Origin of the sequence: Prochlorococcus sp. MIT 0603, assembly GCF_000760215.1 — a bacterium.
Taxonomy (GTDB): domain Bacteria; phylum Cyanobacteriota; class Cyanobacteriia; order PCC-6307; family Cyanobiaceae; genus Prochlorococcus_E.
In genome coordinates, this window is the sequence record NZ_JNAW01000002.1 from 393,580 (window position 1) to 451,250 (window position 57,671).

General features: G+C 35.3%; 63 protein-coding genes and 1 tRNA gene (1 of these 64 running past the window's edge). 24 read left to right on the forward strand and 40 right to left on the reverse strand.

The window, feature by feature from the left end:
- Positions 1 to 3 precede the first annotated feature (3 nt).
- The 6 genes from EV07_RS03900 (at position 4) to EV07_RS03925 (ending at position 6,033) form a co-directional block, all read left to right on the forward strand.
- Positions 4 to 1,314, forward strand: a complete 1,311-nt coding sequence (locus tag EV07_RS03900; RefSeq protein WP_036917504.1) for a glutamyl-tRNA reductase — start codon at positions 4 to 6, stop codon at positions 1,312 to 1,314.
- A 113-nt stretch (positions 1,315 to 1,427) separates the two neighbouring features.
- Positions 1,428 to 2,723: a glucose-1-phosphate adenylyltransferase gene (locus EV07_RS03905; protein WP_036917506.1), complete on the forward strand. Its 1,296-nt coding sequence runs from the start codon at positions 1,428 to 1,430 to the stop codon at positions 2,721 to 2,723.
- Positions 2,724 to 2,882: 159 nt separating this feature from the next.
- Positions 2,883 to 4,301: an NADP-dependent phosphogluconate dehydrogenase gene (gene gndA / locus EV07_RS03910; RefSeq protein WP_036917507.1), complete on the forward strand. Its 1,419-nt coding sequence runs from the start codon at positions 2,883 to 2,885 to the stop codon at positions 4,299 to 4,301.
- Positions 4,302 to 4,305: 4 nt separating this feature from the next.
- A complete protein-coding gene (gene pgl, locus EV07_RS03915; RefSeq protein WP_036918190.1) occupies positions 4,306 to 5,022 on the forward strand; it encodes a 6-phosphogluconolactonase in 717 nt (238 codons plus the stop codon).
- A gap of 71 nt (positions 5,023 to 5,093) precedes the next feature.
- The gene (locus EV07_RS03920; RefSeq protein WP_052043863.1) at positions 5,094 to 5,648 is read left to right on the forward strand and encodes a CIA30 family protein; all 555 of its coding nucleotides are present in this window, start codon (positions 5,094 to 5,096) and stop codon (positions 5,646 to 5,648) included.
- Positions 5,649 to 5,667: 19 nt separating this feature from the next.
- Positions 5,668 to 6,033 (forward strand): hypothetical protein, encoded by a 366-nt coding sequence (locus EV07_RS03925; protein ID WP_036917510.1) that lies wholly within the window; start codon positions 5,668 to 5,670, stop codon positions 6,031 to 6,033.
- Positions 6,034 to 6,039: 6 nt separating this feature from the next.
- Here EV07_RS03925 and ilvD read toward each other — a convergent pair whose 3' ends face one another.
- From ilvD to EV07_RS03940, 3 genes are read right to left on the reverse strand one after another with little or no spacing between them, the layout of a single operon-like run.
- Entirely contained in the window at positions 6,040 to 7,713 is a 1,674-nt protein-coding gene (gene ilvD / locus EV07_RS03930) for a dihydroxy-acid dehydratase (RefSeq protein WP_036918196.1), read from the reverse strand.
- Between the two features lie 39 nt (positions 7,714 to 7,752).
- On the reverse strand, positions 7,753 to 8,052 hold the full coding sequence (locus EV07_RS03935) for a hypothetical protein (protein ID WP_036917513.1): 300 nt from the start codon (positions 8,050 to 8,052) through the stop codon (positions 7,753 to 7,755).
- A gap of 34 nt (positions 8,053 to 8,086) precedes the next feature.
- Positions 8,087 to 8,695, reverse strand: a complete 609-nt coding sequence (locus EV07_RS03940) for a uracil phosphoribosyltransferase (RefSeq protein ID WP_036918199.1) — start codon at positions 8,693 to 8,695, stop codon at positions 8,087 to 8,089.
- Positions 8,696 to 8,764: 69 nt separating this feature from the next.
- Here EV07_RS03940 and EV07_RS03945 point away from each other — a divergent pair, with 69 nt between their 5' ends.
- From EV07_RS03945 to purQ, 5 genes are all read left to right on the forward strand, one after another.
- Positions 8,765 to 9,277 carry a pentapeptide repeat-containing protein gene (locus tag EV07_RS03945; protein WP_036917517.1) on the forward strand — a complete coding sequence of 171 codons (513 nt, stop codon included), beginning with the start codon at positions 8,765 to 8,767 and terminating at the stop codon, positions 9,275 to 9,277.
- A 23-nt stretch (positions 9,278 to 9,300) separates the two neighbouring features.
- A complete protein-coding gene (locus tag EV07_RS03950; protein ID WP_036918200.1) occupies positions 9,301 to 10,401 on the forward strand; it encodes a GTP-binding protein in 1,101 nt (366 codons plus the stop codon).
- Between the two features lie 115 nt (positions 10,402 to 10,516).
- Positions 10,517 to 10,696, forward strand: a complete 180-nt coding sequence (locus EV07_RS09380; RefSeq protein WP_072013318.1) for a hypothetical protein — start codon at positions 10,517 to 10,519, stop codon at positions 10,694 to 10,696.
- A gap of 81 nt (positions 10,697 to 10,777) precedes the next feature.
- Entirely contained in the window at positions 10,778 to 11,050 is a 273-nt protein-coding gene (purS, locus tag EV07_RS03955) for a phosphoribosylformylglycinamidine synthase subunit PurS (protein WP_052043914.1), read from the forward strand.
- A gap of 12 nt (positions 11,051 to 11,062) precedes the next feature.
- Positions 11,063 to 11,716, forward strand: a complete 654-nt coding sequence (gene purQ / locus EV07_RS03960; RefSeq protein ID WP_036917519.1) for a phosphoribosylformylglycinamidine synthase subunit PurQ — start codon at positions 11,063 to 11,065, stop codon at positions 11,714 to 11,716.
- A 61-nt stretch (positions 11,717 to 11,777) separates the two neighbouring features.
- Here purQ and fba read toward each other — a convergent pair whose 3' ends face one another.
- The 18 genes from fba to hisA form a co-directional block, all read right to left on the reverse strand.
- Complete coding sequence (gene fba / locus EV07_RS03965; protein ID WP_036918207.1) at positions 11,778 to 12,851, reverse strand: class II fructose-bisphosphate aldolase; 1,074 nt, start codon at positions 12,849 to 12,851, stop codon at positions 11,778 to 11,780.
- A 150-nt stretch (positions 12,852 to 13,001) separates the two neighbouring features.
- A complete protein-coding gene (locus tag EV07_RS03970) occupies positions 13,002 to 14,069 on the reverse strand; it encodes a class I fructose-bisphosphate aldolase (protein ID WP_036918209.1) in 1,068 nt (355 codons plus the stop codon).
- Between the two features lie 151 nt (positions 14,070 to 14,220).
- Entirely contained in the window at positions 14,221 to 15,339 is a 1,119-nt protein-coding gene (locus EV07_RS03975; RefSeq protein WP_036917520.1) for a Gfo/Idh/MocA family protein, read from the reverse strand.
- A gap of 8 nt (positions 15,340 to 15,347) precedes the next feature.
- Positions 15,348 to 15,719, reverse strand: coding sequence for a hypothetical protein (locus tag EV07_RS03980; RefSeq protein ID WP_036917521.1), 372 nt, complete (start codon positions 15,717 to 15,719; stop codon positions 15,348 to 15,350).
- A 29-nt stretch (positions 15,720 to 15,748) separates the two neighbouring features.
- Positions 15,749 to 16,606: an acetyl-CoA carboxylase, carboxyltransferase subunit beta gene (gene accD, locus EV07_RS03985; protein WP_036918211.1), complete on the reverse strand. Its 858-nt coding sequence runs from the start codon at positions 16,604 to 16,606 to the stop codon at positions 15,749 to 15,751.
- 45 nt (positions 16,607 to 16,651) lie between these two features.
- Positions 16,652 to 17,134, reverse strand: coding sequence for a prepilin peptidase (locus EV07_RS03990; RefSeq protein WP_052043864.1), 483 nt, complete (start codon positions 17,132 to 17,134; stop codon positions 16,652 to 16,654).
- A gap of 86 nt (positions 17,135 to 17,220) precedes the next feature.
- Positions 17,221 to 18,120: a phosphoribulokinase gene (locus EV07_RS03995; RefSeq protein ID WP_036917523.1), complete on the reverse strand. Its 900-nt coding sequence runs from the start codon at positions 18,118 to 18,120 to the stop codon at positions 17,221 to 17,223.
- 89 nt (positions 18,121 to 18,209) lie between these two features.
- Positions 18,210 to 19,301 (reverse strand): 3-isopropylmalate dehydrogenase, encoded by a 1,092-nt coding sequence (leuB, locus tag EV07_RS04000; RefSeq protein ID WP_036917525.1) that lies wholly within the window; start codon positions 19,299 to 19,301, stop codon positions 18,210 to 18,212.
- A gap of 32 nt (positions 19,302 to 19,333) precedes the next feature.
- On the reverse strand, positions 19,334 to 20,371 hold the full coding sequence (gene lpxD / locus EV07_RS04005; RefSeq protein WP_036917526.1) for a UDP-3-O-(3-hydroxymyristoyl)glucosamine N-acyltransferase: 1,038 nt from the start codon (positions 20,369 to 20,371) through the stop codon (positions 19,334 to 19,336).
- 34 nt (positions 20,372 to 20,405) lie between these two features.
- A complete protein-coding gene (proB, locus tag EV07_RS04010; RefSeq protein WP_036917527.1) occupies positions 20,406 to 21,500 on the reverse strand; it encodes a glutamate 5-kinase in 1,095 nt (364 codons plus the stop codon).
- A complete protein-coding gene (locus EV07_RS04015; protein WP_036918214.1) occupies positions 21,497 to 22,006 on the reverse strand; it encodes a YqeG family HAD IIIA-type phosphatase in 510 nt (169 codons plus the stop codon). Before EV07_RS04015 ends, proB begins: the two co-directional genes overlap by 4 nt.
- A gap of 4 nt (positions 22,007 to 22,010) precedes the next feature.
- Positions 22,011 to 22,547, reverse strand: coding sequence for a DUF3727 domain-containing protein (locus EV07_RS04020; protein ID WP_036917529.1), 537 nt, complete (start codon positions 22,545 to 22,547; stop codon positions 22,011 to 22,013).
- A gap of 20 nt (positions 22,548 to 22,567) precedes the next feature.
- Positions 22,568 to 23,026 (reverse strand): Holliday junction resolvase RuvX, encoded by a 459-nt coding sequence (gene ruvX / locus EV07_RS04025; protein ID WP_036917530.1) that lies wholly within the window; start codon positions 23,024 to 23,026, stop codon positions 22,568 to 22,570.
- A gap of 4 nt (positions 23,027 to 23,030) precedes the next feature.
- Entirely contained in the window at positions 23,031 to 24,119 is a 1,089-nt protein-coding gene (locus tag EV07_RS04030; RefSeq protein WP_036917532.1) for a hypothetical protein, read from the reverse strand.
- A gap of 36 nt (positions 24,120 to 24,155) precedes the next feature.
- Positions 24,156 to 25,223: a F420-0:Gamma-glutamyl ligase gene (locus tag EV07_RS04035; RefSeq protein ID WP_241433992.1), complete on the reverse strand. Its 1,068-nt coding sequence runs from the start codon at positions 25,221 to 25,223 to the stop codon at positions 24,156 to 24,158.
- 185 nt (positions 25,224 to 25,408) lie between these two features.
- The gene (locus tag EV07_RS04040; RefSeq protein WP_052043866.1) at positions 25,409 to 25,963 is read right to left on the reverse strand and encodes a thylakoid membrane photosystem I accumulation factor; all 555 of its coding nucleotides are present in this window, start codon (positions 25,961 to 25,963) and stop codon (positions 25,409 to 25,411) included.
- Positions 25,964 to 26,031: 68 nt separating this feature from the next.
- Positions 26,032 to 27,648: a DUF3685 domain-containing protein gene (locus EV07_RS04045; protein WP_036917537.1), complete on the reverse strand. Its 1,617-nt coding sequence runs from the start codon at positions 27,646 to 27,648 to the stop codon at positions 26,032 to 26,034.
- A gap of 99 nt (positions 27,649 to 27,747) precedes the next feature.
- Positions 27,748 to 28,515 carry a 1-(5-phosphoribosyl)-5-[(5-phosphoribosylamino)methylideneamino]imidazole-4-carboxamide isomerase gene (gene hisA / locus EV07_RS04050; RefSeq protein WP_036918222.1) on the reverse strand — a complete coding sequence of 256 codons (768 nt, stop codon included), beginning with the start codon at positions 28,513 to 28,515 and terminating at the stop codon, positions 27,748 to 27,750.
- A 38-nt stretch (positions 28,516 to 28,553) separates the two neighbouring features.
- Here hisA and EV07_RS04055 point away from each other — a divergent pair, with 38 nt between their 5' ends.
- On the forward strand, positions 28,554 to 29,531 hold the full coding sequence (locus tag EV07_RS04055) for an NAD-dependent epimerase/dehydratase family protein (protein ID WP_241433993.1): 978 nt from the start codon (positions 28,554 to 28,556) through the stop codon (positions 29,529 to 29,531).
- On the opposite strand, the gene EV07_RS04060 is transcribed toward EV07_RS04055, so the two are convergent.
- Positions 29,512 to 30,039, reverse strand: a complete 528-nt coding sequence (locus EV07_RS04060) for a CDP-alcohol phosphatidyltransferase family protein (protein ID WP_036917540.1) — start codon at positions 30,037 to 30,039, stop codon at positions 29,512 to 29,514. The genes EV07_RS04055 and EV07_RS04060 overlap by 20 nt on opposite strands.
- 301 nt (positions 30,040 to 30,340) lie before the next feature.
- Here EV07_RS04060 and EV07_RS04065 point away from each other — a divergent pair, with 301 nt between their 5' ends.
- The 3 genes from EV07_RS04065 to EV07_RS04075 are packed head-to-tail and all read left to right on the forward strand — an operon-like array spanning position 30,341 to position 32,083.
- On the forward strand, positions 30,341 to 30,949 hold the full coding sequence (locus EV07_RS04065; RefSeq protein ID WP_036917543.1) for a PCC domain-containing protein: 609 nt from the start codon (positions 30,341 to 30,343) through the stop codon (positions 30,947 to 30,949).
- Between the two features lie 8 nt (positions 30,950 to 30,957).
- A complete protein-coding gene (locus tag EV07_RS10165; protein ID WP_052043867.1) occupies positions 30,958 to 31,188 on the forward strand; it encodes a DUF6737 family protein in 231 nt (76 codons plus the stop codon).
- A 7-nt stretch (positions 31,189 to 31,195) separates the two neighbouring features.
- Positions 31,196 to 32,083, forward strand: coding sequence for a GNAT family N-acetyltransferase (locus EV07_RS04075; protein ID WP_036917545.1), 888 nt, complete (start codon positions 31,196 to 31,198; stop codon positions 32,081 to 32,083).
- An 11-nt stretch (positions 32,084 to 32,094) separates the two neighbouring features.
- Here EV07_RS04075 and EV07_RS04080 read toward each other — a convergent pair whose 3' ends face one another.
- The 3 genes from EV07_RS04080 to nth form a co-directional block, all read right to left on the reverse strand.
- A complete protein-coding gene (locus EV07_RS04080; RefSeq protein ID WP_036917546.1) occupies positions 32,095 to 32,301 on the reverse strand; it encodes a hypothetical protein in 207 nt (68 codons plus the stop codon).
- 5 nt (positions 32,302 to 32,306) lie between these two features.
- The gene (locus EV07_RS04085) at positions 32,307 to 32,999 is read right to left on the reverse strand and encodes an SDR family oxidoreductase (RefSeq protein ID WP_036917548.1); all 693 of its coding nucleotides are present in this window, start codon (positions 32,997 to 32,999) and stop codon (positions 32,307 to 32,309) included.
- 72 nt (positions 33,000 to 33,071) lie between these two features.
- Complete coding sequence (nth, locus tag EV07_RS04090) at positions 33,072 to 33,725, reverse strand: endonuclease III (RefSeq protein ID WP_036917549.1); 654 nt, start codon at positions 33,723 to 33,725, stop codon at positions 33,072 to 33,074.
- A 20-nt stretch (positions 33,726 to 33,745) separates the two neighbouring features.
- Here nth and EV07_RS04095 point away from each other — a divergent pair, with 20 nt between their 5' ends.
- Together EV07_RS04095 and EV07_RS04100 are read left to right on the forward strand one after the other, a co-directional pair.
- On the forward strand, positions 33,746 to 34,810 hold the full coding sequence (locus EV07_RS04095) for an ABC transporter ATP-binding protein (RefSeq protein WP_036917552.1): 1,065 nt from the start codon (positions 33,746 to 33,748) through the stop codon (positions 34,808 to 34,810).
- A 327-nt stretch (positions 34,811 to 35,137) separates the two neighbouring features.
- The gene (locus EV07_RS04100) at positions 35,138 to 35,695 is read left to right on the forward strand and encodes a ferritin (RefSeq protein WP_036917554.1); all 558 of its coding nucleotides are present in this window, start codon (positions 35,138 to 35,140) and stop codon (positions 35,693 to 35,695) included.
- Positions 35,696 to 35,715: 20 nt separating this feature from the next.
- On the opposite strand, the gene EV07_RS04105 is transcribed toward EV07_RS04100, so the two are convergent.
- The 3 genes from EV07_RS04105 to EV07_RS04115 form a co-directional block, all read right to left on the reverse strand.
- On the reverse strand, positions 35,716 to 35,979 hold the full coding sequence (locus EV07_RS04105; protein ID WP_052043868.1) for a hypothetical protein: 264 nt from the start codon (positions 35,977 to 35,979) through the stop codon (positions 35,716 to 35,718).
- Positions 35,980 to 35,984: 5 nt separating this feature from the next.
- Entirely contained in the window at positions 35,985 to 36,578 is a 594-nt protein-coding gene (locus EV07_RS04110) for a Crp/Fnr family transcriptional regulator (RefSeq protein ID WP_036917555.1), read from the reverse strand.
- Positions 36,579 to 36,876: 298 nt separating this feature from the next.
- Positions 36,877 to 37,932: a chlorophyll a/b binding light-harvesting protein gene (locus EV07_RS04115; protein ID WP_036917558.1), complete on the reverse strand. Its 1,056-nt coding sequence runs from the start codon at positions 37,930 to 37,932 to the stop codon at positions 36,877 to 36,879.
- Positions 37,933 to 38,150: 218 nt separating this feature from the next.
- Between EV07_RS04115 and EV07_RS04120 the strand changes: the two genes are divergently transcribed.
- Positions 38,151 to 38,882, forward strand: coding sequence for an AhpC/TSA family protein (locus tag EV07_RS04120; protein WP_036917561.1), 732 nt, complete (start codon positions 38,151 to 38,153; stop codon positions 38,880 to 38,882).
- Positions 38,883 to 39,098: 216 nt separating this feature from the next.
- Here EV07_RS04120 and EV07_RS04130 read toward each other — a convergent pair whose 3' ends face one another.
- The 3 genes from EV07_RS04130 to EV07_RS04140 form a co-directional block, all read right to left on the reverse strand.
- Positions 39,099 to 39,905 (reverse strand): ATP-binding cassette domain-containing protein, encoded by an 807-nt coding sequence (locus tag EV07_RS04130; RefSeq protein ID WP_052043869.1) that lies wholly within the window; start codon positions 39,903 to 39,905, stop codon positions 39,099 to 39,101.
- Positions 39,906 to 39,987: 82 nt separating this feature from the next.
- A complete protein-coding gene (locus EV07_RS04135) occupies positions 39,988 to 41,322 on the reverse strand; it encodes a Rieske 2Fe-2S domain-containing protein (RefSeq protein WP_036917564.1) in 1,335 nt (444 codons plus the stop codon).
- Between the two features lie 182 nt (positions 41,323 to 41,504).
- Entirely contained in the window at positions 41,505 to 41,708 is a 204-nt protein-coding gene (locus tag EV07_RS04140; RefSeq protein ID WP_036917566.1) for a hypothetical protein, read from the reverse strand.
- 934 nt (positions 41,709 to 42,642) lie between these two features.
- Here EV07_RS04140 and EV07_RS04145 point away from each other — a divergent pair.
- Together EV07_RS04145 and EV07_RS04150 are read left to right on the forward strand one after the other, a co-directional pair.
- Positions 42,643 to 43,704, forward strand: a complete 1,062-nt coding sequence (locus tag EV07_RS04145; RefSeq protein WP_036917569.1) for a chlorophyll a/b binding light-harvesting protein — start codon at positions 42,643 to 42,645, stop codon at positions 43,702 to 43,704.
- A 201-nt stretch (positions 43,705 to 43,905) separates the two neighbouring features.
- Positions 43,906 to 44,097, forward strand: coding sequence for a hypothetical protein (locus tag EV07_RS04150; RefSeq protein ID WP_036917572.1), 192 nt, complete (start codon positions 43,906 to 43,908; stop codon positions 44,095 to 44,097).
- A 258-nt stretch (positions 44,098 to 44,355) separates the two neighbouring features.
- Here the strand turns inward: EV07_RS04150 and EV07_RS04155 are convergent, their stop codons facing one another.
- From EV07_RS04155 to EV07_RS04180, 6 genes are all read right to left on the reverse strand, one after another.
- Complete coding sequence (locus EV07_RS04155) at positions 44,356 to 45,621, reverse strand: hypothetical protein (RefSeq protein WP_036917574.1); 1,266 nt, start codon at positions 45,619 to 45,621, stop codon at positions 44,356 to 44,358.
- Between the two features lie 385 nt (positions 45,622 to 46,006).
- Positions 46,007 to 46,083 (reverse strand) — tRNA-Met (locus tag EV07_RS04160).
- 49 nt (positions 46,084 to 46,132) lie between these two features.
- Positions 46,133 to 47,113: an asparaginase gene (locus EV07_RS04165; protein ID WP_052043870.1), complete on the reverse strand. Its 981-nt coding sequence runs from the start codon at positions 47,111 to 47,113 to the stop codon at positions 46,133 to 46,135.
- 3 nt (positions 47,114 to 47,116) lie between these two features.
- Complete coding sequence (locus EV07_RS04170) at positions 47,117 to 47,617, reverse strand: CGLD27 family protein (RefSeq protein ID WP_036917576.1); 501 nt, start codon at positions 47,615 to 47,617, stop codon at positions 47,117 to 47,119.
- A 4-nt stretch (positions 47,618 to 47,621) separates the two neighbouring features.
- Positions 47,622 to 47,984: a ribosome silencing factor gene (rsfS, locus tag EV07_RS04175; protein ID WP_036918239.1), complete on the reverse strand. Its 363-nt coding sequence runs from the start codon at positions 47,982 to 47,984 to the stop codon at positions 47,622 to 47,624.
- The gene (locus EV07_RS04180; RefSeq protein ID WP_036917579.1) at positions 47,977 to 48,612 is read right to left on the reverse strand and encodes a DUF3318 domain-containing protein; all 636 of its coding nucleotides are present in this window, start codon (positions 48,610 to 48,612) and stop codon (positions 47,977 to 47,979) included. Before EV07_RS04180 ends, rsfS begins: the two co-directional genes overlap by 8 nt.
- Before the next feature lie 123 nt (positions 48,613 to 48,735).
- Between EV07_RS04180 and carB the strand changes: the two genes are divergently transcribed.
- A complete protein-coding gene (gene carB / locus EV07_RS04185; RefSeq protein ID WP_036917581.1) occupies positions 48,736 to 52,074 on the forward strand; it encodes a carbamoyl-phosphate synthase large subunit in 3,339 nt (1,112 codons plus the stop codon).
- On the opposite strand, the gene EV07_RS04190 is transcribed toward carB, so the two are convergent.
- Both EV07_RS04190 and EV07_RS04195 read right to left on the reverse strand, forming a co-directional pair.
- Positions 52,075 to 52,308, reverse strand: a complete 234-nt coding sequence (locus EV07_RS04190; RefSeq protein WP_036917583.1) for a DUF6447 family protein — start codon at positions 52,306 to 52,308, stop codon at positions 52,075 to 52,077.
- 52 nt (positions 52,309 to 52,360) lie between these two features.
- A complete protein-coding gene (locus EV07_RS04195) occupies positions 52,361 to 54,118 on the reverse strand; it encodes an ABC transporter ATP-binding protein (protein ID WP_036917585.1) in 1,758 nt (585 codons plus the stop codon).
- Between the two features lie 22 nt (positions 54,119 to 54,140).
- Between EV07_RS04195 and EV07_RS04200 the strand changes: the two genes are divergently transcribed.
- The 3 genes from EV07_RS04200 to folP are packed head-to-tail and all read left to right on the forward strand — an operon-like array spanning position 54,141 to position 55,924.
- Complete coding sequence (locus EV07_RS04200; protein WP_036917588.1) at positions 54,141 to 54,359, forward strand: RNA-binding S4 domain-containing protein; 219 nt, start codon at positions 54,141 to 54,143, stop codon at positions 54,357 to 54,359.
- A 10-nt stretch (positions 54,360 to 54,369) separates the two neighbouring features.
- Complete coding sequence (gene tpiA / locus EV07_RS04205) at positions 54,370 to 55,101, forward strand: triose-phosphate isomerase (protein ID WP_036917591.1); 732 nt, start codon at positions 54,370 to 54,372, stop codon at positions 55,099 to 55,101.
- Positions 55,064 to 55,924, forward strand: a complete 861-nt coding sequence (gene folP / locus EV07_RS04210; protein WP_241433994.1) for a dihydropteroate synthase — start codon at positions 55,064 to 55,066, stop codon at positions 55,922 to 55,924. Before tpiA ends, folP begins: the two co-directional genes overlap by 38 nt.
- 28 nt (positions 55,925 to 55,952) lie before the next feature.
- Here folP and EV07_RS04215 read toward each other — a convergent pair whose 3' ends face one another.
- Positions 55,953 to 57,671 carry the 3' end of a magnesium chelatase subunit H gene (locus tag EV07_RS04215; protein WP_036917594.1) on the reverse strand. The gene runs 2,295 nt beyond the window's last position, so the window shows 1,719 of its 4,014 coding nt (coding positions 2,296–4,014); its start codon lies off the right edge, out of view — the gene reads right to left on this strand; its stop codon occupies positions 55,953 to 55,955.

The following is a 57,671-nucleotide window of genomic DNA, read 5'->3' on the forward strand; positions in this document are numbered from 1 at the left end:
CTTATGAACATTGCTGTTGTCGGTCTTAGTCATCGGACAGCACCTGTTGAAGTCCGAGAAAAACTCAGTATTTCTGATGAGCATATAAAAGGATCTTTTGAATCATTAAAATCAAAGGAACAAGTTCTTGAAGTGGCTATTCTTAGTACTTGCAATAGACTTGAAATATATGCCTTAGTTAAGAATCAAGAGTTAGGGATTTCTGCAATAAAGGAATTCCTAACTAAGCATTCTGGCTTAAGTCAGAATAAGTTGTACCCTCATTTATTTAACTTTAATCAATCAGAAGCTGTAAATCATTTAATGAGAGTTTCAGGTGGATTAGATAGCTTAGTTTTGGGCGAAGGACAAATACTTTCTCAAGTAAAAAAGATGGTTCGTTTAGGGCAAGAGCATCAATCTATAGGACCTATTTTTAATCGTTTACTTACTCAAGCTGTTAGTACTGGGAAAAGGGTTCGTTCTGAAACGAATTTAGGTACAGGTGCAGTATCTATTAGCTCAGCAGCTGTTGAACTGGCTCAACTTAAGTTAGGGCAATCATTGGGAAAAGATCAGTTGATCACTCTGGAATCTGAGAAAGTCACAGTAATTGGTGCAGGGAGGATGAGTCGACTTCTCTTGCAACACCTTCAGTCTAAAGGATGCTCTAAATTGACCCTTTTAAATAGAACTTTAAAGAGAGCGCAATCACTTGCTTCTGACTTCCCTGAATTAGAAGTTACATGCTCGCTTTTAGATGACCTAGAGAATTCACTTCAGTTATCAACTTTGGTTTTTACTAGTACAGCATCTGAATCACCAATTATTAATGCTGATCTTCTAAGGAAATTCAAAAGAAAAAAAGTTTTGCGATTAATTGATATTGGTGTCCCAAGGAATATTTCATCTGATGTTTCTGAGCTTGATGGCTTTGAGGCTCATGATGTAGATGATTTGCAAGAAGTAGTTGCCCGAAATCAGGATGCTCGTCAGCAAATGGCTCTTGAGGCAGAGGCTTTGATTAATGATGAGGCAAGAATCTTCTTGGAATGGTGGGCGAGTTTAGAGGCAGTACCAACAATCAACCGCTTAAGATCTGGTTTGGAATCAATACGAAAGGAAGAATTGCAGAAAGCTTTAAGTCGTATGGGACCAGATTTTTCTGCTAGGGAAAGGAAGGTTGTTGAAGCATTAAGCAAAGGCATTATTAATAAGATCCTTCATACTCCTGTAACAAATTTAAGAGCACCTCAGTCAAGCTCTCAAAGGAAAGAAGCCCTGAAGTTAGTTGAAGCCCTTTTTAATCTTGGTGTTTCAGAGAAAGATCAATAGTATTTTTTCTTTATGAGAAGCTTAGTTTCTGCATCCCTTGAGTTAACTGTCTATTTAGTGAGTTTTTGTAACCATCTTCAAGTAGGTTTGCAAAGTCTGTTTTTCAGGTCGGCATGAAGAGAGTACTGGCCATCATTCTTGGAGGAGGAAAAGGGTCACGCCTATATCCCTTAACAAAAATGAGAGCTAAGCCTGCAGTTCCTTTAGCAGGTAAATATCGTTTGATAGATATCCCCATAAGTAACTGTATTAATTCGAACATCACCAAGATGTACGTTTTAACTCAGTTTAATTCTGCTTCACTTAATAGGCACTTAGCACAAACTTATAACTTAAGTTCTCCTTTCGCTCAGGGTTTTGTTGAAGTATTGGCTGCTCAACAGACTCCTGAAAGTCCATCATGGTTTGAGGGGACAGCAGATGCTGTAAGAAAATATCAGTGGTTATTCCAGGAATGGGATGTTGATGAATACTTGATTTTGTCAGGGGATCAACTTTATAGAATGGATTACAGCTTGTTTGTAAACCATCATCGTGAAACTGGAGCTGATTTGACTGTTGCTGCCCTTCCTGTGGATTCTATGCAAGCTGAAGGGTTTGGATTAATGCGTACTGATCGTGATGGAAATATTAAAGAGTTCAAAGAGAAGCCTAGTGGTGAAGCTCTTAAGGCAATGGCCGTAGATACTTCTCGTTTTGGCCTTAGCAAAGAATCTGCAAAAGATAGGCCATACTTGGCTTCAATGGGCATATATGTTTTTAGTAGGGCTACTTTGTTTGATCTTCTTAATAAACACCCCTCTCATAAAGACTTTGGCAAGGAAGTTATACCAGAAGCATTAAACAGAGGTGATGTTCTTAAGAGTTATGTTTTTGATGATTATTGGGAAGATATTGGAACTATTGGGGCTTTCTACGAATCAAACTTGGCTTTAACTCAGCAACCTAAACCTCCTTTTAGTTTTTATGATGAGAAATTCCCTATTTATACTCGTGCAAGGTACTTGCCACCATCTAAATTAGTTGATGCTCAAATAACCGATTCTATTGTTGGAGAAGGATCTATTCTTAAATCGTGCAGCATTCATCATTGTGTTTTAGGTGTTAGAAGTAGAATTGAGACTGATGTTGTTTTGCAGGATTCCCTCGTAATGGGATCTGATTTTTATGAGTCAGGAGAAGAAAGAGACGCTTTAAGGAAAGGAGGTGGCATACCTCTTGGCGTTGGAAAAGGAACAACTGTTAAACGTGCGATTTTGGATAAGAACACGCGTATTGGGGATAATGTCACAATAATCAATAAAGATAATGTTGAAGAAGCAGATAGATCTGATCAAGGCTTTTACATACGTAATGGAATTGTTGTTGTTGTAAAGAATGCAAGTATTACTGATGGAACTATTATTTGAATTTCTTTATAAGGTAAGAACGTTTTCTTCTAAGAATATTTTCTATTAATTAATTTCTTTGAATGGATGAGGATGGTTTATTCCTGACATTCCTTATAAAAAGGCAGCAAATTTGAAAACCTTTCGTCACACTTGTCAAAGTTAAGAAACAACTTTTATATGGCCAAGGCACATTTTGGGTTGATTGGTCTTGGAGTTATGGGAGAGAATCTCGTACTTAATGCAGAAAGGAATGGCTTTTCTAGCGTTGTTTATAACCGTACTTATTCAAAAACAGAAGCTTTCCTGAAAGGTAGAGGCGCTTCCAAATCAATTGCAGGAGCAATTGATTTAAAGGATTTTGTAAACAAATTAGAGCGACCAAGAAGGATTTTGATGATGGTCAAAGCAGGTGCTGCGACTGATGCTGTTATTCAGCAAATCTCTCCTTTTTTGGAGAAGGGTGACCTTTTGATAGACGGTGGTAACTCTTTGTTTTCTGACACAGAAAGAAGAGTTGCTGAATTAGAGAGTAAAAGTTTTGGCTATATCGGAATGGGTGTTTCTGGTGGATCAAAAGGTGCCTTGGAAGGTCCAAGTATGATGCCTGGTGGCACAAAAGCTTCTTATGAGGCTATAGAAAAGTTGTTGACTAAAATGGCAGCACAAGTAGAAGATGGACCCTGTGTTGCTTATATGGGGCCAGGTGGATCAGGACATTTTGTTAAGACTGTACATAATGGAATTGAATATGGAATTGAACAAATATTGGCTGAAAGTTATGACCTAATGAAAAGAGTGTCACGGATTAATTGCGATGAAATTTCTAAGGTTTTTGGTTTATGGAATCGCAGTGAGGAACTTTCTTCTTACCTTGTTGAAATCACTGAGATTTGTTTGAAAACTAAAGACCCAGAAGATGGGTCTGACTTGGTTGAGAAGATAATAGATAAGGCTGGTCAGAAAGGTACTGGCTTATGGACTGTTATAAGTGCACTGGAATTAGGTGCAGCTGTTCCGACTATTTATGCATCCCTTAATGCAAGAGTTATGAGTTCCATTAAATCTCAAAGAGAAAATGGTGAAATTATTTTGGGCTCTCCAATTGTAAAAAGCTTTGATTTAGGTTCACCATCAGACGGCATGTCTCCGATTATGGACGCAGTAGTTTTGTCGACTATTGCAAGTTATGCACAAGGCATAGAAATTTTGCGCTTGGCATCTGAAGAATATAGTTATAGTCTTCAGATCCCTTCCATTGCTCAGATTTGGAAAGGCGGTTGCATAATACGATCTACTCTTTTGAGACGAATACAAGATGCTTTTATTGCTGACTCTGAATTACCTAACTTGTTATTAGATCCTTGGTTCAGTGACCAAGTTTCCAGAAGATTGCCAGGTCTTACGAAAGTAGTCTCTATTGCCGCACAGGCTGGCGTACCGGTCCCATGTTTTAGTAGCACGCTTGATTATATAAATAGTTATAGAACTTCTCGCTTACCCCAGAACTTAGTACAAGCTATGCGGGACTGTTTTGGCTCACATACATATGAACGTATTGATAAGGAAGGTTCTTTCCATACAGATTGGGTTGAATAATTCTATGGTTTCTTTCAATGTAGAAAGGTCAATAGACCAAGACACGTTGGCCAAGTCAGCTTCTGATGTAATCAGTGGTCATATTAAATCTGTTCTAAAGTTCAAGGATCGATTTAAAATTGCTCTTTCAGGAGGTTCAACACCGAGGAAGGCTTATAAGCTGTTGAGTTCAACAGATCTCCCTTGGCATCGTGTCGATGTTTTTTTGGGAGATGAGAGATGGGTCTCGCATGATGATGAGACAAGTAATGCTTTGATGCTACGTCAAACATTGCTAGCGTCTGATAGTGGATCAAAGGCTTCTTTTCATCCAGTCCCTACTACTGAATTTGATTCGCCAGAAAGAAGTGCTCACGAATTCTCTAATCTTATAAGGCAAGTTTTTAAGAATGATTTCCCATGTTTTGATTTGATTCTTCTTGGGCTTGGAGAAGATGGTCACACCGCTTCATTATTCCCAGGAACTGATTCTTTGAATGTTAAAAATACTCTTGCAACTGTTGGTAGAGGTAAAGGTCAAGAGCGAATAAGTCTTACGGCTGAAGTGCTCAGTGCAGCCTCCAAAGTTATTTTTCTAGTAAGTGGGGTTTCAAAACAAATAGCATTAAAGCGTTTGTTAGACCCTAACGAATCATATGAGCGAACTCCTGCAAGGCTGGTGCAACCAAAGTCTGAAGTCTCTTTATTGGTTGATGATGCAGCAGCGGGTTTATTAATATGATCTAAAGTTATTAATGAGATTAGGTTTGGTCAATTATTAACTTTTAAAATTTCAATAAGGAGACTATTAAAATGTCTACTGAAAACTTTTCAATTACTAGCTTTGATGATTTTAAAAATTGGAATACAATAAATGACACAATTATGGGTGGCTCTAGTCAGGCCGTATGCAAGCTAACTCCAATTGGACTTTCCTTGGAAGGAAATTTAATTGAGGAGAATGGTGGTTTTGTCAGTTGCCGCTCCCCATTGATCTCGCCACCGTTAGACATTTCACATTATCTAGGTTTGCAAATTGATGTTGATGGACAAGGAAGAACTTTGAAGATAGCTCTCTTATGTTCTGACTCTTTTAGCCGATTAACAGAATTTATTTCAGGGCGCGTTAGATGGGTCGCTGAGGTTGAAACGGATAATTTAGGTACTACTAATGTTCAAGTCCCATTTTCCGCCTTCTCGCCAACAATAAGGGCAAGACAGCTGCCTTTTCCATTGCAATTTAAACCTCATTGTATAACTCAATTTCAACTTCTACATTCAAGGTTTGGTACAAATGGCAACCTGAATCAGGGGTTTTCTCCTGGCCCTTTTCGTATACTCCTTCGTTCTATAAGTGCATACTCCTGAACCGGGTCAAAATTTGTTAATGGAAATTGCCCAGGCATGTGATTATTGTCTAAAGCCCTGGAGGCATTCTGTTATTGATATCTCTTGTGATTCGATATATAAAACAACACCTGAGGCTATGGATTTGACCTTGAGGGTGGAAAGTAGGAGTGTCGAAGGGCAGCGTTATCCAGAACATGATCTGGAAGTTGAGATCTTCAAAAGTGGCAATGATTTAAGCATTACCTTGTCTTGGGCGGCTTTTCCTGATAAGCCAATCCTTTGGCATGGAAAGCATTCAATTTGGATGGATTCAATCAGCGGTATGAGGTCTCATGCTCCAGATGGAGGCTCTTCTTTGGAAGCATTGGCAAGAAGACTTAGGTCATCCTTATTAATAGAGTGAAGTCTATTATTGCAATTGATCAGTTACAGCGCCTTTGCTTGAACTGCTAACTAAACGAGCATATTTGCCAAGGATTCCTGATGTGTATTTGGCTTTAGGCTTAACCCATCTCTTTTTCCTATTGGCGAGTTCTTTGTCGTCAATGTTTAGTTGAATAAGCTTTTTATTTGCATCTACTGTGACACTGTCGCCATTTTGAATTAATGCAATATTGCCACCTATGGCGGCCTCGGGAGCAACATGTCCTACTACTAAGCCGTAGGTTCCTCCACTGAAACGACCATCTGTTATTAAAGCAACTTTTTCACCCAGTCCTTGACCGACAATTGCTGATGTTGGTGCAAGCATTTCTCTCATGCCAGGACCACCAACAGGCCCTTCGTTTCTGATTACAACAACATCTCCTGCAATAATTTCTTTATTAAGAATTGCGGCCAAACAATCTTCTTCACTTTCAAAGATTTTTGCTGGGCCTGTAAGCACGGGTTCTTTTATACCACTGATTTTGGCAACACTGCCTTCAATAGCAATATTCCCTTTGAGGATTGCTAAATGACCTTTCTTATATATAGGAGAGCTTATTGGTTTAATAACATCTTGATTTGGTGGAGGGATGGCAGGTATGTCATTGAGTATCTCTTTAATTGTCTTGTCTTCTATAGTTCTACAGTTGCCATGAATCAGGCCAGCATTTAGAAGGATTTTCATTACCTGAGGTATTCCGCCCGCCTGATGTAGATCGACAGTTACATATTTGCCACTTGGCTTTAAATCACACAATACAGGTACCTTTTGTCTGATTGTTTCAAAATCGTCGATAGAAAGCTGAATTCCAGCTGAACGAGCAATTGCTAGCAGATGAAGGACAGCATTCGTTGATCCACCTACTGCCATCACCACACTGATTGCATTCTCAAAAGCTTGTTTAGTTAATAGATCCAGGGGACGAATGTCTTTTTTGATTGCATTTACAAGTGCTTCTGCACTTTTTTCGGTGCTTATTAATTTTTCTTCGTCTTCCGCTGCCATTGTTGAACTGTAAGGCAAGCTTAGTCCCATTGCTTCAATTGCTGCAGACATTGTGTTTGCAGTAAACATGCCGCCGCAACTACCTGCTCCAGGAATGCAGTGCTTTTCAACTTCTATTAACTTTTCTTTTGTAATTTTCCCACTGGTTAATTGCCCGACTGCCTCAAAAGCACTTACAACAGTTAAATCATCACCATTAAGTTTTCCTGGCTTAATTGTTCCGCCATAAACAAATATTGCTGGAATATTCATTCTTGCCATAGCAATCATTGCACCAGGCATGTTTTTATCGCATCCTCCTATTGCAAGAACACCGTCCATACTTTGAGCATTACAAGCTGTCTCAATAGAGTCTGCTATTACTTCTCTAGAAACTAAGGAATACTTCATTCCTTCTGTGCCCATAGAGATACCATCGCTCACAGTTATTGTTCCAAATATTTGAGGCATTGCACCGCCATCTTTTATTGCCTTCTCAGCTTTTTTTGCTAATTCATTTAAACCAATGTTGCAGGGAGTAATGGTGCTATAGCCGTTAGCAAGTCCTATTATTGGTTTATTGAAATCACCATCATTAAACCCGACTGCTCTAAGCATTGCTCTATTAGGTGATCTTTGTACACCTTGTGTTATGGCACTAGATCTAAGCATCATTTATTTAAGAAGGAATTTAGTATTAATTGCGTTGATTCATTCATTTTCTCCTAGCTCTTCGAGCTGTTTTCTTACATCTGCAATAGCTGCATTTAATTTCTCAACGCGATCTTCTAGTTTTTCTTCCTTTTGATTATCTATAGATGTTGATGAACTATCGAATGCTTCTGAGCCATCTTGAATGCGTGGAGCATATAGCATTGCTTTTTGTTTCCTAGTTTGTTGTCTCCTTTCAGCTTCAGAAAAAAGCCACCAAGCAAGACCAGCTGCTCCTAAAATTGCCCCGCTTATAAGAGACCCTAAGCTGCTTGCACTTGACTCACGATATGGATCCATAGAAAAAAAACTTCCTGCTTTAATACTAATGCGATCAAGTGATTATTGTATTAAGTCGTAGTGATGGATTTCCTATTCCAGGTATGATTTCACCTTTCGGAGATAGCATTGAGTCAATGCATGATGAGTAGATTGTGAGATCTGGAAAGCATTCTCCAAGGTTGTTTAAACCCTTATTAGAAGCAAGACAAGTTATAACTCTTATACGTTGTGATTCAACATTTTGTTCTTTAAGAGCTTTGATTGTCTTTATGAGATTTTCCCCAGAATCTATTTGGTCACAAAAAATAATAATTCCAGACTTTTTTTCAATATTTTTTGGGACATCCCCTAGACATATCTTTGCATTTGGCAGCATCTCTCTTGCCCCTTGCCACATTTGCAATCCACAAGGCAAATTGGGAATAACAAGTAAAGGAATAGATGTTTCTACTAAAATACCCTCTGTTTTACCTTGATTAGTTGTAATTTCTTTCTTTGAATTTGGCAGCCAATCTCTTAAGGCTTCATATGTAAGCCATTTCCCTAATTGTTCTAATGCAGTTGCATAGATGGCAGAAGGACTCGAGTCAATTCTAAGGATTGATAACCAATGGCCAATTAGTGGATGGGGTGGAATTACAACATGTAGTGTCATCGCCATAAGACTTTTTCCTGTTATTTGCAATAACGTGAATAAACAAACTACTGTTTTTAACTTTAATTATCTTCTATGACTAAAAATCTTTCTCTTTTATCTCGTTTTCAGATTTTTTTCGCAATACTTCTTTTTGTTCTGACTGTTGTTATAGGAGCGCCTGAAGTTTGGGCAAAGAGGCCACCTGAAATTAGAAATCAGGATGATTTGAAGATTTCTAAGGACATGCATGAAATGGATTTAAGTGGGTATGAATTTGTTAAATTTGATTTAAAAGGAATTGATTTTAGTGGCTCTGACTTAAAGGGAGCTGTATTTAATAACAGCAAATTAAATGGAGCTGATTTGCATGGAGCTAATCTGCAGGATGCATTGGCGTACGCAAGTGATTTTGAAGACTCTGATTTATCAGATGCTAATCTCACCAATGCTTTGCTCATGGAAAGTAATTTTGAGAATACATTAATTGAGGGCACTGATTTTACAGATGCTGTTTTAAGTAGAATCCAGCAAAAACAACTTTGTTCAATGGCTAGTGGAACTAACTCTTCTACTGGTATAGATACTACTTATAGTCTTGGTTGTTGATCAAAAGAAGATTTGATTTTGTTATGCCTAAACGTTTACCAGTTACTATCATCACTGGTTTCCTTGGAGCAGGGAAGACTACACTCTTAAGACATCTTTTAAAGAACAGTCAACAACGTTTGGCTGTCATGGTTAATGAATTTGGAAGTGTTGGATTAGACGGTGATCTTATTCGCGGTTGTGGTTTTTGTGATGATGAGGGAATTGAAGGTAGGTTAGTTGAATTAAATAATGGCTGTCTGTGTTGCACTGTGCAAGATGACTTCCTTCCTACGATTGAGAAATTACTTATACGAGCAGACTTATTAGATGGAATTGTTATAGAAACAAGTGGGTTGGCATTGCCAAAACCTTTGATTCAGGCGATTGAATGGCCTCAAATTCGCTCTAAGGTATTCGTTAACGCTGTTGTGACTTTGGTTGATAGTGAGGCTTTGTCTCTTGGAAGTCCCGTAGGAGACATGAAAGCGTTAGAAAAACAAAGATTAGAGGATGAAAGTCTTGATCATTTAACTCCTATCCAAGAGCTTTTTGAGGATCAGCTTTCTTCTGCTGATATTGTTTTATTAACCAGATCAGATTTGATAGATCACAATGCAATTACCAAGCTTAAACAAAATATTTTCAAGTATTTAAATGATGGTACATCTGTTATCCCTGTAGCCAATGGTCAAATTGATCCTCCTTTGATTCTGGGGGTACGAAATGAAAATCAAAATAAAGGTAATTTAGATCACCATGACCATGACCATGACCATGACCATGACCATGACCATGACCATGACCATGACCATGACCATGACCATGACCATGACCATGTTGAGGCTTTTAGTTGCTCTATTAAAATGGAACTAAATATTGTTCAGTCTGAAATAGAAGATTTTCTATTATCCCTATCAAAAAAGCATGAAATCCTCAGATTAAAGGGAAGACTCTGGCTCCCAAAAAAGGCTTTGCCACTTCAAGTCCAAATGGTTGGGCCAAGAATTTCTACATGGTTTGAAAAAGCACCTGACAATGTTTGGAGACCAAATGGAGGAGGTGGAGTTGAACTTGTTATCTTAAGTCTTAATGAAGACTTGGAAGAGAAGATATCTATACTTTTCGCTAATAGATTTTCTTAATAAATAAAATAGAAACTTATATGACTTTTTGGTTGTTTGATCTATTAAAATAGGCAATGTTATATGAAATGAAAGAAGTTTTCATTTTAGCTCTTATTTATTTGCATTCTCTTAAGTGAGTTCTTCAGTAGCTAAAAATCATGAACAAGGATCCCCTTCTCTTTCGTCAAGGACGCTAGAAGTAAATGTATGTGAGCAGTGTGGGGGAAATGGCTATATGAAAAGCACGCCAAATTGCTATCACACATGTCTTAACTGTCTTGGCAGAGGCTTAACCCCTCAGACATCTAAGTAATACCCAAAACAAGGATAATCAATACCCAAGGTGTTGATTATCCTTGTTTTAGGACTAACCTTAATTAATTTCAATCAGAAAGTGCCAGTTTTCAAAGCAAAGGTCACTGTTCAGCTTAGATCTTCAGTTTTAGATCCAGCTGGGGAAGCTGCTAAATCGGCTGCAATAAAACTTGGAATCAAAGGTGTCACAAGATTAAGGATAGGGAAATCTATAGATATTGATGTAGAAGCTTCTGATATGGAAGAAGCAAGACTACAAATTGCTGAACTTAGCGATAAATTATTGGCTAACCCTGTAATCGAGGATTGGGATTTAGAACTCAATCCTTCTGATTCAGTCCCTAATATTTAAACTGATAAAACAATGACTATTGGTATTGTTGTTTTCCCTGGCTCAAATTGCGATAGAGATGTTTATTGGGCTACAGAAGGTTGTCTTGGAATGTCTTCACGTTTCCTTTGGCATGAATCAACCGATTTGGATGGGATAGATGCTGTTGTACTTCCTGGAGGGTTTAGTTATGGAGATTATTTAAGATGTGGAGCAATAGCTAGATTTGCCCCTGTTCTTTCTTCATTGATTGAATTTGTTAATAAAGGTGGCAAGGTACTTGGAATATGTAATGGGTTCCAAATACTTACAGAGCTGGGTTTGCTGCCAGGAGCTTTAACTAGGAACAAGGACTTGCATTTTATTTGCGATACAGTTCCTTTATTAATTTCTAGTCAAAGAACTAAATGGTTCGAGAAGTATCAATCTAAAGAGGATTTTCTTCTCCCTATAGCGCATGGAGAAGGGCGTTATCAATGTAGTGATGACACGCTCAAGAAGTTAGAGGACGATGATTCTATAGCAATAAGATATAAAAATAATCCAAATGGATCTATAAATGATATCGCTGGCATAACAAATAAGCAAGGAAATGTATTAGGAATGATGCCTCATCCTGAGCGCGCAGCTGACAAATCTTTAGATAGACTTGATGGAAGATATATCTTACAGGCTTTGTTGGATTAGAGCTAATAATGCAACTAGAAAATCTAATTAAAGGTTTTTAGTTGCATTATTTTAGACTTACTTATACCCTCACAGTGCTTTTAGGATCTAAACTCCCTTTTGCATATAGACCAGAATAGTAATTTGTACTTTCTTGTTTGATCTTACTTGCTTGGCCAGCACACCAGAATTGTTGATATCTATCAAGACAAACTTGTTTCATGTATTTCCGTGCTGGTTTATTAAAATGTCTTGGATCAAAGTTGGTTGGATCAGCAGCTGCAGCTTCCCTTACAGCAGCAGTAAATGCCAGCCGATTGTCAGTGTCGATATTTACTTTGCGCACTCCGTTACGTATCCCTTCTTGTATTTCTTCTACAGGCACTCCGTATGTCTCAGGTATTGCTCCTCCGTATTTATTAATCATGTCTAGCCATTCTTGAGGGACAGAGCTTGATCCATGCATTACAAGATGAGTGTTTGGTATGGCCTTATGAATTTCTGCAATTCGACTAATAGCAAGCACTTCACCAGTTGGCTTTCGTGTGAATTTATAGGCCCCGTGACTTGTTCCAATAGCAATAGCAAGAGCATCTACTTTAGTTTTTTCAACAAAATCAGATGCTTCCGCAGGGTCTGTTAAGAGCATGTCTTTTGAGAGTTCACCTTCGAACCCATGACCGTCTTCTGCTTCTCCTTTGCCTGTCTCTAGTGATCCTAAACATCCCAATTCACCTTCTACACTTACCCCTACTGAATGAGCGAAATCAACAACCTTTTTTGTTACGGCAACGTTATATTCGTAACTTGATGGAGTTTTGGCGTCAGCCTCTAGGGAGCCATCCATCATTACTGAGGTAAACCCATTGATAGCAGCGGAATAACATGTTGATGGATCATTCCCATGATCCTGATGCATTACTACAGGGATGTTCGGATATGTTTCTGTTGCGGCAATGATTAAATGACGTAGGAAAATCTCTCCTGCGTAGCTACGTGCACCTCTTGAAGCCTGAAGAATAACTGGGCTATCAGTTTCTGAAGCAGCTTCCATTATTGCCTGGACTTGCTCGAGATTATTTACATTGAAGGCTGGTATGCCATAGCTATTCTCAGCTGCATGGTCAAGAAGGAGTCTTAGTGGGACAAGTGCCATTGGTTTCTCGGTAATATCATGTGAACCCAAGAAAAAAGTCCTGGGCCAAAGGACCAGGACTTTAGAAGATAAAGGTATGAAATGTCACGTAATTTAGCGACAAAAAATCCTTTTTTGTGTAAAAGTTATTTTTTGATTCTGTAAAAAAAATCAGTATTTATATCCAGCAACGAATAATTGCTCATCTGAGGAAGGCTGAGATCCACTGACATAGCAGCCTTTTGAGGCTTCTGAATTGGCCTGAGCACGTGCTAATAATGCTGCTTGCCCTTTAGCGATATCTACTCCCTTCCATGCCTTGAGGCATGAATGTTGCAGAGCACGTCCATAAGAGAATCCAACATTCCAATTAGCTTTTCTTACTATTTTATTCATTAAATTCAAATAAACTGATGCAGCTTCCTCGCTTAGTCCTCCTGAAAGAAAAACAATTCCTGGTACTGCAGCCGGAACAGATCTCTCCATAGTCCTAATTGTAATTTCCGCAACCTTTTGCGGATCTGCTTTTTCACTGCATTCAGCTCCTTGAACAGTCATAGAAGGCTTCAATAATGTCCCTTCTAGGTAGACGCCATTGTCTTGGCAAGCAATATAAACTTCTTTTATGACTTCTTCTTGCACAGAGGCAGTTTGATTTATTCCATGAGAGCCATCCATTAATATCTCAGGCTCAATTATTGGAACCAATCCTGACTCTTGGACAGATCTTGCATATCTAGCCAAGCCCCAAGCATTTTCCTTTAATGACAATTTTGATGGACAACCATCAGCTGTTATTTGCAGTACAGCTCTCCATTTAGCAAAACGAGCACCTTGTGCGTAATAATCTGAGGCTCTTTCTACTAGACCATCTAATCCAGAACAAAAAGTTTCTACGTCTTTTGCTCCTGCAAGTGGTCTTAAGCCTTTATCTACTTTTATCCCTGGAATGATTCCAAGTTTCTCGAGTTTCTTAACCATTGATTCGCCATCTGAATGGTTTTGAAAAAGTGTTTCTTCAAAAAGAATTGCTCCACTTATATATTCTCCTAGGCCTTTAGCGGTAAACAACATTCCCCTATAGGCCTGTCTGTTTTGTTCTGTATTTTCAATACCTATAGAGGCAAGCCTTTTACCTATAGTTTTCGTTGATTCATCTACAGCTAGAATTCCTTTTCCTGATTTTGCTAGAGAGCTAGCAGTCTTTTTTAACTCTTCCTTGTAATAAGTAAGCGGCATGATTTTTAACGAAAAAAGTTGAATAAATTTTTTCAGATGATGGTCTACTGATTCATATTTAATACTCATTCTCGTGTATAAAAAAATACCCACAAACAGATCATTTAATCAAAGCAATGTTTATTCAATGCGATTTGATTTTTTGTCAGGCTCACAAGGAAAGATTCATTCCAGAATTTGAGGACTCTATTATTTTTTCACATACTTTTTGACTATTCAAACCTTCGATTAGTCCAGGAATCATTGGAAATCCTGAAATAATACTTTCAGCCCACCATTTATGTACTCTTAAGACCGGTGCAATTCTTCCATCTTCCCAAGTCTTTTCGAAGAGGAAATCATTGTCAGGTTTGATTTGTGAAAGTGCTTTATTTTTTTCAGCAAACCAAAGAGCAAAGCCATGTACGTAATCTTTTTGATTATCACTACCAAGTTTTAAGGTTCCATTACTCCCGTATATTTCAAGCCAACAGCCTCTCCCATTCCGTGATATTGAAGATAAAGCTACTTGAACAGGTATAGACAAGTTTGAATTTATATCTGAAAGTTCTAAATTAGCCAAACAAATATCTTCAGAGGTTACTGATTGAGCTCTATCTGTTTGTGGGTTATATCTTTCTTTTATAGAAGTTGATGTAATGGCATTTATGTTTTTTGTTGGGCCAAAGAACCAATGTAATAAATCAAAAGCATGAGTACCTAAGGCTCCAATTACTCCGCCTCCGCTCTCTTGTTGTGAATACCAGTTCCACTCTCTACTCTCATCAGCCCGGCTACTCATTAGCCAATCTAGCTTTATAAGCCAAGGGGTGCCGATTAAATTATTGTCTAGCATCTTTTTTGCTTGCATGAATAATGGGACTGCTCGGTATTCAAAGTCAACTGCTACTGAAAGGTTTTTACTTAGAGCGATCTTTTGAAGTTCTGAAATTTCCGAGCTCTTTAACGCTATTGGTTTTTCTAATAAAAGATGTTTACCTGCATTTAATGCCTCAAGAGCTAATCTGAAACGAGGTTCGGGAGGAGTTGCAATAATTACAGCTTTTATATTTGGATCATTTAGTAAAGATGACCAGTCTTGATAAGGTTTTAGAGAAGCATTTCTTGTATAACATTCCTTTAAGCGATTTTTACTTGGATGCCAAATTGCCATAGGTAATAAAGTTTCACTGTTATATAAAGCTGGTAAGTGTACTTTCTCTCCAAAGCCTAATCCTGCCAATCCGACTCCGAGTTTGGGGCCATTCTTTGGTAGTGAATTTGATTGCATTTAGCTATCTATTTGGAACATGCTCCATTTATTGTCTCATTAATCAGATAGTCCCCGTTTGCCGCCTCCCAATCTTTTGATACAAGTGGCATCCCATTTATTGCTATATCTCTATATAAGGATTTTGAACAATCAATCTCCATATTATACATTAACCCACTTGTTTCGTATGATTTATTTTTAGAAGGAAGGTAAAAAGTTTTTATCTCTATTATATTTATATCAAGTGATTGTATACTATTTTTATCCCACCATTGACGACCGTATTTAGATGGGTCAACTTCTATCCATTGATTGTTTTGCATAAAACTATTGTTAATAGGACTAATTAGAATTATCAGACTAAATAATAAATTAAATATAGCTCTTAAGCTATTCATAAAACTTGCTTCTTGCTAAATTTCTATTTTTAATACCCATGTAATTTCAGCAAGGTAGAAAGAGTTGTCCTTAACTTTGTACGAGGTATTATTTTATCAACAAAGCCATGGTCAAGTAGATATTCGGCGGTTTGGAAATTATCGGGTAGTTTTTCTCTGAGAGTTTGTTCAATGACTCTTCTTCCTGCAAAGCCTATTAGTGCTTTTGGCTCAGCTAGAATTAGATCACCTAGCATTGCAAAGCTTGCTGTTACGCCCCCAGTTGTTGGATGAGTTAGAAGTGGCATGTAAAGCTGTTTTGCCTCTCTATGTCTTTCAAGAGCGCCAGATATTTTAGCCATTTGCATAAGGCTTAACATCCCTTCTTGCATGCGTGCACCACCGGAAGCACAAATGATTAGTAATGGAAGCTGCTGAGAAGTTGCTTTTTCGATAAGTCTAGTAATTTTCTCTCCTACAACTGACCCCATGGACCCACCCATGAATCTAAAATCCATAACGGCAAGTGCTAAATCGATCTCTTCGATTTTACAAAGACCTGTTATTACACCATCTTTCATCCCAGTATTTGCTTGGCTTTCTCTTAGCCTGTCAGCATAAGCTCTTCTATCTTTAAATCCTAGTGGGTCAATAGGAGCTAGATCATTGTTTAGTACTTTGAAACTCCCTTTATCTACTAGTAACTTGATTCTTTCCTCACTATTAATTCTATTGTGATGACCGCAGTTGCTGCAAACATTTGCATTAGAAAGTAGATCTTTTCTATATACAACTTGACCACATTCAGGGCATTTCCCCCATAAGCCATCACCTTCATCAGTTTCTTGGACGACCTTCCCAACAAACTGATCTTTTCTTCTTGCTGCAAACCAATCGAAAAGTGACACAGGATTAAGACTTGCTAGTCCCATTAATTATCTTCATCTTACAAACTAGAGGAACAACCATTGCCCTTTATCAAGAATCCAGACACTTTGAATAGAAAAGCAAATGAAAGGTGCGAATGGAAATGCTTGCCATGGCTTTAGTCTTTGTGAAATTCTGCCAATTAGGCTGAAAAATCCAGCCGCTATGAAGGCTGCTGACATTGCAATTTGAATGCCATCGATTCCAAGCCATGCTCCTCCTAAAGCAGCTACTTTCGCATCACCAAAGCCAAGAAGAGTTTTCTTGAATATCTTTTGCGATAAAAGAGATATTGTTGCCATTAGAATAAATACAACAATTGAAGCTAATAAGTGATCCTTAACTTGTATCCCGCCTAATATAATGTCATTTTTTGTAAGTAATAAAAAGATAAATACGATTGATATTTCTATAATATATTTAGGTATTTTTAAGTATTTGAAATCATAAATAGATGTTATTAGCAATGTTGTAAATATATGAATATTTAAATATAAATTTAAGGACATTTTGTTTTTGCTATTAATAAATTAATACTAATTGAATATCAATCTATCTATAATTCTATTATAATATCAATTTGTTATTGAGAAAATCAAGAAGATCTTTTTTCTTCAATCATTCTATGAATTATAGGTGTAAGTATTAGTTCCATAGCAAAACCCATTTTGCCTCCATTCACTACTATGCTTGTTGGGCTAGACATAAATGAGTCGTTAATCATGCCTAGAAGATATTGGAAATCTATTCCCCATTTTTCTCTAGCTCCTTTTCGGAAATGGATAATTACGAAACTTTCATCGGGTGTTGGTATATTTCTACAGATAAAGGGATTTGATGTATCAATAGTCGGAACCCTTTGAAAGTTGATATCAGTTTTACTAAACTGTGGACATATATGATTGATATAATCTGGCATTCTTCTAAGAATAGTTTCAACAATTGTCTCTGCTGAGTATCCTCTTTCTGCATTATCTCTATGAATTTTTTGTATCCATTCAAGATTAGTAATTGGCACTACTCCTACTAGTAAGTCTGCATATTTGGCTACGTCATAACCATCTCCAACGACACCTCCGTGAAGCCCTTCATAGAAGAGCAAGTCAGTTTTCTTAGGAATATCTTCCCAAGGAGTGAATTGTCCTGGCCCTAAGGTTGTTCCAAGCCTGGAGTTATGTTCTTCTGCCTCTTCTTGGCTATGAAGGTAGTATCTCTTGCTGCCACCTCCTTTCTCTCCGTATGTTTTAAAGAGCTCTTCAAGTTTGTCGAATAGATTTGCTTCAGGACCAAAGTGAGAAAAATTCTCGCCTTTTGCAAGAGCTTCTGCCATTGCTTCCTTCATAGGAGCTCTCTCGAAGCGGTGATAACTATCCCCTTCTACAACTGCTGGGATTATTTCTTCTCGAGCAAAAATGTGCTCGAAGGCCCTTTTTACAGTACTAGTTCCAGCTCCTGATGAACCAGTAACAGCTACAACTGGATGACGCTTCGACATCTACGATACGACTTTAAAATTACCTATAGATTTTCGCAGGTCATAGTCTTTGTATTTGATTGTTCTAGACAGTTTCTTAATCTTGTAATTTATTCAGAGTCTTCTAGAACGTTAATAATTTCTTGCCCCATTTTCTTGCAACCCACTTTTAACTCTGAGCTTTTGCTGAATATATCTAGAGTTCGAATGCCTTTTGAGAGAACTTTCTCAACTGCATCTTCAAGGTCCTGTGCAGCATCTTTTTCTTTAAGGCCAATTCTTAGCATCATTGCAGCAGAAAGAATCATTGCAATTGGATTAGCGAAATCTTTATTTGCTATATCTGGCGCTGAACCATGTACTGGCTCAAAAACGCCTGGACCAGATCCCCCTAGCGACGCTGATGGGAGCATCCCAATAGAACCTGTCAACATGGCAGCTTCATCACTAATAATGTCACCAAATAAATTACTTGTAAGGATGACGTCAAATTGAGCAGGGTTTCTTACTAATTGCATTGCTGCGTTATCAACATATTGATGATTTAGATCAATGTCTTGATATTGTTTTGCTGCAATAGTTACTCTTTCTCTCCATAATTGACTGACATCTAGGACATTTGCTTTATCAATTGAGCAAACCTTTCTTTTTCTTGTTGCTGCTAAATCAAAAGCTATTTTTGCTATCCGATCTATTTCATGGCTTGAATAAACCATTGTATTAAATGCTCTTTCTCCTGCTTCTTCAGTCTTAATCCGTCCTTTTGGTTGTCCGAAATAGATTCCTCCAGTAAGTTCCCGTACTACTACTAAATCAACATCTTCAATTACTTCTTTTTTTAAGGAGCTTGATTCTATTAAGGCTTTTATAATTTTTACTGGCCTTATATTTGCAAATAGATCAAGCTCTGAACGCAATTTAAGAAGCCCTGTTTCAGGGCGAGATTCTCTTGGTAATGAGTCATATTTTGGATCACCAATAGCAGCTAGAAGAATTGCATCGCTATTTTTACAAGATCTAAGAGTATCTTCTGGTAAAGGATTACCTGTTGCGTCTATAGCTCTTCCTCCAAAATGTTTTTCTTCAAAATTTAAAGAGATTCCATGCTTCTGACAAACAACCCTAAGAATAGCCTGAGTTACGCTTGAAATTTCAGGGCCAATCCCATCGCCTGAAAGAATAATTATTTTGTGGGAGCCCATTAGAGTTTATTTTCCTTGAATTGAATGTAATTTTAGGCCTTAATATCAAGTTTCCTTATAACTTTTGCTATTTCTGGAAGTTTTTTGAAAATAGCTGAGCTCTTCAGCCATAGTTTGTTGGAGATTGCTGGGAACCCACTGATTATTTGATCAGGTTCAATATCAGTATGAATTCCACACTTCGAGCTTGCTATTACATTCTTTCCAACAGTAACTCTATTTGCAACTCCTACTTGTCCAGCAAGAATTACATTGTCTTGGATTTTAGCTCCACCAGCAATCCCTACTTGAGCTGCCATTGCACAGTTCCTTCCAATATTAACGCCATGTCCTATCTGAACTAAGTTATCGATTTTTGTACCTGAACTTATTCTAGTTTCACCTACGACTGGCCTGTCAATTGTAGACCCTGAACCTATTTCAACATTATCTTCAAGAATTACATTCCCAGTTTGAGGCATCTTTTTCCATCCTCTATTTGTAGGGATAAAACCAAAGCCTTCAGAACCAATCACTGCATTTGAATTTATTACACAATTAGCACCTAATTTTGTAAAAGGGTGGATAACACAATTTGAATGTAATATGCTCCCTTCTCCAATCTCAACATTATTATAAATTACTACTCCTGGATGTATATCTGTATCGCGCCCTATCTTGCTTCCTTCTTCAATACATACATTTGCACCTATATATATATTATTGCCTATTTGTACACTTTTATGGATTATAGCAGAGCTATGAATACCTTTCCTCTTAATAGATTTAGTGCTAATTAATGCTAGTGTTTCTGCAAAAGCAATTCTAGGATCTTTTACAGCAACCCAAGATATATTCTTGTCAGTTGCCTTTTGAATTAAAGACTTTTGGTCAGGGATGATTAAAGCAGAAGCATTTGTTTTATCTAATTCATTTAACAAATAGCTCCCATCCTCTAAAAAACTTATTTGATTTGTTTCTGCTTTTTCTAAAGATGCAGCTGAAGTAATTTCAGGATCTGTCAATAGAGAATAATCTTTAACACTTGACTCTCCCTGTTCTAGAAATCTAATTAATTTGCTAAAAAGCATAGTTTATAAATGCGGTAAATAGAAGCGATTCAATCTAAAGAAGTAATTCACTAGAAAGTACTAAAACATCTCTGTGAACAACAATAGGAGATTGATCTGCTTTTAGTGGATTCTTTATTTTATCTCTTATTGACTCACTACTAAGAGAACTTATTCCTTTTGCAATCTCAATTCCTTCTGATGTATGTATTTGTATAGCTTGATTTGCAGCAAAGTTTCCTTCAACATTTGTTACCCCAACAAGCAAGAGAGAAGCCCCCTTGTTTTGTATTGCATTAGAAGCACCTTCATCTACTTTGAGAACTCCATTAGCATGAAGTGCGTGGGCTAACCAGCTTTTTTTTGTGCCTATTGGCTTTTGACTTGGATGAAAGACTGTGCCACCACGGGATCCATTTAGGATCTCTCCCAAACAATTAGGCTGCCTACCATCTGCTAGATGAACCGTTATTCCATTCTTTGTTGCAATTTGAGCAGCAATAAGCTTTGTTTTTATTCCTCCAGTGCCCCAATTGCTTGATGTGAGGGAATTTTTTTTTAAAAAGTTTAGTTCTTTAGAATTATGTACATCGGTTATGGGCTTTGCTTCTTTATTTAACTTAGGATCCTCGGAATATAGTTTATCGATATCTGTTAGTAAGACCAGTTGATTGGCTGATATTGCTGTTGATACAAGTGCAGAGAGTGTATCATTATCCCCATATTTTAATTCTTCATTAGCAATAGAATCATTTTCGTTGATTATTGGAATTACATCCCAGTCAAGAAGCTTTTTAATTGTCGATGAAGCGTTCTTAAAATATTCCCTTGATTGAAAGTCAGAACGTGTTAAAAGTATTTGAGCCACTTTATAATTATAATTTTTCATTGCATCTTCATAAAGAGAGATTAGATGTCCTTGACCTACAGCCGCAGCTGCTTGTAAGGAATTCATTTCATTTGGCCTGTTTCTTAATCCAAGACGATTGCAGCCTAAACCTACCGCTCCACTTGAGACAATGATGATTTGGTCGCCCTTGCTTTTAGCATTAGAAATATGTTTTGCGTACTCGTTAATTATTTCTTTTGTATTAAAGAATTTTGTTCCTCTTAAAAGAGTTGTTCCTATTTTAATTGTCCACAATGTCATATGTTAATGCCTCCTATTACTTTAGCTATTGTATCTTCAACTAACTGTACTTTAGTATAAGGCTTTTCTTTACCAGCAGTATCTATTGGATTAACAAGAATTGTATAAATTCCTAGACGATTCCCAGCAAGTATATCAGTGAAAATTCTATCTCCTATTATTGCAATTTCATTTTTATTTTTACTTGTCTTATTTATATAATTAACTAACTCTTTTACTCTTGGTTTGGATGCTTTATATGCAAAACTAAGGTTTAATTGATTGGCTATATTGCTTATTCTCTTTTTAGATGGATTGTTGCTAATAAGGTGAATATCAAAATAAGATTTTGCTTTTCTTATCCATTCTTTTACTGAACTATGAATAACAACATCACTTCTAGGAAGAATTGTTCCATCTACATCTAGTAAAAGTGAGTTAATGCCTTTTGAGATTATTGCTGAGTGAGAAATATTAGTAATTAAGCCACCACTATTCCATTTTGGTGTAAGAAGCTTCGAAGCCATATTTTTAAGATTCTCTATTCTCAAGCTCTGATTCGATCATAGGTTGAATTTTGTCAAATTCTTCGCCTTCAACTACGACTGCACTGCCATCTAATATTTTACCTACAACAAAGAAAGGATCCAAAGGGATATACAACCCATACTCTTCATTATCTACTTTAAAATTTACGAGCAATTCATAGAGCTCTGAATCCTCATCAAAATCCTTCTCTTCGAGTTCTTCTTGTTCTGGCTCTTCAAGCTCTCCTGCAATAGTTAGAGTAACTGCTGATCTAATTAGTTTTAAGTCATATTCTTGAAGGACTACATCTGCCACTTCTAGTATTGGCTCTTTCTTTTCTATTGTTTTTATTAGTTCAGGATCATTCTTTTCACTAAGCCGAAAAAGAGTTACAGGCGTATCAACTGGTGTAAGAAGAACATATTCAATTCCATCAATAGGGACAATCTGTTCAAGAAAGCAGAGTAGTTCGTTTTTTTTGCTATCTGCAACAAGAAGAGTGGGGACTTCGATATTATTTTGAAATTCAGAATCGGACATAATAGTTTGGATAAATGGAACTAAAGAGTTTTAGAGGGATTGCTTTTTGATATTGGCAGAAGATCTGGGCCTTCTCTTAACCACTGTTCAAGTAGGAGCCCTGCAACAGCACTATCAAGCTTTCCTGTTCGATCATTTTGGAGGTTGTACTTATGCCCAGCTTCCCAGCTGCTGCTATGTTCATTTACCCAAGCTAATGGTAAATCAAGCTCTGATGCAATCTTTATCCCATAGTTTTGGCAATGAATAGCCTGATTAGTCAATTTCCCATTTTCATCTAGAGGTAATCCAACAATTAATCCATTTACTTTTCTGTATAAACAATGAGCCTTAATAGTTGCTAAATCTTTTTTATAGCTTGCTCTATAAATAGCTGGAAGCTCAGTAATAGATAGGCCAAGTGGATCACATCCCGCTAACCCAATTCTTTTACGACCAAAATCTATACTTAAAATGGAAGTTGGTTTAGGTTTTATCAATTTACTAACGAGAGGAGACTGAAGGTGATGGCTGTGGGGAGTTGGAAGGCGTAAGCTTTTGTAGCATAGATTCTATTGTCGTCTTATTTAATACTTTAGATTTTAATCTATTTCGTTTTAAGATTGTTTTACCTAAAAGTAGTCTTTCACTTTGTTTAATTAATCCAAGTTTATTAAATAATTTGTTTATCTGCTCATCATTGGTATTAGTTTCTATAAATAATTTGTTCTTAGATAAAGATAATTTATTTAAAACTTGAGTTAATCCATTGTTCAATCTATTATCCCATATAATATCTCTTAAAAACTTTAGAGTTGTAATTTCATCAGGGAAATCTTGTTTTATCAAGCCAGCGATAACGGAAGAAAATCCTTCATTGTTGCAAAACAACAATCCAGTATAGTCATTTGATAGATTAATGATATCTAACAACTGACGATCAATAATCTCTCTTAAATGTACTGATTCACCAGCCATTTCAAGTTTCCATAGCGATCTTGCATTTGATTTATTTATTCTCTCCCATGTAAATATATTGTTTTCACTATTATCAATAGTATGTAAACTATTGGACTTTTTAAAAGGTTCATGATTATTTGATTTAAATGACCATATATTTATAATTTTATGTGGCTGAAAGCCTAGTTCTCTCGCAATTGAAAGTTCATCTATGCAATCTGTTGGATATTTAACTAGCCAATTCGTTTGTGCTCTTGGGACCAAATCTAAGGATTTCTTCATTAAACTAAATTTAACTTCACGTAGGCTGTTAAATATTGGTTCTTTGAAAACCTTAGGTAGAGAAATAGACCAACACGTACCTCTTTTGTTGCTTGGCTTAAGTATTACTGATGCTAGCAATCTATTTCCTTCTAAAGCAACAAGACAACGTGGCTGAATACTTGTAATTCTATTATTGATGGATTCTTCTGCTTTCGCAACACCATTGGTTATAAGTAAAGAATGAAAATTTGGTATGAATTTTTGATGATCTTTAAAGGGGAATTGGAATAAATGGCTTAAACCAAGCAATTCAACCCTAATAGTGTTAGTTCCTTTCTCTTGCAAACGTGTAGCGAGGAGTTTTTCCAACTCTATCTATAGGTTGCTGTATTTACCTTAATTATATTAAGAAGGCCTAATAATAACTATAGGCGTTTGTTGATCTGCATTTCCAGCTGGATTTGTAGTAAGAGCTCTAGTTATTTGATAATGATCTGCTCCTTTGCTTGAACCTAGAATCTTTACTCTGCCTAAATCATTTACATCTACCACTGCTATTTGTATACCAAGCTCTTTAGATAAGCAATCACAATAGGCCTCTACTTTCTCTGGTCCAAGTACTATCATTTGATCATACGGAGGGGTAGTGCCTGTTATGTCATCTATAAGCCTGGCTTGTTCTCCAGCAAGACGATAAAACATACCTTTTATCTTGATAACTTTGAACAAAGAGCCAATGATCCAAGCAAATATAACTCGCAATGGCCCAACTTCGTTGATTAATGATTGCATTCCACAAGCAGTAGCTAAGCTACTTGTAGGATGAAAAAACATGCAAAGAAATCTAGAGAGATAATCAGTTCTTAATGAATCAGGATGATGGTATCTCCCTTGCATTATTGCTAAGGGAGTTTCTCCAATTGTGAGAATATCTCCTGGCAAGATTAATTTAGAGGTGTAATTACTAATTACATTAATGGGATCATCAAGGATCCCTAGCTTGTGAGTCTTAATAGTTATAAGAGAAAAATTGTAAAAACTCCTTATTGAATTTGGTTCTAAACCTTTTGGATAATCTATAGGAATAACAAATCCATCATGAAGTCTCTGTCTACCAAAAGGTCCATAGTTAATCCAATAAATATCCAACCAAATGCTTTCTAGTCTTTTTAATAATTTCTGTCCAGACTTTTCATTAAGTTTAATTTTAATTTGTATATCAGTAGATGCTTTACTTTTAACTATAAAGGCTTGCCAGTATCCATCATTTCTATTTGCAATTTCGGTATTTTTAGATTTTATTGATGTTTTAATTTTAATTTTATTAACACTGTGATTAGATATTAATATAGGATTTATAGTAAATTCTGGAACCATTACTTCCATTCTGTTATGTGGATTGGAAATATTTAATATACCTTCTATTTCAATAACAGATTTCTTTTTAATAACTTTCCAATTAGCAGGAGCCAATTTTAGTGGAGAAAGCCTCTTTAAATAATGTGATAATTGCAAAGAAGCTAAAATACAAGAAAATATAATTATAGTAACTTCCATTTTAATATATTGATAAATGGTGAATTAATCTTAACCTACTATATTCTTTATTTATACATCTAAGATTATTTAATATTAAAAACATTATATTTAATATAAATTCATCTTGGATCAGTATATCCATCTTTTGATGCATCGCTATTATATTCATTAAAGCTTTTTATTGAAATATTAAAGTCAGGAGGTTCCAGCCCAGTTGCAAGGCTTATGGCTGTATTTATCTTTTCTATTGATACCTGACCTTCTTCATCTAGAATAACATTACCTTCGCCATCAATTATTACAATTTGGGGTATGTTACCATGCCAATAATATGCTGGATTAGTATAATCTTTTGTTTTGATGCCCTGAAGATCATCAGTTGTTAAAGGAATTATATCTATTGAGGAAGTCCACAACAATTTTAAGCCTGATATAACAGGTGCAAATTCTTTGCTAGTAGCACTATCATCAAGGTAATAAAAAATTACACTTGTTCGCTTGTTCTTAAGGGAGTCATTGATTGTAGATTGTGGTGGGACCAGTGATCCATTGCCTGCATAGATAGGAAAAATATTGCCATCAAAACTATTAGTATCCCTAGCGGCAAAAGCTGGCGTAATAAAAACAAGTAAAGTAAATACAAGTATGAACAATGGTTTTACAAAAAAGCGCATTCTTTTATCCTTTTATTTATATGTTAGATATATACATGAGTAAATATTGATTCAAAAGAAGAAGGTAATCATCTTGAAATAGTTCGACCCATTCCTTGTGCAATTCCTTTGCCCACCAAACCAATTGCTCGACCCAGTACGTTTGTTAATAGTACAACCATTAAATCACCAATATATTTTAGCAACGATTGAAGTTGTGGAGATAACGCATCTCTTGCCTCAACTAAAAGCGTTATTTGTTTTTGCCACCAGTCTAACCTTTTCAGATCATTATCCCTAGCTTCATTGATTAATACAGAATCTATTTTACCATTGTTTAATGTAAATAATTCACGCTTACTTTCATATAATTGGATAGGAAGCTCTATTAGGTGATGCCATCTTCGTTGGCTATTTAGTTGGTTTCTAAGCCTTTCAAGCTCTCTTGTTGAAACAAGAGCAGGTGCTAATAGATATTCCCTTAACTCTGGCCATTCAGAACATAAACTTATTAATTCAGAACTAATAAGTTCACCTGTACGTATTAGCCAATTCATTATAAGTGTTTCTAGTTTTAGTAGAGATCTAGGATCATCTGATGAAAGTATACTGCCTTCTACTAATAGAGGTTTCTCTAGAACCAATGTATCAAGCATTAATGAAGGTCTTGGTAGCTCTTCATCTACTTCGTTTAGGTCAATAGTTTCTAATAGTTGATCTGCTATAGATGTTATTTTGCCGTTTTTCATCAATCTAGTATATGAACCAGAAAGTTGTCTAATTGCTTGTTTGCGGATTTCATTTTCTAATGAAATCCATTCTTCGACATAGTTATCATTTAGCTTATCTCTTTTTTGAAAATTACTTATAATATTATCAATCTGATGCAAAAGAGCTGATAATAAAACTCTCTGATTCTCTTCATTTAACGCTTGAATTGCAAAGATGCTGCCTGTGTTATTTCCTATGCCAGATTTGATTGATTGACCAGTTCGCTCAAGAATCTGCGACCAGACAGCTTTTGAGCCTCTCCCAGGAATAGTAATATTTGTTGAATAGTATCTTGTTTCTTTAGGCTTATTGGAATTATTTAATATATAGGAAATATGTATTGGTGCCCAAATTCTAAGTAAAAGAGCTTTAGCACTTTTTATCTCTCTTCGCCTTCCATTAATAACTAGTGATCTTAATAAATTATTTGACTTAACAGTTGATAATAAATTTAAACTATTTAATTCTTTGCTTATACTTTCAAGACTATTTGCTAATAAACCATTACCTAGTGAATGTAATATTGATAGTTTTTCATAGTCTTTCTTTAAGGGTTCGTTTAGTCTGACGACTCTTCCTCCATTAAAAAGATTCGTAATAGTCTCTTTTAACAAATGAATATCTGGATTTTGTAGTATCCCTTCGCATTCGCAATTAAGGATCTCATTTGGATTAAGTGATGTTCTAGCTGGCAGTAATAAAAGTAATGGGGAAGGTTTCCACTTGTCTTTTAGGAGCATTATTTCATTCATTGTGATACTTTCTATTTCTAAACTTTCAACGGACCAAATCACAAGAGAAGGATGCTGTGTTAGCTCTTCTTTTTTAAGAAAGACCTGTAGGTTGGAATCATATGAATTTAATTGAATTGATAATGATTCACCAAGTAGATCTGGTGCTATAAGTAAAACTTGCTTAGGTGCGTCTTCAATCAAATGACTTTTATTGTACTGATAACCTAAACGTAACTAACTTTGCCTTCGTCATCCAGTCTTTTTGGATATAAATGTTTCTTTTACTTTAATAACTTTTGTTTATGCAAAATCTTTGTTTTGATTAGTCAAATCTTGCATGCTTTGGTTGTTTACAATATGAAGCGCTTCCTTGAGATCAATTGCCCCGTCATAAAGAGCCCTCCCAACAATTACTCCACAAACCCCACTTTTTTCTAAACCAGTTATTGAAAGGATGTCTGAGATATTACCTATACCACCAGAAGCAATTACTGGGACGGTTGAAGCTGATGCCATTTTTTGAAGGAATTTAAGATTAGGACCTTTTAACGTTCCGTCTGTTGATATATCAGTAGTGATTATTTCTGCGATGTCAGTTTTTGAAAATGTTCTAATTAGTTCTTCAGCTTCGGTATCACTTTTGTTTACCCATCCTCTAGTGGCTACTTTCCCGTCTTTTGCGTCTATTCCTACTATAATTTTTCCAGGATGTTTAGATGCAAGTAATTGAACAGTTTCAGGAGATTCAATAGCAATAGTTCCAAGGATAACCCTATCAATTCCTTCCTTTATTAATTCTTCGGCTCTTTGTGTAGTTCTAATTCCACCTCCTATCTGAACTGGAATTCTCAGGGCTTTTTTTATAGATTTAATTATATGGTCATTTACAGGCTTCCCTGTTTTCGCGCCATCTAGATCTACTATATGCAATCTTTTCGCTCCCATGCGCTCCCATGTAAGGGCTTGCTCTATAGGATTACTATTGAATTCGGTGACTTGACCATAGTTCCCTTGAAGTAATCTCACGCATTTACCATTTAGCAAATCAATGGCTGGAATGATCTCAATCACAAATAATTGTTTCTCTACATATATCCTGCATTGCAATGGTTTTGTTTGCAAAGCTCTTAACGCGCTTCAATAGAGAAGTAATTTGCTTTACTACTTTGAAAACTTTATTTATGGGAGGTACTCGCTTTGTGGGGAAGGCCTTGGTTCGTAATTTTATGGAGAAAGGTTATGACATTACGATTTTTACAAGAGGTAAAAAGGAGCCCCCACAAAACATCAGACATATTAATGGCGATCGAAATACAGATGATATAAAGAAATTAGCAGGATTGAAATTCGATGTAATTGTTGATAGCTCTGGAAGATCACTTCAAGAGACTAAAGAATTAATAGAAGTTGTAGGAACTCCTAATCATAGACTTATATATATAAGTTCTGCGGGGGTGTATGCAGATACTGGGGAATGGCCGGTAGATGAATCTTCTTTAATTGATCCTAATAGCAGGCATATAGGTAAAGTAGAAACTGAGGAATGGCTTAAGACGACTGGCATCCCTTTTACAAGTTTTCGTCCAACTTATATTTATGGACCTGGTAATTATAACCCTATAGAAAAATGGTTCTTTGATCGCATTATCTATGAAAGGCCTATTCCTATTCCTTTAGAAGGTGATACTATTACTCAACTTGGTCATGTCTCTGATTTGGCCGATGCAATAACGTTAAGTTTAGATTCAAGTAATTCAAGTAATAAAATTTATAATGTTTCAGGCAAAAAAGGAGTTACTTTTAAGGGTTTATTAAGCATAGCTGCAAAAGCTTGTGGTAAAGATCCTAGAAAAATAAGAATTGAGTCTTTCAATCCAAAAGGCCTAGATAAGAAAGAGCGGAAGCTTTTCCCATTAAGGCTTAATCACTTTTTGACAGATATTAGTCTGATTCAAAATGATCTAAATTGGCAACCGAAATTCAATCTTGAAGAAGGATTCTCAGATAGTTATAAGAATGACTATCTTTTAAATGCAACTCAAAGCCCTGATTTTAATTCTGATATTACACTGATTGGATCTTAATATATTTATAAGCAGAGATTATAGAAGCTATAAAGGATAACCAGAAGAATAAGTATCCAAGTGTTTTTATAATTAGAATATTGTTAGGGTATATGAGGAATATTACGCTAAAAAATTGCAGAAAAGTTTTTAATTTACCAGTAATAGAAGCTTTAATTGCCTTCTTATTACTTTTTCTCCAGGATGTAATTACCAACTCTCTAGTAAATAATATCCATACTGCCCATATTGGAAGTATTCCATTTTTAGTTAACCATAAAAAAGGAGCAATTAATAAAATTTTATCTGCTAATGGATCAATTTCCGCTCCCCAACTAGTACCTCCTCCTGCTTTCCTAGCCATAAATCCATCCAACCAATCACTTATCCCGCCAAGTATAATTAATAGCAATGCTATAAATATCTTGTTAAATGAAAGTGAAATTAATATTGGCAATCCAATAATTATTCGAAAATTAGTTGTTACGTTGGCTATTCTGCGATAAAGTATTTTTCTTTCAGTTGACATTTATATGTTTATTTATAACTACATGAAATATAACATATAAGTTACTCTTATTCTTAATAAACATAAGCCTCTATATATTTCAATCTATCTGGGATTTTAAGATTTGTTGATTTATTTTTATCAATGTGCGAATATCATAGATGATTATTTAGTATGATGACCTTATTTTTATTGTTTGTCTTAGCAGCATCATTGGTTTCAATGGTCTACATAGTTCGTCGTCTAGAGGAGAATTGAAATCTATTTTCAGTTTGCAATCCTTTTATCAATTATGAATTGATTCGAACTATAGGTATATTCTATGAATGTAAAAAGAATTAGATTAGATTCTGGCTTAGATCTCAAAGATTCACTAGAGAGTCTCAGTAGGGATTCTAATATTAATGGATTTATATTAGGAGTTGTAGGAGACCTTTCTAAAGCAACTATACAATGTCCTGGAAATAATAAAGCAAGTACTTTGAATGGTCATCTGGAAATAATATCTTTAAATGGTTCTTTATCCTCTGGTTCAGTACATTTACACTTAAGTGTTTCCGATGGTGAATGTCATGTTTGGGGAGGGCATTTAGAAAGCGGTTCTATTGTTCATAAAGGAGCAGATATATTAATTGGTTTGTTGCAAGAGCAATCATCTCTAGCTGAGAATATTACAACTTCTATAAATAACGATGTTGCTTCGCCACTGCAAGTTGCAGTATTACCTAATTGCCCTTGGTCTAAAAGGATTATTAGATTACTATCGTCCGGAGAAATACCCTATAATATAATTAGTGTAGAAGAAGAATCCACTTTTATAAACATAAAAAATATCACAGGAAGTTCAACTTTTCCTCAGGTTTTTATTAAAGGAAAGTATATTGGTGGTTATGATCAATTTCTCAAACTTTATACCTCAGGTCAGCTATAATAAACTAAATGAATATCATATCTTTCTTTGAAAAAAGTAATAAATACTGGAAACTGAAACCATTTTGGTGCAAGCCTTTCTCAATTATAATTACTGGCATTTTTATTTTGATTATTGGCTTCAAAATTTTTTCAATGTTTTGGATTAGGACAATCATATCTTTAATTATTTTTTCATGGTGGGCTCTTTTCTTGATTATTGCACCATATTCCTATGACCAAATAGAATTACCTGATTAACATTTAAATGAAGACCAATTTTTATATTAGACCATTAGAAGAAATTGACATTAATACAGTTACATATTGGGCTCGTAATGAGGGCTTTGCTCCTGGTCTTGAGGACGTTAACATTTATAAAAATACTGATACTCAAGGTCTGTGGATAGGGGCTTTAGATTCTCAACCAATAGGCTGCATAGCAGGAGTAAAATATAATTCCAATTATGGATTCCTTGGACTATTTATTGTAGATCAACCTTATAGAGGTAGAGGATATGGCCTACAACTTTGGAAGCATGTAATTCATCACTTGGACGATATTTCTTGTTTAGGATTAGAAGCAGCACCTAATAGAATTACAGATTATGAATCTTGGGGCTTTAAAACCTCTTCTATAACTACTCGTTGGGAACTAAATAGTGCACCTTGCATATCTGCATTGAAAAACTTCTCATATAATGTAGATAAATATATGCTTTTAGAAGGCAATCAAATACCACCTAATATAATCACTAATTATGATAAAAATAAGGAAAACACACCTAGACCCCATTTCCTATCTAATTGGTTAAATCATAAGTCTGGAACTGTCATAGCAATAGTAGATCATTCTGGGGAATGCGTTGCTTTTTGCCGTATTAGGCCTTGTCTTTTGAAAAATGGTATTGGTTATAGAATTGGCCCACTTGTTGCTGATAGTTCTCTGTTAGCTAAATTAATTCTAAAACATCTTGTATTGAGATATCAGGGTACGATATTAATCGATTCACCTGGTATAAATATTAAAGCTAATAAGTTATTTAGGTCTTTAGGTTCCAGTTCTATATCTTATACGGTAAGAATGTATAAAGGCAGTCAACCATCTATTTCGATGAATGAGATCTATGGTCTAGCTTGCCTTGAACTTGGATAATCTATACTACATTATTGTGTTCTGGCTTCACTCTTATTGCGCAAGATTATCTTTTCTTTATTAAGTTCTTGTTCTAATTGTTGTATTAACTTAGAAACAAGTGATTGAAACTCTGGTTGACAACCTTTGAATGCTGCTTTATGACGTATCGATTCATTTCTAGTGCGTAAGTCAGTTAACATTAACTGCAATGAATCGATTATTGGGTTGGTCTCCATTGAATTTATGCTTCGATTGGTTCTTCTACATTTATATTAAAGCTTTGAATAGCTTTTTTCATAGTTATTTTCTGATTTTCTTCATTACTAGTTACTTCTATAATAGTGCCGATTGCTTCCTTTGTATTTAGCGCCTCTATGCAACTCTTTGCAACTAGTCTTCTAGGGATAGATCCTTCGTCTTGTGAATTGCTTTTTGTATATAGTATAGATTGTTTCTCTAGATTATCTTCATCTTCTTTAAGTCCGCCAGGTCTGATTATTGTCCAATCAATCCCACTGTTTATAACTTTACTCTCACCAAATTTTTTCCATAAGAGAATTAAGCCAAAAAGATTAAGCGGATGAAATAATTTCCCAACACATAATGAACTAACAAGAATAATCCTTTTAACCCCATTCTTCTTGCAACTTTCGACTTGATTATTAACTCCTAGGGCATCAACTCTAGATGGACCTGTTAAATCTATATTAGCTCTAGCACCTGTGGCAATTATTAATACATCTATACCTTTAAGGGCATCATTTAATTCGTCACTATTAAATAAAGATAACCTGATTGTTTTACACGAAGATAATGAATTTGGTATAACGGAATCTTTTCTTACTATTAGGCTAACATCATTTTTGTTCTTCAGTGCCTCTTCTGCGATTCTATATCCAGTTTTACCTGATGCACCACTTACAGCAATTTTCATATTAAAATTTATAGGTGTAATTATTATATCCTTTTTAGTTTTAAAGTTATTGAAGATTTGAAAAGATTCTATTTAAGCTTTTGTGTGTATAAAAGGTTTTTTTCTTAGTGGGTACAGTTCTTTGCATATATCACATCTAGTCCCATCACAGCCTCTTGCTGAGCAATAAGCCCGACCATAATAAATTATCTGAAGATGTAATTTGTTCCATTTTTCTTTTGGGAAAATTTTTTTGAGGTCTTTTTCAGTTTCCCTTACATTTTTGCCTGAGGTTAACCCCCACCTTTGCGCCAGCCTATGAATATGAGTATCTACAGGAAATGATGGCACTCCAAATGCTTGAGCCATAACCACACTTGCTGTTTTATGGCCAACACCTGGCAATGATTCAAGAAGACTAAGTTCCTTTGGTACTTCATTTTGATATTTATTTAGGATTATTTTCGATAATTTAAATATGTTCTTAGCTTTTGTATTTGCAAGACCAAGTTGTTTGATGTATGAGTAAATATGTTTTTCTCCTAGCTTATATAAATCTTTTGCACTATTACCATGTTTAAACAACTCAGGAGTCAACTCGTTTACTTTCTTGTCAGTGGATTGTGCACTTAGTAATACTGATACAAGAAGCGTGAATGCATTATTGTGATATAAAGGTATTGGAGGGTTAGGAAAAGTTTCATCTAGTCTGTGAATTATTAATTTAGATCTTTGAATTCTGTTCATCTTTTTTATGCTTTTAAATTGTGAAAGAAGTACACCTGCAAATTACTGACCTTAGTCATCACTATGGAGATATTACTAGTAACGAGCTTTCTTTAAATTCTATAAATTTATCTCTATATAAAGGTGAACTTCTTGGCTTGTTAGGTCCTTCAGGTTGCGGCAAAACGACATTATTACGATTGATTGCTGGGTTTGAGACGCCTACTCAAGGCTCCATATCAATTGATAACCAAGTTATTTCATCATCTATTTATACTTGCCCTCCTGAAAAGAGAGGCATAGGTATGGTTTTCCAGGATTATGCACTTTTCCCTCATTTGGATGTTTGGAATAATATTTGTTTTGGATTAAAGCCTTCCCAAGATAAAAGTAGAGCCTACTGGCTTCTTGAATTACTTGGTCTAAATGACTTGCAGAAAAGATATCCACATGAATTATCAGGAGGACAACGCCAACGACTCGGACTTGCAAGAGCATTAGCTCCTGGAACTTCTTTAGTGCTATTGGATGAACCTTTTAGCAGCCTAGATGTAGAAGTACGGTATAGATTAAGAAATCAATTAAGCGATGTTTTGAAAACTTGTTCGGCCACCGCGATTTTAGTAACACATGACCCTCAAGAAGCACTTGGTATATGTGATCGTGTAGCAGTAATGCGTGCAGGTGTTATTCATCAATGCTCGACCCCTCTTGATTTACTAACAAATCCAGATACTCCTTTCATTGGACATTTTGTATCTCAAAATAATTTAGTTAAAATACATTTGAAAAATGGTTCATATAGCTCACCATTTGGAGATATTTTGGTCCAGACACATCTTCTTAAGTCTCCACCTCATACCCTAATGTTTGATGAAATATCGCTAGAGCTATTTCCATCGCCCGAAGGTAAAGCTATCATTAAAGGAAAGGAGTTTAATAATACAAACTGGATTTTTCGTGTTCAATATGATGATCAAGTCCTTAGAGTCTCATCACCTTTAGATTCTGATATGCAAATTGGTGATAGTTGCAAGATTAAGTTTATTTCTGGTAAATATGGTTATCTTTTCCCTGGTTGCATATCATGTGTTCTTAAATCATAAAAAGAAGTTGATTTGTTGGTTAGGGATATGATTTATCTGCCACATTGACATTTTCCACCTTTCCAATTTGAGCATTTAGAGCGTTTACATTTTTTCTTTTTATTAATATAAAACAAGTCTTTTTTATATAGCAAACAGTATTTGTCTTTACTTTTATCATCTATACTATACAAAATCTTTCATGGCAATTGAGATTCATTATCATATTCGAATTAACCTTTTACGACCTATTGTATGTATTTTTATAATTACCTTGTATCATTTGTATATGCATTCATCTGAAGGAGTCCTTTGGTTGTTTGTTTAATCGCTTCATGATTATTCAACATGACTGAGACCATACTGAATAAGCTGAACCTCAGCTCAAGTCCAGCAGGCCGTGCAATAGCTCAGCCTATGGACTCTCATTTGATAGAACTTCTTTATCAGCATTTAACCATTGAGAGGAATGCAAGCGCACAGTATTTTGCAATCTCAATTTGGTTTGCAGAAAGAGATCTAACTGGATTTGCAGAATTTTTCAAACAGGAGTCTTTCGATGAACACGAACATGCTTGTAATATTGCCAATTATTTAGTAGCGAGAGGCCAAACGGTAGTTCTTCATGATATTTCAGCTCCAAAACAGCAATGGTCATCTATAGAGGAAGTAATAGCTGATTCTTTTCAAATGGAAGCAGATGTAACAACATCTATTCATCAGCTCTATTCATCTGCAGAGAGATCGAATGACACAAGAACAACAGTCTTTTTAGACCCTATTATTGAAGCACAAATAAAATCAGAAGATACTTTTGCGCATATATTATCTAGAGTTCAGTTTGCAGATAATCAACCATCAGCATTATTAATAATAGATGGCGAATTTAATACTAATAAGAATTAAGTAATGTTTTTTATTTAGACCTAAAGAGGTCTGTTACATAATTCATATAAGAACAATTTTGAGATGCTTGATTGAAATTTACTCCTGAACTGTTCTGATATATCTATTAACTCAAGCCTTCTTTGTTTCAATGAGATTATTTCATTTAAAAGTCTCTCCCTAAGTATTTTATCCTTTGAATTTTGCAAGGAGATAGTTACAGTTTTATATCTATGACGTATATATTCAATCTCCCTACAGAGGCTTCCTATTAGTGAATCTGAAATTGTTAGTGATTTATTCATATTAATTATGCTGATAATGGGGATTCTTCTACAAACTCTGGGGCTAAGCTCAAGGTGCTTTCTCCTGATGGAGCTAGAAGAAGGTCGGCCGACCTAAGTCTGCTGATTAAGCGAGTTGATGTGACACGAGTTGAGCCAATTAGTTCGCCTATCCTCTCGTGAGTCAACCTAAAAGGAAGTTGGCACCAATCTCCACATCTTCTACCTAATCTATTTACTAGTAAAGCAAATAATGCTTGTAGCCTTTGTTCTGCATTACCTAGGTGTCTAATTCTTAGAAGTTGAAGTGTCCATTCGTTAACTGCGTCAAAACCATTTGCTTCAGAGGCTTCTGTATCACTTCTAAAGCAAAGTTGAGTAAGAGCCTCAACACAAATGCCTTCACTGCAGAGCCTGTCAGTTCTGAGTTGGTCACCTGATTGAAGGAATGCAAGAGTCATACCTTCAGTCTCTTCACAAGGACAATAGACTCTTGCGATTCCATCAATTACTTCTAGACAAGAACCTCCAGTTCTAGCTGATGGATCAATCAATACTGTTTGGCCTACGGACAATCTGACTTTAGGCACCGGACCGTCTGGCAAGAAACGATAATTCATTTACCGGTAGTTGCTCTTGCTATTGAGAATAAATATCAACTTACACCAGAAGAGCGCTCTTTTGCAATAGATTCTCAATAGCAAGAGGGTACTTGCGATTCTTGTCGTTTTGATCGTCGTATTTGTGATATTTTTTACATCTTTTGTCTGGAATTCTTTATTTTTGGAGAACATTTATAACTTCCATGAGTAGGCAATTAATGAATTCTGGATAAAAAAAGAGCCTTCTTTTTGAGAAGACTCTTTTTTTATTAAAGCCAAATTTACGCAAAGGTATTAATTTTGGATATTTGGCTGGTTAGCCAGCTGTGATTTTAGCGTCTTCCATATTGTCGAACGCCTTGCCCACTCGCTTGAAGTCAAACCCCATACCTCTCAAGGCATGCCATAGATGTCCTTGAAGGAAGAAGAATCCAAGATAAAAGTGAACATTTGATAGCCAAGCTCTTGCTGTATGTGCATCGGCAGGCAAATCAGCTGTATCTACAAAATAAGGAGCAAACTCAAACTTAAGACTTAGAACCTCTCCATAGAGATCTGTTGGATAGATAGTAGTATTTGATGCGCACCAAAATGCTGCAACAAATGCACAATAAGCAACACCAGCTAAGGAGTAAGAGAGAACAGATTCAGCTGATAGAAGACCCTTCCCTTTAAATTCGGTGTATGTTCCATATTGTTTTGTAGCAATATGAAAAGCACCACCAATAATTAGGAAAAATGCTAGGAATGCATGCCCGCCCATTACATCTTCCAAACTATTAATAGTTAAGAAGTCAGCCTGATGGTTCCATATCATCCCAAGATCTAGGTTGTACTGAATTGTCCTAGTAACACCTTGAGCACTATCGTAGATTCCATGGATTCTTGCCCATTCAACGAATTGTATGTTTCCAAGGCCCAGGAAAATCAAGTGATGCCCGAGAATAAAAGTCAGCCTGTCTGGATCATCCCATTCAAAGTCAAACTTTTTAGCTCTTGAACCATCAGGATAATTCCCAAGATCCCCTTCATATCTCATCGAATGTAAAAGGCCACCGGCCCCAAGCACTCCAGAGAAAATCAGATGTAATACAGCTATGACAGTACAACCATATGGTTCTGTAATAACACCATTTGATACTCCACCAATGCCAAGACCAGCTAGATGAGGAAGGCAAATAAGGTTTTGATTGCCCATCGGCAATGATGAGTCATAACGAGCGAGTTCAAAGAGAGTAAAAGCTCCAGCCCAGAACATCATCAAACCAGCATGTGCTGCATGGGCTGCGATGAATTTTCCTGAACGGTTCGTCGTCCCTGAGTTGCCCGCATACCAAGCGTAAGTAACGTTTGGGTTCCCGTAGGTCTGCACGAGAGAAATTTTTAAAGGCTCTATTAAATTATTGGACTCTTAAAGAACTGAGTAATCGCATTTCACATTGCTTATTACTAATGTAGCTTTTATACTTGATTTTGTATTCATCTGCTACTTCCTATGTCTAATATTTGATAAGTGTATGTTAATTGATACTCTTATAGAATTATTTTAACAACCTTCCGTTTATTCCAAACCGTTTTTTTTTTTTAGATGTGAGTTTTATTTCAGGATCAGATTTAAATAAGCTTCTTAACGATCACTTTGAATTTGATCTTATTTATACTAAAACACTCTTTATAATTTTGGGACTTTTAGGAGATTTTGACAGCTTTGAATATATCCAGTCTATTTTACCTTATTTAGAAAAACTACGAGAAGCACATATTAATTTAGTTATTATTGGAATTGGTGACAATACCTCTAAAAAATACTTTTGCGATTATACAAAATTACCCTATGAATATTTAAATACTGTGCCGGATTCAAAAATCCACAATAAACTTTGTCTAGAGTCAGGTCTAGATTTACCGATAAACCCTATATTCAACCTTACTCTTATGTGCCTAGGCATTAACTCACCAGGGACAATTAAAGAGGTGTTACGGGGATATACAGGCGACAAATATGCTAAGCAGATATTTAATTCACAACAAACAATAGATTTTTTCACATTGCTAAAATTTAAAGCAGAAATATTTGATTTAATATCAAAAGATGGCTCCCTTAGACCATTTGAGCTGGCTTCGATGAGACTAATGAACATGTTAGAAGTTATTTCCAAATGGAATATCTATATGAATAATCATTCTTGTCTTACTCAAAGAAGTGGAACATTTTTAATAGGCTCAAATCAAGAACTCTTATATTCTTATAAGTCTAGGGGGCTTTTAAGTTTCTCAGAAACGATGTCTAATCCTATGCAATTTCTTCAAGAATGGCTTTGATCATTTTTATAATATGAGCTATAAAGTATGCAAGCGATGTGGTTCAAGTGACCTCATAGCAGATAGGGCTTTAGCCGGACGTTTGATTTGCAGTGTATGTGGCTCATCTTCTTTAAAAAATTCTTATAATTTCATTAATAAAAGCCTTTTGCCAAAATCTTATGGAAAGTTTATTTTCTATTTATTATTAGCTTTTTTCATAATATTTATTATATTTTAAATTGCAGGCATTGCTGCCCAATAACCATTTTTATTTAATACAGTAACTTGATAATCATATAAGCTACTTATATTTTCAGAAGTTATTATTTTATGTGGTTCCCCGTCTGCAATTATATTATTATCTTTTAATAAGATAATCCTATTGGTTTCTGGTATTATATTTTCTATATTATTTGTAGAGTACAATAAAGTTATACCATTGCTACTTAAAAGGCTTAAAGTTCTTAATAGTTTAAATTTTGATTTTATATCTAACATGCTTGTTGGTTCATCTAGAATAAGTACTTTAGGATTATTTATTATAGCTCTAGCAATTAACACCCTTCTTTTTTGACCATCAGAAAGTAGATTATAAGGTATATTAATTATGGTTTCTAAATCCATATTTTTAACAATGAGGTTATAATTCTCTAAATCCTGAGAATTAATTAATCCCTTGTTTACAAGTCCAAAAGTTCCTTGATAGCCAGACAATATTACTTCAGATGTTATCATTTGACTTTTTATTCTTGAATCTATTTCAGTAAGTACAAATCCAATTCTAGTTCGAAGTTCCCATATATTAATGTTATTCAAATTAAATAATTTGATATAAGAGTCCTTTTTGGCTAGTGGGTAGATTAACTTAACAATAGCCTTGATAATTGTCGACTTACCAGAACCGTTTGAGCCTATAATAACAGTATTATCAAAAGAAGATATTCGAAGGTTTAGATTCTTAAGTACCGTTTTATTTTTATAACATATATCTATATTTTTAAATTCAACCCAGTCATTACTTTTCAAAGTTGCTGACTCCACATTATATATAGTTCCCAGCTAGAAAAAAGGAAAATAGCCAAGTACAACCAATTAAGCCATATAGGCCTTTGATTGTTTTTCATTAGAGCAATAAAAAGATACCTACAGGGACTAGAAGCCTTATAGCAACATTTATGATTAAACTTCTGGAGTTCTCATTTTCTAACTTTGGATTGGCTGGTGGATATAACATAGATATGTCTTGATGAACAGTATTTGTATCTGTATTAGTTGGATATAGCTCCCAAGGCTTGTCTTTTGTATCTGAACTTTTAAACCAATCCCAATAATACTGAACCATCTTATCTTCACCTAGCAATTTAACATTGTCTTTCTCAAGAAAACCCATTTGCTCGTTATAAGTTTGTGTTCTTAAAATCATATAATCTTCTGCAAAAACTTTATAGAATACACGACGTTGTAACTGCTTAAATAATAGTAATTTTGTAATCAAGGTATTCCTCATGAATTTCCTATAGTGCCTGACTATTACCCTTGATTGATTTTTGGATAAAGGTATATGATCCAAAACCTGAATATAACGTGCTTTTTTGGGATCACCTTTATATATTACTATCCTTCCTGGGGGGAGGAACTTTATCCTTATAAACTCACCTTTGTCTTTGTCTTTGTATTTGTATATACTTTCAATCTGTGTAACTTCTTTTGTTATTTCTTGATTAAAACTTGTAATAACTTTCCTGTTAACCTCATTGTCCGGTATTGTTTCACCATGAACCCAGAACAAATGAAGTATATCTAGGTGGTTCTCTAATATTCGTGCCCATTCACATTTGAAATCGACTACTACTTCTTCATATGAGTAGTCATTAATGTCGAATCCATAGTTATTAAGTAAGCTAGAATCTAGTGAATTGCTTATGGTAAAATCATTTAAATTAGTTTTTGCTTTACCTGTGTAGTAAATATAAATATAATCACCAATTTCTTTGCAAACATATTGATATAAATGTATCTTACTTGCGTAGTTATCGTAGTTATCGTCAACAATATGATTACAAGTGATTCTACTTAAGTTTGTACATTTTCCATCAGAAGAGAATCTTGCGCCATGGTAAGGGCAGACTAGTTCTCCATCTATAACTTCACCCCCTATAAAGGATGCACCTCTATGCGGACAAAGGTCTTTTACGCATCTCAACTCAGATTGTTTGTCCTTATAGACAACGAGAGGCTCGTTGAACATTGTGAAAAAGTATGCTTTCCCTTTGCTTAATTCTTTTACACTACAAACCGCATACCATCCTAATAGTCCAGTTTTTAGTTGGTTAGATGGCTTTTGAGCTTTGCTGTTAATAGCAGAATCGTCATTATTACTTGTAGATATGGTGTTTTCTAATGAGCTACCCGTGCCCAGTTGAACCTTATTAAATTGTGCGATTCCTTCGTCATTCATAGCTTGCGTTAACTTAAAGCATTGATTTCGCCCTAAGTTAATTTTGATACTACCCTAAAGGTCTTGAAAGATGGTGATGGGGATATTTATTTAAAGGATCTGTAGCTTGATTTTAAGTAAAGGGGTGACACAGCTGAAATTATTTCGAGTTGTAATTGTCCCTTCGTTTATTTATATGTACTTTATTGCTGTTGTAAATCTGATTGTTTAAGAGCTGTTTTGCTCTCTAAGTATTCAGTAGCTTCCTCGAGATCATTGCAAAACTTGCAGGTTCCAAGGTAGCAACCAAGGTATCTTTGAAATGAACTCTTACCTCCAGATAGCTCGTATGTATGGACTGTTCCGCCTTGTGGTGTGGTTAGAACAAGTTCAGGTGCTGAGCTCATTTAAATTAAAAGCTTTTTTAAAAAATGCAATTTGCCCCGCCTTTGCGCAATGAGTAATTAGACCTATATAAAGCTTAGTGATTACTTCTAGGAATTATTTATAACTGTTATGAGGTATGCATTTAATTTTGACGAATTTAAAAAGACTGCCTAAAAAAGTGTATACGTTTTCGGCAGTAATGAATATAGTAAATACCTTACTCCCTAGATAAAATAATACTTTTACTAGCTATCATTGAATAACATATAAATATTTATCTTTTTTTTAAACTATAGGAATACTTTGATAGCAATATAATCTTTGGATATTTATTTATACTTAGATATATGACTAAGCAGATATTAAAAGGAATAATAACAAGTATATATTTATTTCACGTGCTAATATTTTAATAATTGTATTTAAAGTAGCTTGTTGTTCTGACTGGTCTCAACCTACAGCTAAACAATTATGTAGCTCTCTTTTGGTTTCGGTAATAATGCCTCTCAACTCATCAGATTTAGTTATTATTTCCAAAGTTCTCAGTGAGACTTCTTAGAAGAATATTCCTTGATTTTCTGGATTTATCTTTGTCGCTCCTTTTAGCTTCGATCCAGTGAGTTATCTTTTGTACATCATAATTTAAATAAAGAATTTCTCATTGGTTTTTAATTTGTTTATTCGGGGAGTCTTAACCAATATGATTGGAATATATGAGCTTACTAGAGATGAACTTTGTCTTTGCGATTTGAAGTATCGCTCAAAATAACTGGTATGACAGCATCGTGGGCTCATTTCTGCTCCTATTGTAAATGGATTTCATCCATGAACCAATTTTTAAATAATTCTATAATTAGTAGCGATCGGTAACAGTTTCAATAAGCGATGTAAATTTTCTAGCCTTCTTTCGCAACTTTTGTATATCTTGGATCCGTATTTTATTACATATTACTCGTGCAGACCTACGGAGACCCCAACGTTTCCTATGCATGGTATGCGGCAAATGCTGGCGCTGTTACTAACAAATCCGGCAGATTTATTTCATCGCATATTGCGCATACGGGCCTCATTTGCTTCGGAGCCGGTGCAAACACCCTTTTTGAATTAGCTCGTTACAACCCTGATGTGCCAATGGGCTCACAGGGACTTGTTGTTCTTCCTCATCTTGCAGGGCTTGGTTTAGGTGGAATTTCTAATGGTGTTTTTACTGACACTTACCAGTTGTTAGTCGTAGCCATACTTCATCTGATTCTTTCAGGTGTTTATGGCGGTGGTGGTATGCTCCACGCCTTTAGATACGAGGAAAAACTAGAGAGTTATCCTTCTACATCAAGAGCAAATAAGTTTAAGTTTGATTGGAATGATCCAGACAGACTTACCTTTATTCTTGGTCACCATTTGCTTTTCCTTGCAGCTGGCAACATTCAGTTTGTTGAATGGGCTAAGTGGCATGGAATTTATGATTCTGCATCTGGAGCTGTTCGTCAGGTTGAATACAACCTAGACCTTGGCATGATCTGGAATCATCAATTTGACTTCCTTTCTATAAGTAGCTTGGAAGACATTATGGGTGGACATGCTTTCTTGGCATTCTTTATGGCTGCTGGAGGAATTTTCCACATCCTTACTAAGAATTATGGTGAGTACAACTCATTTAAAGGAGCTGACATCCTTTCTGCTGAATTTGTACTTTCAACATCATTAGCAGGTGCTGCTTATACAGCATTTGTTGCCGCATTATGGTGTGCATCTAATACCACCATTTACCCAGTTGATCTTTATGGTCAGATTCTTGAGTTTAAATTAGGAATTGCACCTTATTGGATTGATACTGATACATCCCTAGCCGCTGATGCACACACAGGTCGTGCATGGTTGACCAATGTTCACTTCTTCATTGGATTCTTCTATCTTCAAGGTCATTTCTTCCATGGTTTAAGAGCCCTTGGATTTGACTTCAGAAGTATCGGCAGATTGTTTGACAATCTTGAGTCAACAGAAACTTCCCTTAATTAGAGAAGTTTAAATAGGCTTAAGGCTTGTTAAAAAAAAGGAAGCCCCAATCCTGGGGCTTCCTTTTTTGATGGTTAAATTCTTGCTAATATTGTAAATTGTATTATTTGATTTAAATTAAAATCGATTCTCAAAAGATATTATATGAATATTATTTTTAGCTGATGATCTAATTTTCTCTTGTATATTAAGGAAAAAGTATTAATGTCACTCAAAGATCAACTAGGAACAAAGGTCTTTACTAAGGAAGGTACAGACCAGGACAGAAAAGGGAAGGTGCTTCCTATGAAGCCTGAGAATATATTGCCAATTTGGCAATTGTTAATAGCTGGGCTGAGTGCAGTCATATGTGTAATACCTATAGTTATTAATTTATTCAATCAGGCTAACCATTAGATTATCTAGCCTTCAACAGGTCGAACTTTTTCTTTTCCTGCTGTAGGCTTTTTATCTTATAATTTCAATTATCTGATCTTTGGTTTGGCTTGTTACTTATTCTTTTTCTTAACTTCTAAAGAAATCAAGTTGAGAATAGTAAAATTATTTCTACAAGATAAATAGATCAATATAAGCTGATTTTTTAATCTTTTTATTCCCTCTTAATCAAATATTATTCCAAACTATTAATTAATAATTTGTCTCTGGACATCATACTTAAGGTTTAAATGACTTGTTAAATAAAAAGATCAATGAACGAGTTGCTAAGGTTAAAGTTAAGTTTATAAGCAATAAAGATAAAGTCTTCTTGTTAAATCCTTTTGTGTAATAATTTATTCTTCTATTGACTTCTATCAGTTTTTTAAATGGGGATATGCTTGAGAATATTATAAGCTTTAATTGTGAGAACAGTTTATATTTAGTGTATATTAATTCTATTTTTGTTGTTTCTTTTTTCAAAAGAGTGAAATTACTATATTTCGGACTTTGATTTTTTATATCAACAACAATTTGATTAAATAAGTTAGCAATATTCTTCGAGCTGTATCCACATACTACTGAATCATATGTATCCATAGATATAGAGGTAAGTTTACTATCATTATTTTTAATGTAATTTTGACAATATAAACCTTGAGATTCTCCTCGAGGTATTTCTTGAATTGGTATGAAAGAAGAATCTAAGGTTACATATTTTCTTTGAGGTAAGATCTCAGAAAAACAAATACAGCCATTTAAAGCATATTGTATTAGCCTACTTTTCCTCTGAAGCTGTAAGTATTGAGGGAAGTTTTTTTTTCCATAAGTGTCTCTAGGAGCTATAGAGGTTGAATTGTAGAAAAACTTTGTATTTCTAATTATTTTATGAAGATCATCATTGCTTAGAGGATTTAATGTGGAGTCATGAATGAATAAATTAGGGAAATACTTATTTAGATCTTCAAAGAGTGATTTTCTTCCTTTTCTGTCAAATCTTCCTATAAAACTAAAATCATATTTCCTTTGTTTCAATGGAATAAGTGAGGAATAAGAGGTATTTGCATAAATAAAAGAAGAGATCTCATGATTAAACAATGATCCATCATATGTTGGTATTCCATATACTTCAAAAAATGATCGATATTCTGGTTCTTCGAGAAGAACCCCATCGAATAGAAATTGTGAATAAACATAAGAAGTCTGATAATGCTCTGCAATATCTCCTAAGCAAACCAGCAAATAGTAATTCTTTTTAAGCAAAGATAACTCTCTACATGAAAGATCAGGTAGATTAATAAAAATGATAATATCTTTAACAAGAGTGTCCGTTTCTGTTTTTAATTTAATATCTAATAATGATTGATATTTTAATATATTTATTTTATGGAATTGACGATGAATATCTATAAAATCTATTTTCCTTAGAAGGATCTCTATTACCTCTATTTTTATCTTTGCTTCGCTTTTTACTGCAAGATAAATTGATGGAGATCTTATATGCATTGACTCTCTTAAGGCTGAATTAGTGAAATAGACACTTTTGTACGTCCACTAACCTACCAAGCTGCCCTAATATTCTATGCATTTTAAATGGAAGAGCTATAGCAATAGTAAAACCATAGTTATAGAAGTAAAAAACGCCAGCTTGCGACTAACGTTTTAATTGGTGGAGGGGGCTTTGATCTCCCGACCTTCGGGTTAATAGCCCGACGTTTTATAGCATAGGAATATGTCCCTAAGTGGGTACTTGAGTGGGTACTTGAGTTGGTACCTCCATGCGAAATACTTAAGCTATAACTGGAATATTTTCATTTCGTCTCTTTATTTACATTTAGCTATTAATAGTCATAAAGCATTAAAAAAAGCCTGTCATAGCAGGCCTTTTAATTGGTGGCGGGGGGGAGATTTGAACTCCCGACCTTCGGGTTATGAGCCCGACGAGCTACCAGACTGCTCTACCCCGCGATGACATAGATAGCATACATGCGTATGTACATAAAATATCTCAGATTATTTACTTTTCCTGAAATCTCAGCTCTCCTTTGACTTCAAGTTTTACTTCTGGATTGATAACCATTACTTTTTCTTCAAGTTCCTCCAGGCTTGCAGGCGTAATCCATTCAAGTTGCTTTAACAAGTGAAGAGCAACAGCGTGTTTTGCTCGCCTTGAACCATCTTCAGCTTTTATTGCTATTCCCATGCAGTCACCAATTTTGCTTAAGCATTGAATACCTTCTGATCCGCCTTTGCAAATTAACTGACCATGAGATCTTTTTATTACTTCAGTGTCAAAACGCCCTTCCCCTGCAACTAGCTCTGGTTGCCTAATCATCGCCCTGCTAATTTGTTCTAGTTCGCTTTGACTAGACCCATTTAGTTGGGCATAGAGAAAAGCCATTTGATATAGCTTTAGCATTAAAGTTGGAGAACCACAGTTGTCTATTGCCAATGTAAGGTCTTTACTTTCTATTTTTAAAAGCTCAGCTACTTTTCGATTTATTTCTATCTGGAGTGGGTGATCTGCTTCCAAATACGTATCTAATTGCCAATTCATTTTCATACATGTTGCTAGAAAAGCAGCATGTTTCCCTGAACAATTATGTTCTAGGGGACTTGTCTTTTCTGCGGGAATGGGGCATTGAAGATGTTCTACTGCAACATCAGAATGCCATAGGAGTTTAAAAGCCTCCCTGGCATGAGTCTTTGTTCCGGAATGCGATCCGCATGCAATTGCTAGAACTTTTTCATCACACATAACCTTTTTATAAGCACCACTACTGATGAAAGGTATTGTTTGAAATGGTTTCAATGCAGAACGAATAAATGTTGAATATTCAGAATTTCCTGCACTCATTAATACTCTGCCTTTCTTATCGCATACAACAGCATGTACATTATGAATTGACTCTATAATTGAATTTCGCTTAAGTAAAACCTTAAGCCTAGGTGTATTTTTATTAATATCTTTTTGATTTAACTTGCTTTTGAAATCCATTATTTAATAGATAAGATATAGGTATATCCCTAAAATTAGAATAATAATAGATAATAATGCATACAGAGATGATCTTATTCTTATAATTACTGGGGATACTTCTTCTTTGGAAATTAAGTTTTCTCTGCATTTCCATGTTTCTGGTTTTACCCATATTTGTCCATCATGCCAATCACTTTCTTCATAAGCAATAGTCCTAGATAATAGCCTTTTATTTATATATCCCCAACCTAAAGATTGTCTTAATAGAAAAAGAAAAGGTACTATAGAACTTGTAATCAACGAAATGATTGAGAGTTTAGTTAGGTCATTTTGTAGAGCATAACTTCCGCTACATATTATCAGGAATATTGGGTAGGATAGTAGCCATATATATACTAAATATCTATAGAAAGAGGAATGATCTTTAGTTGCTATTGAGAAGAAGACTGAAGATTTAAGCTCAATGAATTCTTGGGTTGGCCTTTGTTTTAAAGGCACAGGTGAATTTATACTAAGAGACATATTTCTATTCCTCGTTAATTGTATCTAAATAATTATAAATAATTCCATTGCTCCAAAATGATTCCAACTCATAATATTTTCTCTCTCTAGGTTGGAAAACATTGATGATTATATCACCGTAATCAAGAAGTGCCCATTTCCCTTCATTTACTCCTTCTTTACGTAGGGGGAGTATATTTGCTTTGCTATCTAATTCATCTTCTATAGATCTAACAATTGATCTGACTTGCACATCAGATAGTCCTTCACTAATCATTATCCAATCTGCAATACTAGAAACCATTTCGATTTGAATCATTTGTATATTTACTGCCTTTAAGTTATCAGCTGCTTTGGCTGCCAATTTAATTAAGTGATTACTATCCATATACATTTTCACTGGTAATTGATTGTCGTGATCCTTGTTGCTCAGCCATTTCGGCTCTAGCTTTTTCCGCACTCTTTCGAAGTGCTTCTAAACGATCTTCAAAAAAACTTCTCTTTTTCTTTTTTCTAGTGTTTTCTATTAGTTCTTTCAATGCTCCACCTAAGCTCTTATATGCATTTGGGACGCTATAACCAAATCTACATGCTAGATCTATAGCTCTTTCATCCGCAGAAATAGCATCTTGAAGTCTTTTTTCAGAATTGTTTTTTAAATAGAGCCTATATCCTGCAAAACCTGATAAACCAAGAGCCATAATCAATAGCAGGCCATCTTGCACCCAAAGCTCTCCAATTGCACCGCCTAGTCCTATTGCAAGTGCTGCCATCTCCCAGCCGTCTCGTGGAATTGTATCGTTTTGAATCCTTCCTACTTCGTGCCAAAAAAGTAAATTTCTATGATCCAGAGCAAGGTTTTCCCATTGCTCTATATCAATCTGGATTTCCACTTCGTCCCTTCCGATTTCTTCCAGGTCTATCAGAGGTGGGTCTATAGCGGCAGCAGCCTCTACGAAAACCCAGCTTTGGTTTTCGGGAGGTAATAGCCCTTTTAGCCGCTGGAGCTCGCTCATAATTTCAGCTTCCCAATTTAAACAATTTAGCTATTATTCTGAATGTTAGTTGCGACTTTGTTAGCTGACTCTTATCAGCTTTTATAGAAGCGAACTGAAACTCAGAACAAATTATTAAAACCAATGCCACGACGTAACGATATACGTCGCATATTAATTCTAGGTTCTGGACCTATTGTCATTGGTCAGGCCTGTGAATTCGACTATTCAGGAACACAAGCTTGCAAAGCTTTAAAAAAAGAGGGTTTTGAAGTGATTTTGGTTAATTCCAATCCTGCTTCAATCATGACAGACCCTGAAATGGCAGACAGAACTTATATTGAACCTCTTACATCAGATGTAATTACAAAAATAATTGAGTTAGAAGAGCCAGACGCATTATTGCCAACAATGGGTGGCCAAACTGCCCTTAATGCTGCAGTTCAACTTGCAGAGCAAGGGATCCTTAACAAATATTCAGTTGAATTGATTGGAGCAGATTTGGAATCAATTAAAAAGGCTGAAGACAGATTGCTTTTTAAAGGTTGTATGGAGAAAATAGGAGTCAATGTATGTCCTTCTGGAATAGCTAATAATCTTGAAGAAGCTTTACAAGTCGGTGCAAATATATCTTCATTCCCAAGAATTATTCGACCAGCTTTTACTTTAGGAGGAAGTGGAGGTGGAATTGCTTATAACAATGAGGAATTTTTATCTATTTGTAAATCGGGTTTAGATGCTAGCCCAGTGTCTCAAATACTTATAGAAAAATCATTATTGGGCTGGAAAGAGTTTGAGCTTGAGGTTATGAGAGATACTGCAGATAATGTAGTAATTATTTGCAGTATTGAAAATATTGACCCAATGGGTGTTCATACAGGTGACTCAATAACAGTAGCTCCAGCGCAAACATTAACCGACCGCGAATATCAAAGACTAAGAGATCAATCCATTCAAATTATTAGAGAGATTGGAGTAGAAACTGGTGGTAGCAATGTCCAATTTGCTGTTAACCCAATAGATGGAGAAGTTGTAGTTATAGAAATGAATCCAAGAGTTAGTAGATCTTCAGCATTGGCTAGTAAGGCTACTGGCTTCCCTATCGCTAAGATCGCTGCACTTCTTTCAATTGGCTATAGATTGGATGAAATTATTAATGACATTACTGCTAAAACCCCGTCTTGCTTTGAACCAACTATTGATTATGTAGTTACAAAAATCCCTAGATTTGCTTTTGAAAAGTTTGCTGGAACTCCTCCTGTTTTAACTACATCAATGAAATCGGTAGGAGAAGTAATGGCAATTGGTAGATGTTTTGAGGAATCATTTCAGAAAGCATTGAGATCATTGGAAATTGGACTTACTGGTTGGTCTTATGATTGCAGTAAAACTCTTCTTAACAAGATTGATATTGATCGTCTTTTGCGAGAGCCAACTCCAGATAGACTTATGGCTATTAAGTTCGCAATGAATATTGGTAAAAGTGATGAATATATAAACTCTCTTTCCAAAATCGACCATTGGTTTCTTTCTAAACTACGTAACATTTTAATGGCAGAGAATAATTATTTAATTAATAAAGATATTTCTGATATGACTAAAGAAGTACTTTTCGAACTTAAACAACTTGGCTTTTCGGATTCGCAAATAGCTTATCATTTAAAAGTTAGTGAATTTGATATTAGATCATTAAGAAAAGAACTTAATATACTACCAGTTTATAAAACAGTTGATACTTGTGCTTCTGAGTTTGAATCTTCTACACCATATCACTATTCTACATATGAATTACCATTCAAAACTATACTTGAAAATGGTCAATTAATTGAGAAAGAAACAGCTAACGAAATAACTTATAATAATGATAGCAAGGTTCTTATCTTGGGAGGAGGACCTAATAGAATTGGGCAGGGAATAGAGTTTGATTATTGTTGTTGCCATGCTTCTTATCAATTACAGAAAGAAAATTACAAGACAATAATGTTAAACAGTAACCCTGAAACAGTCTCAACTGATTACGATACTAGTGATAGTCTTTATTTTGAACCTTTAACTTTAGAAGATGTTCTAAATGTAATTGAGTTGGAAAAACCTGAAGGTATAATTGTTCAATTTGGAGGCCAAACCCCGTTGAAATTATCAATGCCAATTCTCAATTGGCTGAAATCAGATGATGGCTTGAAAACTGGAAGTCGAATTTTGGGTACTTCTCCTCTTTCAATAGATCAGGCTGAGGATAGAGAGCAATTTGAGGCTGTTTTGAGTGACTTAAATATACGTCAGCCTTTAAATGGAATAGCAAGATCTTTAAAAGAGGCACATCTTATAGCTGCAAATATTACTTTCCCTTTAGTAGTCCGACCTTCTTATGTATTAGGAGGTCGGGCAATGGAAATTGTCTATGACAATGATGAATTGAATACTTATATGACGAAAGCTGTAAAAGTAGAACCTGATCACCCAGTTTTAATAGATCAATATTTAGAAAATGCTATAGAAGTAGATGTAGATGCTCTGTCTGATTCCGAAGGCAATGTTGTAATAGCTGGTCTAATGGAACATATAGAACCAGCTGGTATTCATTCTGGTGATTCTGCATGCTGTCTTCCTTCAATATCACTATCAAAAATGTCAATAGAAGTAATAACTAAATGGACGACATCTTTAGCTCATTCATTAAATGTTGTTGGTTTAATAAACTTACAATTTGCGGTTCAAAAGGATGATAAAGGAATTGAGAAAGTATTTATTATAGAAGCCAATCCAAGAGCGTCCAGAACAGTTCCTTTTGTTTCTAAAGCAACAGGATTCCCTATAGCTCGTATTGCTACAAGTTTGTTGATTGGTAAAACAATTTCTCAGGCTGGCTTGGACGAAGAGCCTGTCCCTCCATTGCAATCTATTAAAGAAGCAGTACTGCCATTTAGACGTTTCCCTGGATCAGACAGTGTTTTGGGCCCAGAAATGCGTTCAACTGGTGAAGTGATGTCTACAGCAAAAGATTTTGGAATGGCATATGCAAAATCTGAACTTTCTGCAGGAGAAGCTTTACCTACAGATGGCATTGTATTTCTTTCGACCCATGATCGAGATAAGCAAGGCTTAATACCAATTGCTAAAAGACTTATCACCTTGGGTTTTGGCCTTATAGCTACTTCAGGAACAGCTGAAATACTTTCCAATGCAGGCATTGAAGTTGCTTCAGTACTAAAAGTACATGAAGGGAGGCCAAATATTGAGGATTTAATTCGCTCTGGTGAAATCCAACTGATAATTAATACCCCTATAGGAAGACAAGCTATTCATGATGACAAATATCTGAGAAGAGCTGCGCTTGATTATTCTGTTCCAACTCTTACAACACTACCTGGAGCAAAAGCAGCTGTTGAGGCTATAAATTCACTTCAAAAGGAATCAATGTCTGTAAATGCCTTACAAGATATTCATATAAACAGATATATAGATACTTCTTTTAATAAATAATTAGTTATTTGCTAATGGGGGAATATCCTTTAGCTTCTCACTTAATTCTTTAATTAAACTTTGTCTGCCAACGGCTAAAACTTTTAACGTGTCCTCATGAAGTCTTAATTGACTATCTGCAATTTGCAGTCCTTTCACCAATTCCTTTACATCATTGGGAAGTGAATTAATGTTATAACGCTTTTCATCAAATGTGAGTATAGGATCTGCCTGATTGGCTTCGTAGTCTGCCATTGAAATTTTATTGATTTGATTATTATTATTTTAAATCTCAGTCCAGCTTCAATCAAGGTGTTTGATTAATATTTTTAATGTCTCTAATAAATTGCTTTTCACATAGCTCCCTATATTTACCTGCCTTATTCATTAATTCATCATGTTGACCTGTCTCAGCAATTGAACCATTCTCTATGTAAATGATTTTATCTGCTTCTTGAGTAGTTGCTAATCTATGAGCAATTATTAGAACTGTTCTATTTTTCATTGCCTGATCTAGAGCCATCTGAACAGATTTCTCTGACTCAGCATCAAGTGCACTTGTCGCTTCATCTAATAATAAAATAGAAGGGTTGCCAAGTATTGCTCTAGCGATTGAAATTCTCTGCAGTTGACCTCCAGACAGGTTTGTACCTCTTTCTTCTATATGAGTTGAGTAATTACTTGGCATATTCATTATGAACTCATGAGCATTTGCTATTTTAGATGCCGTTATAATCTCTTCTTTTGTGTAATTCCTGCCAAAACTTATACTATCTAATATAGTTCCAGATAGTATATTCATTTTCTGAGGTACTATTGCTATTTTACTTCTAACTTGATAAGAGTCTACAGTAGATAAATCATTTCCATTAATATAAATCTTACCATTTTGTGGCTTGATAAATTTTAAAAGCAATGAGAAAATTGTACTTTTACCGGCTCCCGATGGACCTACTAGAGCAATTTTCTCACCAGACCTAATCTTTAAATTAATATTATTAATAACTTGATCACCGTTTTTGTAAGAGAAGCAAACATCTTTGATTTCAATCTCACCTCCATTATTTAAATTTGCAGTTAAAAGATTTTCTTCATTATCTTCTTTGGGAAGACGATTTATTTCTCTCAATCTCTTTAGAGAAGCTTGACCTTGCTGAAGCTCGTTGAAATTCGTGGTTAGATGACTTATTGGGTCTATTAACATTAATAAAGCTGCAAAATAGCTGCTAAATCCCTGACCATCTATAGCGCCAGACTGAATTCTAAGAGCGCCAATTGCAAGAACTATTAATATGCCTAGTGCTTCAATAAAACCTATTACAGGATGTTGTAAAGCTATTTGCTTTAGAGCTTTATACTTTGCTTTTCTATGGATATCTACTTGATTATCGAATCTTTGTTGCAACCAATTCTCAGCACCGTAGGCTTTTATTAGTGGAAGCACTTGTATAGATTCTGATAGTAAGCTAGCTAGATTGCTTATCTTTTGTTGGCTTTTTTCTTCAGTTATTAATACTTTCTCTCCAAATTTTCCTACAAGTAAGGTTATAATAGGAGCTAGTAGTAGTGTCGCAATTGACAGATTGATATCTATATAAATCATATAAGTTATCACTGCAATAAGTTGAAATATACATGGAATTGTATCTTGAACAGTTTTGTAAATTACTTCACCTACACGATCAGCATCTTCAGTAAGTCTGTAGGTAATATCCCCAGTTGATAATTTTTCTAGTGATTGAATATCTATTTTCTGAAGCTTCTTAAATAAATCCTGCCTTATTTTTTGACTTGTCTTTAATGCTGGTCTTGCCAAAATAGTATCTTGAATATATTGCGCAGTTTTTTGAAGTAAAAATATAATTAATGCTTGAGTTATTATATTAAGAACTAGCTGTAAGTCTCCTTTGCCAATAGCTGGAATTAATCTTCCCGCCAGCCAAGCAAGAACTGGCCAGCAACATACATATATCAACATAAATGCACCACCAGCAATTAACTCTCTCAAATAGGGAATTAAATGAGAGACTAATTTTTTGAAGCTAAGATTAGTATTTGAAATCATGATTTTATTTTGAAGTATTTTTATGAAATTGGATCAATTTTTAAAATGGCTTGGTTTGGCTCAAACAGGTGGTCAAGCTAAACACCTTATACTCTCTGGCCAAGTTACTGTAAATGGTATAACTGAAATGAAACGTGGCAGAAAGCTTTTTCATGGCGATCTTGTTTGCTTAGCAAAGAAAGAGTACATCTTTTCAAATAATCAACCATCAGGCCGTAAGTTAGACAATAACGATCAATAAGAGGCTAAGAGTGAGAAAACCACTGATTGCCGGTAACTGGAAGATGCATATGACATGTGCATCGGCCATTGAATATATGGAGACATTTCTTCCTTTATCAAAAGAATTCCCTTTAGACCGTGAGGTCGTTATAGCGCCACCTTTTACAGCTATATCAACACTTGCTATTGCAGTTAAAAACTCCATCGTTAACATTTCAAGTCAGAATGTTCATTGGGAGGATAAAGGGGCTTTTACTGCAGAGATATCACCTTCTATGCTGTTAGAACATAATGTTGCTTATGCAATTGTTGGTCATTCCGAACCAAGAAAATATTTTAGTGAAAGTGATGAACAAATTAACCTTAGAGCTAGATCTGCACAATCGAATGGATTAATTCCTATTGTCTGCGTAGGAGAAACCATTGAGCAAAGAGAAAAAGGTGAAGCAGAACGAGTAATAAGAAGACAGGTAGAGCAGGGATTAGAACAGACTGACCTTTCTAAGTTGGTAATTGCTTATGAGCCAATATGGGCAATAGGAACAGGTAAAACTTGTGAGTCAAATGAGGCCAATCGAATTTGCGGATTAATTCGTCAATGGTCAGGGTACTCAGATCTAATTATCCAATATGGGGGTTCAGTAAAGCCTGGGAATATTGATGAAATAATGTCAATGAGAGATATTGATGGTGTGTTAGTAGGAGGAGCATCGCTAGACCCTAATGATTTCGCAAGAATTGCAAATTACCAATCAAATTAATAATCCTTGGCCTAAGGGTTGGAGGGAAAATTTAAAGATTATGGCAGTAATAAATATTACTCCTGATTCTTTTAGTGATGGAGGTCGTTTCCTTGATCCAAAAACAGCACTAAATAAAGCAACTGATGTTATAGATTCAGGCGCAGATATTCTAGATATTGGTGGCCAAAGTACAAGGCCTGGAGCACAGTTAATCAGTTGCGAAGAAGAACTTAATAGAATAACTCCTGTCATTACTTTATTGCGTAAAGAGCACCCTAATCAATTACTCTCAATTGATACATTTTACTCAAAAGTAGCAAAAAAAGCCTTGGATTTAGGTGTTAATTGGGTTAACGATATTAGCGGGGGCAGATTTGATTCTGACATTCTTAATGTTGTAGCAGATTCAGGTGCTCCTTTTGTTATTAATCACAGTAGAGGCAATAGTTCAAATATGAATACATTTGCTAATTACCAAAATGTCACTACTGAGGTTTATGAAGAACTTCAGAGAGCTATTGATCATGCTTACTCTGCAGGAGTATCGAAAAAACAAATAATTATAGATCCAGGTATAGGATTTGCTAAGAATAATTTTCATAATATAGATTTATTATATAATTTGGAGAAGTTTACAAATAGTAGATTCCCAGTCTTAGTTGGTCCTTCTAGAAAGAAATTTATTGGTCATACTTTAAATCAACCAGATCCTATGAAACGTATATTTGGAACTGCAGCAGTAGTTTGTAGATGTGTTCAAGCAAAAGTTGATATGGTTAGAGTTCATGATGTATCGGAAATGAAACAGGTGATTGATATGTCAAATGCTTTGTGGAATTAACTTTATATTAATTTAAAGTTAATGATACTTAATCAGTATCTACACCTTCAATTTTATCTTCGACTTCTTGGTATAACTCTTTAAGTTGTTCTATATTCTCTTCAGACGTATCCCAATAACCCCTACCATTAACTTCTAGAAGTGTTCCAACAATTCTTCTAAAACTATGAGGATTAAGCTCCATTAATTTTTTCCTCATTTCAGGATCATTTATAAATGTTTCATTGGATTCTTCGTATACAAAGTTATCCACTTGACCACTAGTAGCACTCCACCCCAAGGTGTAATTCAATCTATTGGATACTTCTCTAACTCCTTCATAACCAGAGTTAAGCATTCCTTCATACCATTTAGGGTTTAGTAGCTTTGTTCTTGAATCAAGTCTAATTGTTTCGCTTAAAGATCTAACTTGTGCATTTGCTGTAGTGGTGTCAGCTATATAGCTATTTGGCTTTTTGCCGTCATCTCGTAACTTTGATATTAAGTTTGTTGGATCAGAATCAAAGTAGTGGCTCACGTCTGTCAAAGATATTTCTGATGAATCAAGATTTTGAAAAGTAACATCTGCTGTTTTCATAACTGATTCAAAAACTTCTCTTTTCTGATTCATTTCCCCAGGATTATCTGCATTAAATGCATATGTTTTTCTAGAAAGGTACATCTCCTGAAGTTCATTCTCTTCTTCCCAAGTAGAGTTTTCAACTGCAAGGTTTACATTTGAACTATAACTTCCACTTGAATTGGAAAATACTCTGCATGAAGCTTCTCTAATAGAAATACCTTCAGCTTCAGACTGAGCAAGTGAATGTTTTCTTACAAAGTTTTCTTCAATTGGTTCTTCAGCTTCAGCAGCCATTTTTACGGCTTGATCTATTAGCGCCATTTGGTTTATAAATAAATCTCTAAATACTCCAGAGCAATTAACTACTACATCTATCCGTGGTCTCCCAAGCTCTTCTAGAGGTATTAACTCTAGTTTATTTACTCTACCTACAGAATCCGGCTTTGGTTTAACTCCTACAAACCAAAGAATTTGTGCAAGGGATTCACCGTAAGTTTTTATATTATCAGTTCCCCAAAGTACACAAGCTATAGTTTCCGGCCAATCTCCTTGCTCTTCTTTTTGCTTTTCAATTAGTTTATCTACAACTCCTTTTGCTGAAGCAACTGCAGCTGCAGTTGGAATTGATTGTGGATCTAAGGCATGAATATTTTTGCCACTAGGTAAAACATTCGGATTTCTTATTGGGTCTCCTCCTGGCCCTGGAAGTACATAGTCTCCATCCAAAGCCTTTAATAGACTATCCATTTCTTTGTCGGCACATATTTGATTAAGACAGAAACGAAGATAATCAAATAGTTTATCTAATTCTTTAACATTAATATTTTTAAAGCCATTCTTTTGGCATGCGTTCATCCATGGTGAAGGAAAGTTTAATCCAAGTATTTGTAGAAATTCTATTAATCGAGTTATTAGACTTTTATTTAGACTTACTCTTCCATCTGAACCTGTTAAAGAAATAACCATAGCTCTAACAGCTGATCTAGCTGTATCTGTAATTCTTTTATTCATTTCAACAGCGAATAATTCTCCATTGTTATTGCCTTTATAAATATCTTCGATATTTTTTCCTATTGATTCAGCTAATAAACCAGGAAGAGATCTTATTTCTTCTTGCTCTCTTTCCAAAGCTGCAATACTTACTAAACTTGCTATTGCCTCCTCTGCAGTTGGAGGCATTCCTAT

Coding starts and splice junctions, on each gene's coding strand:
- EV07_RS04055 (WP_241433993.1), top strand. CDS start 28,554: ATGGTTTTGTTTGCAAAGCTCTTAACGCGCTTCAATAGAGAAGTAATT.
- EV07_RS04135 (WP_036917564.1), bottom strand. CDS start 41,322: ATGAATGACGAAGGAATCGCACAATTTAATAAGGTTCAACTGGGCACG.
- EV07_RS04100 (WP_036917554.1), top strand. CDS start 35,138: ATGACTGAGACCATACTGAATAAGCTGAACCTCAGCTCAAGTCCAGCA.
- purQ (WP_036917519.1), top strand. CDS start 11,063: ATGACTATTGGTATTGTTGTTTTCCCTGGCTCAAATTGCGATAGAGAT.
- EV07_RS04085 (WP_036917548.1), bottom strand. CDS start 32,999: ATGAAAATTGCTGTAAGTGGTGCATCAGGTAAAACTGGATATAGAATC.
- EV07_RS03905 (WP_036917506.1), top strand. CDS start 1,428: ATGAAGAGAGTACTGGCCATCATTCTTGGAGGAGGAAAAGGGTCACGC.
- EV07_RS04165 (WP_052043870.1), bottom strand. CDS start 47,113: ATGGATTTCAAAAGCAAGTTAAATCAAAAAGATATTAATAAAAATACA.
- folP (WP_241433994.1), top strand. CDS start 55,064: ATGATTTCGCAAGAATTGCAAATTACCAATCAAATTAATAATCCTTGG.
- EV07_RS03990 (WP_052043864.1), bottom strand. CDS start 17,134: ATGTCCTTAAATTTATATTTAAATATTCATATATTTACAACATTGCTA.
- leuB (WP_036917525.1), bottom strand. CDS start 19,301: ATGGGCTCCCACAAAATAATTATTCTTTCAGGCGATGGGATTGGCCCT.
- lpxD (WP_036917526.1), bottom strand. CDS start 20,371: ATGCTTTTTAGCAAATTAATTAGATTTCTAGAACAGGGAGAGTCAAGT.
- EV07_RS10165 (WP_052043867.1), top strand. CDS start 30,958: ATGAATATCATATCTTTCTTTGAAAAAAGTAATAAATACTGGAAACTG.
- EV07_RS03935 (WP_036917513.1), bottom strand. CDS start 8,052: ATGGATCCATATCGTGAGTCAAGTGCAAGCAGCTTAGGGTCTCTTATA.
- carB (WP_036917581.1), top strand. CDS start 48,736: ATGCCACGACGTAACGATATACGTCGCATATTAATTCTAGGTTCTGGA.
- EV07_RS04040 (WP_052043866.1), bottom strand. CDS start 25,963: ATGCGCTTTTTTGTAAAACCATTGTTCATACTTGTATTTACTTTACTT.
- ilvD (WP_036918196.1), bottom strand. CDS start 7,713: ATGCTTAGATCTAGTGCCATAACACAAGGTGTACAAAGATCACCTAAT.
- EV07_RS04180 (WP_036917579.1), bottom strand. CDS start 48,612: ATGAGCGAGCTCCAGCGGCTAAAAGGGCTATTACCTCCCGAAAACCAA.
- gndA (WP_036917507.1), top strand. CDS start 2,883: ATGGCCAAGGCACATTTTGGGTTGATTGGTCTTGGAGTTATGGGAGAG.
- EV07_RS03925 (WP_036917510.1), top strand. CDS start 5,668: ATGGAAATTGCCCAGGCATGTGATTATTGTCTAAAGCCCTGGAGGCAT.
- proB (WP_036917527.1), bottom strand. CDS start 21,500: ATGACATTGTGGACAATTAAAATAGGAACAACTCTTTTAAGAGGAACA.
- EV07_RS03945 (WP_036917517.1), top strand. CDS start 8,765: ATGACTAAAAATCTTTCTCTTTTATCTCGTTTTCAGATTTTTTTCGCA.
- EV07_RS04015 (WP_036918214.1), bottom strand. CDS start 22,006: ATGGCTTCGAAGCTTCTTACACCAAAATGGAATAGTGGTGGCTTAATT.
- EV07_RS04105 (WP_052043868.1), bottom strand. CDS start 35,979: ATGAATAAATCACTAACAATTTCAGATTCACTAATAGGAAGCCTCTGT.
- rsfS (WP_036918239.1), bottom strand. CDS start 47,984: ATGGATAGTAATCACTTAATTAAATTGGCAGCCAAAGCAGCTGATAAC.
- EV07_RS03920 (WP_052043863.1), top strand. CDS start 5,094: ATGTCTACTGAAAACTTTTCAATTACTAGCTTTGATGATTTTAAAAAT.
- EV07_RS04190 (WP_036917583.1), bottom strand. CDS start 52,308: ATGGCAGACTACGAAGCCAATCAGGCAGATCCTATACTCACATTTGAT.
- EV07_RS04155 (WP_036917574.1), bottom strand. CDS start 45,621: ATGCATATAAGATCTCCATCAATTTATCTTGCAGTAAAAAGCGAAGCA.
- EV07_RS04065 (WP_036917543.1), top strand. CDS start 30,341: ATGAATGTAAAAAGAATTAGATTAGATTCTGGCTTAGATCTCAAAGAT.
- EV07_RS03975 (WP_036917520.1), bottom strand. CDS start 15,339: ATGCAATCAAATTCACTACCAAAGAATGGCCCCAAACTCGGAGTCGGA.
- nth (WP_036917549.1), bottom strand. CDS start 33,725: ATGAACAGAATTCAAAGATCTAAATTAATAATTCACAGACTAGATGAA.
- EV07_RS03950 (WP_036918200.1), top strand. CDS start 9,301: ATGCCTAAACGTTTACCAGTTACTATCATCACTGGTTTCCTTGGAGCA.
- EV07_RS03900 (WP_036917504.1), top strand. CDS start 4: ATGAACATTGCTGTTGTCGGTCTTAGTCATCGGACAGCACCTGTTGAA.
- EV07_RS04195 (WP_036917585.1), bottom strand. CDS start 54,118: ATGATTTCAAATACTAATCTTAGCTTCAAAAAATTAGTCTCTCATTTA.
- fba (WP_036918207.1), bottom strand. CDS start 12,851: ATGGCACTTGTCCCACTAAGACTCCTTCTTGACCATGCAGCTGAGAAT.
- pgl (WP_036918190.1), top strand. CDS start 4,306: ATGGTTTCTTTCAATGTAGAAAGGTCAATAGACCAAGACACGTTGGCC.
- EV07_RS04170 (WP_036917576.1), bottom strand. CDS start 47,617: ATGTCTCTTAGTATAAATTCACCTGTGCCTTTAAAACAAAGGCCAACC.
- EV07_RS04080 (WP_036917546.1), bottom strand. CDS start 32,301: ATGGAGACCAACCCAATAATCGATTCATTGCAGTTAATGTTAACTGAC.
- EV07_RS04110 (WP_036917555.1), bottom strand. CDS start 36,578: ATGAATTATCGTTTCTTGCCAGACGGTCCGGTGCCTAAAGTCAGATTG.
- EV07_RS03980 (WP_036917521.1), bottom strand. CDS start 15,719: ATGAATAGCTTAAGAGCTATATTTAATTTATTATTTAGTCTGATAATT.
- EV07_RS04020 (WP_036917529.1), bottom strand. CDS start 22,547: ATGTCCGATTCTGAATTTCAAAATAATATCGAAGTCCCCACTCTTCTT.
- EV07_RS03995 (WP_036917523.1), bottom strand. CDS start 18,120: ATGTCGAAGCGTCATCCAGTTGTAGCTGTTACTGGTTCATCAGGAGCT.
- EV07_RS04075 (WP_036917545.1), top strand. CDS start 31,196: ATGAAGACCAATTTTTATATTAGACCATTAGAAGAAATTGACATTAAT.
- EV07_RS04150 (WP_036917572.1), top strand. CDS start 43,906: ATGTCACTCAAAGATCAACTAGGAACAAAGGTCTTTACTAAGGAAGGT.
- EV07_RS04140 (WP_036917566.1), bottom strand. CDS start 41,708: ATGAGCTCAGCACCTGAACTTGTTCTAACCACACCACAAGGCGGAACA.
- EV07_RS03940 (WP_036918199.1), bottom strand. CDS start 8,695: ATGGCGATGACACTACATGTTGTAATTCCACCCCATCCACTAATTGGC.
- EV07_RS04060 (WP_036917540.1), bottom strand. CDS start 30,039: ATGTCAACTGAAAGAAAAATACTTTATCGCAGAATAGCCAACGTAACA.
- EV07_RS04200 (WP_036917588.1), top strand. CDS start 54,141: ATGAAATTGGATCAATTTTTAAAATGGCTTGGTTTGGCTCAAACAGGT.
- EV07_RS03970 (WP_036918209.1), bottom strand. CDS start 14,069: ATGCCGCTTACTTATTACAAGGAAGAGTTAAAAAAGACTGCTAGCTCT.